The organism is Neosynechococcus sphagnicola sy1 (genome assembly GCF_000775285.1).
Taxonomy (GTDB): Bacteria; Cyanobacteriota; Cyanobacteriia; order Neosynechococcales; family Neosynechococcaceae; genus Neosynechococcus; species Neosynechococcus sphagnicola.
Window position 1 is genome coordinate 115,343 of the sequence record NZ_JJML01000003.1, and the last position, 53,840, is coordinate 169,182.

General features: G+C 52.2%; 50 protein-coding genes, 1 tRNA gene, 2 rRNA genes and 9 pseudogenes (1 of these 62 cut by a window edge). 39 read left to right on the forward strand and 23 right to left on the reverse strand.

Annotation, left to right across the window (positions count from 1 at the left end; translation table 11 throughout):
* Nucleotides 1-102 carry the 3' portion of a glutathione S-transferase family protein gene (locus DO97_RS02120; RefSeq protein WP_036530783.1) on the forward strand. Its footprint begins 606 nt before the window's first position, so 102 of the gene's 708 nt are visible here — the last part of the coding sequence; its start codon lies beyond the left edge, outside the window; the stop codon is at nt 100-102.
* Between the two features lie 187 nt (nt 103-289).
* Nucleotides 290-2,575, forward strand: coding sequence for a 1,4-alpha-glucan branching enzyme (glgB, locus tag DO97_RS02125; protein ID WP_036530785.1), 2,286 nt, complete (start codon nt 290-292; stop codon nt 2,573-2,575).
* Between the two features lie 88 nt (nt 2,576-2,663).
* On the opposite strand, the gene DO97_RS02130 is transcribed toward glgB, so the two are convergent.
* The 8 genes and pseudogenes from DO97_RS02130 to DO97_RS02165 form a co-directional block, all read right to left on the reverse strand.
* Nucleotides 2,664-3,389, reverse strand: a complete 726-nt coding sequence (locus DO97_RS02130; protein WP_052128288.1) for a methyltransferase — start codon at nt 3,387-3,389, stop codon at nt 2,664-2,666.
* Between the two features lie 13 nt (nt 3,390-3,402).
* Entirely contained in the window at nt 3,403-5,019 is a 1,617-nt protein-coding gene (locus tag DO97_RS02135) for a 2-isopropylmalate synthase (RefSeq protein WP_036530787.1), read from the reverse strand.
* 267 nt (nt 5,020-5,286) lie between these two features.
* Nucleotides 5,287-6,439, reverse strand: a pseudogene (gshA, locus tag DO97_RS02140) (glutamate--cysteine ligase).
* A 326-nt stretch (nt 6,440-6,765) separates the two neighbouring features.
* Nucleotides 6,766-8,191, reverse strand: a pseudogene (glmM, locus tag DO97_RS30620) (phosphoglucosamine mutase).
* A 110-nt stretch (nt 8,192-8,301) separates the two neighbouring features.
* Nucleotides 8,302-8,598, reverse strand: coding sequence for a DUF7734 family protein (locus DO97_RS02150; RefSeq protein ID WP_036530788.1), 297 nt, complete (start codon nt 8,596-8,598; stop codon nt 8,302-8,304).
* The gene (locus DO97_RS02155) at nt 8,598-8,993 is read right to left on the reverse strand and encodes a C6orf136 family protein (RefSeq protein ID WP_036530789.1); all 396 of its coding nucleotides are present in this window, start codon (nt 8,991-8,993) and stop codon (nt 8,598-8,600) included. The genes DO97_RS02150 and DO97_RS02155 overlap by 1 nt, the downstream gene beginning before the upstream one ends.
* Before the next feature lie 12 nt (nt 8,994-9,005).
* On the reverse strand, nt 9,006-9,608 hold the full coding sequence (locus DO97_RS02160) for a DUF3177 family protein (RefSeq protein ID WP_036530790.1): 603 nt from the start codon (nt 9,606-9,608) through the stop codon (nt 9,006-9,008).
* A 322-nt stretch (nt 9,609-9,930) separates the two neighbouring features.
* On the reverse strand, nt 9,931-10,152 hold the full coding sequence (locus DO97_RS02165) for a Calvin cycle protein CP12 (RefSeq protein ID WP_036530791.1): 222 nt from the start codon (nt 10,150-10,152) through the stop codon (nt 9,931-9,933).
* A 341-nt stretch (nt 10,153-10,493) separates the two neighbouring features.
* On the opposite strand from DO97_RS02165, the gene DO97_RS02170 reads away from it, so the two are divergent.
* Nucleotides 10,494-11,006 (forward strand): universal stress protein, encoded by a 513-nt coding sequence (locus tag DO97_RS02170; RefSeq protein ID WP_036530792.1) that lies wholly within the window; start codon nt 10,494-10,496, stop codon nt 11,004-11,006.
* A gap of 84 nt (nt 11,007-11,090) precedes the next feature.
* On the opposite strand, the gene DO97_RS02175 is transcribed toward DO97_RS02170, so the two are convergent.
* Nucleotides 11,091-11,279 (reverse strand): hypothetical protein, encoded by a 189-nt coding sequence (locus tag DO97_RS02175; RefSeq protein ID WP_036530794.1) that lies wholly within the window; start codon nt 11,277-11,279, stop codon nt 11,091-11,093.
* A gap of 147 nt (nt 11,280-11,426) precedes the next feature.
* Between DO97_RS02175 and DO97_RS02180 the strand changes: the two genes are divergently transcribed.
* The 3 genes from DO97_RS02180 (at nt 11,427) to DO97_RS02190 (ending at nt 14,697) form a co-directional block, all read left to right on the forward strand.
* Nucleotides 11,427-12,416 (forward strand): aromatic ring-hydroxylating dioxygenase subunit alpha, encoded by a 990-nt coding sequence (locus tag DO97_RS02180; RefSeq protein WP_036530795.1) that lies wholly within the window; start codon nt 11,427-11,429, stop codon nt 12,414-12,416.
* A gap of 155 nt (nt 12,417-12,571) precedes the next feature.
* On the forward strand, nt 12,572-13,636 hold the full coding sequence (locus DO97_RS02185; RefSeq protein ID WP_072016320.1) for an aromatic ring-hydroxylating dioxygenase subunit alpha: 1,065 nt from the start codon (nt 12,572-12,574) through the stop codon (nt 13,634-13,636).
* Nucleotides 13,637-13,647: 11 nt separating this feature from the next.
* The gene (locus tag DO97_RS02190) at nt 13,648-14,697 is read left to right on the forward strand and encodes an aromatic ring-hydroxylating dioxygenase subunit alpha (protein ID WP_052128289.1); all 1,050 of its coding nucleotides are present in this window, start codon (nt 13,648-13,650) and stop codon (nt 14,695-14,697) included.
* Between the two features lie 6 nt (nt 14,698-14,703).
* Here the strand turns inward: DO97_RS02190 and DO97_RS30000 are convergent.
* Nucleotides 14,704-14,790: pseudogene (locus tag DO97_RS30000) on the reverse strand (transposase-like zinc-binding domain-containing protein); the annotation flags it as partial.
* Between the two features lie 358 nt (nt 14,791-15,148).
* On the opposite strand from DO97_RS30000, the gene DO97_RS23565 reads away from it, so the two are divergent.
* From DO97_RS23565 to DO97_RS27215, 13 genes are all read left to right on the forward strand, one after another.
* Nucleotides 15,149-15,874: a 2Fe-2S iron-sulfur cluster-binding protein gene (locus DO97_RS23565; protein ID WP_156120389.1), complete on the forward strand. Its 726-nt coding sequence runs from the start codon at nt 15,149-15,151 to the stop codon at nt 15,872-15,874.
* A complete protein-coding gene (locus tag DO97_RS02195) occupies nt 15,867-19,367 on the forward strand; it encodes a molybdopterin cofactor-binding domain-containing protein (protein WP_239651372.1) in 3,501 nt (1,166 codons plus the stop codon). The genes DO97_RS23565 and DO97_RS02195 overlap by 8 nt, the downstream gene beginning before the upstream one ends.
* Complete coding sequence (locus tag DO97_RS02200; RefSeq protein ID WP_052128290.1) at nt 19,364-19,630, forward strand: nucleoside deaminase; 267 nt, start codon at nt 19,364-19,366, stop codon at nt 19,628-19,630. Before DO97_RS02195 ends, DO97_RS02200 begins: the two co-directional genes overlap by 4 nt.
* Nucleotides 19,627-20,718: a hypothetical protein gene (locus DO97_RS02205; protein ID WP_036530797.1), complete on the forward strand. Its 1,092-nt coding sequence runs from the start codon at nt 19,627-19,629 to the stop codon at nt 20,716-20,718. Before DO97_RS02200 ends, DO97_RS02205 begins: the two co-directional genes overlap by 4 nt.
* A 242-nt stretch (nt 20,719-20,960) precedes the next feature.
* Nucleotides 20,961-21,446 (forward strand): XdhC family protein, encoded by a 486-nt coding sequence (locus tag DO97_RS24775; protein WP_204368428.1) that lies wholly within the window; start codon nt 20,961-20,963, stop codon nt 21,444-21,446.
* A gap of 17 nt (nt 21,447-21,463) precedes the next feature.
* Nucleotides 21,464-21,946 (forward strand): XdhC family protein, encoded by a 483-nt coding sequence (locus tag DO97_RS24780; RefSeq protein WP_204368429.1) that lies wholly within the window; start codon nt 21,464-21,466, stop codon nt 21,944-21,946.
* 99 nt (nt 21,947-22,045) lie between these two features.
* Nucleotides 22,046-22,183: a hypothetical protein gene (locus DO97_RS23570; protein WP_156120391.1), complete on the forward strand. Its 138-nt coding sequence runs from the start codon at nt 22,046-22,048 to the stop codon at nt 22,181-22,183.
* A gap of 122 nt (nt 22,184-22,305) precedes the next feature.
* A complete protein-coding gene (asnS, locus tag DO97_RS02215) occupies nt 22,306-23,694 on the forward strand; it encodes an asparagine--tRNA ligase (RefSeq protein WP_036530798.1) in 1,389 nt (462 codons plus the stop codon).
* Nucleotides 23,695-23,769: 75 nt separating this feature from the next.
* Nucleotides 23,770-24,525 (forward strand): ATP-binding cassette domain-containing protein, encoded by a 756-nt coding sequence (locus DO97_RS28260; RefSeq protein WP_338038172.1) that lies wholly within the window; start codon nt 23,770-23,772, stop codon nt 24,523-24,525.
* A 233-nt stretch (nt 24,526-24,758) separates the two neighbouring features.
* Nucleotides 24,759-25,721: an ABC-F family ATP-binding cassette domain-containing protein gene (locus DO97_RS28265; protein ID WP_338038173.1), complete on the forward strand. Its 963-nt coding sequence runs from the start codon at nt 24,759-24,761 to the stop codon at nt 25,719-25,721.
* Nucleotides 25,722-25,784: 63 nt separating this feature from the next.
* Nucleotides 25,785-26,444, forward strand: coding sequence for an SDR family oxidoreductase (locus DO97_RS02225; protein WP_036530800.1), 660 nt, complete (start codon nt 25,785-25,787; stop codon nt 26,442-26,444).
* A 133-nt stretch (nt 26,445-26,577) separates the two neighbouring features.
* A tRNA-Lys gene (locus tag DO97_RS02230) sits at nt 26,578-26,649 on the forward strand.
* 79 nt (nt 26,650-26,728) lie between these two features.
* Nucleotides 26,729-26,857, forward strand: a complete 129-nt coding sequence (locus tag DO97_RS27215; protein ID WP_275574916.1) for a hypothetical protein — start codon at nt 26,729-26,731, stop codon at nt 26,855-26,857.
* Nucleotides 26,858-26,920: 63 nt separating this feature from the next.
* On the opposite strand, the gene DO97_RS23575 is transcribed toward DO97_RS27215, so the two are convergent.
* On the reverse strand, nt 26,921-27,475 hold the full coding sequence (locus DO97_RS23575) for a discoidin domain-containing protein (protein ID WP_156120392.1): 555 nt from the start codon (nt 27,473-27,475) through the stop codon (nt 26,921-26,923).
* 348 nt (nt 27,476-27,823) lie between these two features.
* Here DO97_RS23575 and DO97_RS02240 point away from each other — a divergent pair, with 348 nt between their 5' ends.
* Together DO97_RS02240 and recR are read left to right on the forward strand one after the other, a co-directional pair.
* Nucleotides 27,824-28,174 (forward strand): histidine triad nucleotide-binding protein, encoded by a 351-nt coding sequence (locus DO97_RS02240; protein WP_036530803.1) that lies wholly within the window; start codon nt 27,824-27,826, stop codon nt 28,172-28,174.
* A 52-nt stretch (nt 28,175-28,226) separates the two neighbouring features.
* Nucleotides 28,227-28,844: a recombination mediator RecR gene (gene recR / locus DO97_RS02245; RefSeq protein ID WP_072016321.1), complete on the forward strand. Its 618-nt coding sequence runs from the start codon at nt 28,227-28,229 to the stop codon at nt 28,842-28,844.
* A 2-nt stretch (nt 28,845-28,846) separates the two neighbouring features.
* Here the strand turns inward: recR and DO97_RS02250 are convergent, their stop codons facing one another.
* Nucleotides 28,847-29,404, reverse strand: a complete 558-nt coding sequence (locus DO97_RS02250) for a response regulator (RefSeq protein WP_036530805.1) — start codon at nt 29,402-29,404, stop codon at nt 28,847-28,849.
* A 306-nt stretch (nt 29,405-29,710) separates the two neighbouring features.
* Between DO97_RS02250 and lipA the strand changes: the two are divergent.
* A pseudogene (gene lipA, locus DO97_RS02255) lies at nt 29,711-30,624 on the forward strand (lipoyl synthase).
* A 4-nt stretch (nt 30,625-30,628) separates the two neighbouring features.
* On the opposite strand, the gene DO97_RS02260 reads toward lipA, so the two are convergent.
* From DO97_RS02260 to DO97_RS02270, 3 genes are read right to left on the reverse strand one after another with little or no spacing between them, the layout of a single operon-like run.
* Nucleotides 30,629-31,033: a RidA family protein gene (locus tag DO97_RS02260; protein WP_036530806.1), complete on the reverse strand. Its 405-nt coding sequence runs from the start codon at nt 31,031-31,033 to the stop codon at nt 30,629-30,631.
* 59 nt (nt 31,034-31,092) lie between these two features.
* The gene (locus tag DO97_RS02265; protein WP_239651371.1) at nt 31,093-31,542 is read right to left on the reverse strand and encodes an NUDIX domain-containing protein; all 450 of its coding nucleotides are present in this window, start codon (nt 31,540-31,542) and stop codon (nt 31,093-31,095) included.
* Nucleotides 31,543-33,768 (reverse strand): phosphoketolase family protein, encoded by a 2,226-nt coding sequence (locus DO97_RS02270; protein WP_036530808.1) that lies wholly within the window; start codon nt 33,766-33,768, stop codon nt 31,543-31,545.
* A gap of 558 nt (nt 33,769-34,326) precedes the next feature.
* Here DO97_RS02270 and DO97_RS02275 point away from each other — a divergent pair.
* A complete protein-coding gene (locus DO97_RS02275; RefSeq protein WP_036530809.1) occupies nt 34,327-34,533 on the forward strand; it encodes a hypothetical protein in 207 nt (68 codons plus the stop codon).
* A 112-nt stretch (nt 34,534-34,645) separates the two neighbouring features.
* On the opposite strand, the gene DO97_RS02280 is transcribed toward DO97_RS02275, so the two are convergent.
* From DO97_RS02280 to DO97_RS30625, 3 genes and pseudogenes are all read right to left on the reverse strand, one after another.
* On the reverse strand, nt 34,646-35,092 hold the full coding sequence (locus DO97_RS02280; RefSeq protein ID WP_204368430.1) for a type II toxin-antitoxin system VapC family toxin: 447 nt from the start codon (nt 35,090-35,092) through the stop codon (nt 34,646-34,648).
* Nucleotides 35,079-35,336, reverse strand: a complete 258-nt coding sequence (locus tag DO97_RS02285) for a hypothetical protein (RefSeq protein ID WP_036530811.1) — start codon at nt 35,334-35,336, stop codon at nt 35,079-35,081. The genes DO97_RS02280 and DO97_RS02285 overlap by 14 nt, the downstream gene beginning before the upstream one ends.
* 108 nt (nt 35,337-35,444) lie before the next feature.
* Nucleotides 35,445-36,099, reverse strand: a pseudogene (locus DO97_RS30625) (sigma-70 family RNA polymerase sigma factor).
* Between the two features lie 177 nt (nt 36,100-36,276).
* Here DO97_RS30625 and DO97_RS27220 point away from each other — a divergent pair.
* The 13 genes from DO97_RS27220 to DO97_RS02345 all read left to right on the forward strand — a co-directional run bounded on the left by DO97_RS27220 (nt 36,277) and on the right by DO97_RS02345 (nt 49,546).
* Nucleotides 36,277-37,290: a DUF3479 domain-containing protein gene (locus DO97_RS27220; protein WP_072016322.1), complete on the forward strand. Its 1,014-nt coding sequence runs from the start codon at nt 36,277-36,279 to the stop codon at nt 37,288-37,290.
* A gap of 110 nt (nt 37,291-37,400) precedes the next feature.
* A complete protein-coding gene (locus tag DO97_RS02295; protein WP_275574917.1) occupies nt 37,401-40,067 on the forward strand; it encodes a cobaltochelatase subunit CobN in 2,667 nt (888 codons plus the stop codon).
* On the forward strand, nt 40,060-41,106 hold the full coding sequence (pdxA, locus tag DO97_RS02300; RefSeq protein WP_036530812.1) for a 4-hydroxythreonine-4-phosphate dehydrogenase PdxA: 1,047 nt from the start codon (nt 40,060-40,062) through the stop codon (nt 41,104-41,106). Before DO97_RS02295 ends, pdxA begins: the two co-directional genes overlap by 8 nt.
* Before the next feature lie 227 nt (nt 41,107-41,333).
* Nucleotides 41,334-41,555: a DUF4327 family protein gene (locus DO97_RS02305; protein WP_036530813.1), complete on the forward strand. Its 222-nt coding sequence runs from the start codon at nt 41,334-41,336 to the stop codon at nt 41,553-41,555.
* A 289-nt stretch (nt 41,556-41,844) separates the two neighbouring features.
* Nucleotides 41,845-42,183 (forward strand): STAS domain-containing protein, encoded by a 339-nt coding sequence (locus DO97_RS02310; RefSeq protein WP_036530814.1) that lies wholly within the window; start codon nt 41,845-41,847, stop codon nt 42,181-42,183.
* Nucleotides 42,184-42,253: 70 nt separating this feature from the next.
* Nucleotides 42,254-42,415, forward strand: coding sequence for a hypothetical protein (locus DO97_RS24785; protein WP_156120393.1), 162 nt, complete (start codon nt 42,254-42,256; stop codon nt 42,413-42,415).
* A gap of 85 nt (nt 42,416-42,500) precedes the next feature.
* Entirely contained in the window at nt 42,501-42,689 is a 189-nt protein-coding gene (locus DO97_RS24790; RefSeq protein WP_204368431.1) for an ATP-binding protein, read from the forward strand.
* The gene (locus tag DO97_RS24795) at nt 42,673-42,843 is read left to right on the forward strand and encodes an ATP-binding protein (protein ID WP_204368432.1); all 171 of its coding nucleotides are present in this window, start codon (nt 42,673-42,675) and stop codon (nt 42,841-42,843) included. Before DO97_RS24790 ends, DO97_RS24795 begins: the two co-directional genes overlap by 17 nt.
* A 125-nt stretch (nt 42,844-42,968) precedes the next feature.
* A complete protein-coding gene (locus DO97_RS02325) occupies nt 42,969-44,861 on the forward strand; it encodes a PP2C family protein-serine/threonine phosphatase (protein ID WP_052128291.1) in 1,893 nt (630 codons plus the stop codon).
* A gap of 107 nt (nt 44,862-44,968) precedes the next feature.
* A complete protein-coding gene (locus DO97_RS02330; protein ID WP_036530817.1) occupies nt 44,969-46,657 on the forward strand; it encodes a CHAT domain-containing protein in 1,689 nt (562 codons plus the stop codon).
* Between the two features lie 165 nt (nt 46,658-46,822).
* The gene (locus DO97_RS02335; RefSeq protein ID WP_052128292.1) at nt 46,823-47,449 is read left to right on the forward strand and encodes a hypothetical protein; all 627 of its coding nucleotides are present in this window, start codon (nt 46,823-46,825) and stop codon (nt 47,447-47,449) included.
* 294 nt (nt 47,450-47,743) lie between these two features.
* Nucleotides 47,744-48,961, forward strand: a complete 1,218-nt coding sequence (locus DO97_RS02340) for a DUF790 family protein (protein WP_036530876.1) — start codon at nt 47,744-47,746, stop codon at nt 48,959-48,961.
* A gap of 264 nt (nt 48,962-49,225) precedes the next feature.
* The gene (locus tag DO97_RS02345; protein WP_036530818.1) at nt 49,226-49,546 is read left to right on the forward strand and encodes a hypothetical protein; all 321 of its coding nucleotides are present in this window, start codon (nt 49,226-49,228) and stop codon (nt 49,544-49,546) included.
* 91 nt (nt 49,547-49,637) lie between these two features.
* Here DO97_RS02345 and DO97_RS02350 read toward each other — a convergent pair.
* A pseudogene (locus DO97_RS02350) lies at nt 49,638-50,601 on the reverse strand (orange carotenoid protein N-terminal domain-containing protein).
* A gap of 457 nt (nt 50,602-51,058) precedes the next feature.
* Between DO97_RS02350 and DO97_RS02360 the strand changes: the two are divergent.
* Nucleotides 51,059-51,622 carry an SMI1/KNR4 family protein gene (locus tag DO97_RS02360; protein ID WP_036530820.1) on the forward strand — a complete coding sequence of 188 codons (564 nt, stop codon included), beginning with the start codon at nt 51,059-51,061 and terminating at the stop codon, nt 51,620-51,622.
* Nucleotides 51,623-51,718: 96 nt separating this feature from the next.
* Here DO97_RS02360 and DO97_RS30005 read toward each other — a convergent pair.
* Nucleotides 51,719-51,856: pseudogene (locus tag DO97_RS30005) on the reverse strand (IS256 family transposase); the annotation flags it as partial.
* Between the two features lie 244 nt (nt 51,857-52,100).
* Between DO97_RS30005 and DO97_RS30010 the strand changes: the two are divergent.
* Nucleotides 52,101-52,634 carry a transposase gene (locus tag DO97_RS30010; RefSeq protein WP_072016324.1) on the forward strand — a complete coding sequence of 178 codons (534 nt, stop codon included), beginning with the start codon at nt 52,101-52,103 and terminating at the stop codon, nt 52,632-52,634.
* A gap of 88 nt (nt 52,635-52,722) precedes the next feature.
* Here the strand turns inward: DO97_RS30010 and DO97_RS25690 are convergent.
* Nucleotides 52,723-52,866: pseudogene (locus DO97_RS25690) on the reverse strand (IS256 family transposase); the annotation flags it as partial.
* A gap of 126 nt (nt 52,867-52,992) precedes the next feature.
* Here DO97_RS25690 and DO97_RS22800 point away from each other — a divergent pair.
* Nucleotides 52,993-53,266: pseudogene (locus DO97_RS22800) on the forward strand (transposase); the annotation flags it as partial.
* 147 nt (nt 53,267-53,413) lie between these two features.
* Here DO97_RS22800 and rrf read toward each other — a convergent pair.
* Nucleotides 53,414-53,530: ribosomal RNA gene (gene rrf / locus DO97_RS02375) — 5S ribosomal RNA — on the reverse strand.
* 74 nt (nt 53,531-53,604) lie between these two features.
* A 23S ribosomal RNA gene (locus DO97_RS02380) occupies nt 53,605-53,840 on the reverse strand; the annotation flags it as partial.

Below are 53,840 nucleotides of genomic sequence, written 5' to 3' on the forward strand. Positions count from 1 at the left end.
CTGGTGAGAGTGCCATTGTACCGAGACACCTTCCCTCAGATCTTTGAGCGGATTGCGGAGATTCATCACCAATGTCAGGAGCCACTACCTCCCGGTCTATGATGAGAAAGAGCGATCGCGCGTTGCTGTGTGAGGTGTATCGTCAGTGAACTATCTTTAGGACGACAGATGTGGCAGTCGTCCTGTGTAAGTCCTGCCTGTTCCAGTAGGAAACAATTGAGACTTGCGCCCTAATTTGCTACGGTTTACTACAGTTCATTAACCTTTCTTTTACATCCTCATACTTTCCATGACCCTCACCCCCGATCAAGTTGCCCGGATTATTGGGAACCAGCATCACGATCCCTTTGAAATTCTCGGTTCCCACCCCCTTGAGCAAAACGGTAAAACGATTTGGGTGGTGCGTTCCTATCTACCAAATGCAGATGCTGCCTGGGTGGTTTGCCCTGAGGCGCGCCAAGAATACCCCATGCAGCCCGTCCATCATCCCCATTTCTTTGAATGTACCGTTGACTTACCGGAATTAGCCAACTATCAAATTCGAGTCCGGGAAGGGGATCATGAACGCGTGATCTATGATCCCTACGCCTTCCAGTCCGCTCGGCTCACCGAGTTTGACCTGCATTTATTTGCCGAGGGAAATCACCACCGCATCTATGAAAAGCTGGGGGCCCACCTCATTGAAGTGGATGGAATCGCAGGTGTCTACTTCGCAGTTTGGGCACCCAACGCTCGCAATGTCTCGGTTTTAGGTGACTTTAATTATTGGGATGGGCGCAAACACCAGATGCGCAAGGGGCCAACGGGGATTTGGGAATTGTTCATTCCTGGGATCGGTGAGGGCGATCGCTACAAATACGAAATTAAGAATCAGGCTGGACATATTTACGAGAAGTCCGATCCCCATGGTTTTTTACAGGAAGTCCGGCCAAAAACCGCTTCCATCGTTACGAATCTAGATACCTACGTCTGGGGCGATCGTGACTGGATGGAACAGCGTCGCCATAGTGACCCCTTGACCCAGCCAATTTCCGTCTATGAGGTGCATCTAGGCTCGTGGCTCCATGCGGATTCCTCCGAACCTGCCCAACTGCCCAACGGAGACACCGAACCCGTTGTGATTGTCTCAGAGCTACAACCAGGAGCACGGTTTCTCACCTATCGAGAGCTTGCTGACCGCCTGATTCCCTACGTCAAAGAGTTGGGGTTCACCCACATTGAGCTGTTGCCGGTTGCAGAACATCCCTTCGATGGCTCCTGGGGATATCAGGTAATCGGTTACTATGCCTGCACCTCTCGCTATGGTAGCCCTCAAGACTTCATGTATTTTGTCGATCAATGCCATCAGCAGGGCATTGGGGTTCTAGTGGATTGGGTACCGGGACATTTTCCCAGAGATGGTCATGGCTTAGCCTTCTTTGATGGCACCTGCCTCTATGAACATGCCGACCCCCGCAAGGGGGAGCACAAAGAATGGGGCACCTTAGTGTTTAACTACGCCCGCCATGAAGTACGTAACTACTTGGTTGCCAATGCCCTGTTCTGGTTTGACAAGTATCACATTGATGGCATTCGTGTGGATGCTGTCGCCTCCATGTTGTACCTCGACTACTGTCGTCAAGAAGGCGAATGGCTCACCAACCAGTACGGGGGACGGGAAAATTTGGATGCTGCTGATTTTCTGCGGCAGATGAACCATGTGATCTTTAGCTATTTCCCTGGAATTCTCTCGATTGCTGAAGAGTCAACGTCTTGGCCAATGGTTTCCTGGCCAACCTATACCGGCGGCTTAGGGTTCAACCTGAAATGGAACATGGGTTGGATGCATGACATGCTGGATTACTTCCAGATGGATCCGTGGTTCCGGCAATTCCATCAAAACAATGTCACCTTCAGCATCTGGTATGCCTTCAGCGAAAATTTCATGTTGGCGTTGTCCCATGATGAGGTTGTCCATGGTAAGAGCAATATGCTGGGGAAAATGCCCGGTGATGAGTGGCTAAAACTGGCGAATCTGCGCTGTTTATATGCCTATATGTTTACCCACCCCGGCAAGAAAACCCTGTTCATGAGTATGGAGTTTGGGCAATGGGGCGAGTGGAACGTCTGGAGCGATCTCGAGTGGCATTTGCTGCAATATGAACCCCACCAAAAACTCAAACAGTTTGTTCAAGACTTAAACCAACTCTATCGCGACCAACCTGCCCTTTACACCCAGGAATTTCGGCAGGAAGGCTTTGAGTGGATTGATTGCAGCGATAACCGCCATAGCGTTGTTGCCTTTATCCGCAAGACGAAGGACAGTGATGATTTCGTGGTAACCGTCTGCAACTTCACCCCCCAACCCCATGCCCATTATCGGGTGGGAGTGCCCCAGCCAGGGTTCTACACAGAACTCTTCAATAGTGATGCCCGAGAATATGGGGGCAGCAATATGGGCAACCTGGGGGGCAAGTGGACGGATGAATGGTCTTACCATCATCATCCCTATTCCCTGGATCTATGCTTGCCACCCCTGGGGGTTTTAGTTCTAAAGCTCACCAAGACCGAATCTGCGATCGCCGCCGCTGATTGACGGCAAGGAGAGACCGATCGCTGATCATTTGTTCCCCTGCTGATTAGCAAGGGAGATTAGCGATCGCGTCTAGCCAGCCAGCGTCTGATTAACGCTCAAAACAGAGCAAGAGAGTCGTATCTGCTGGATCTTGGTATTGACAGGTTACGGATTGGAATCCATGGCGGTGCCCTAATTCCGTCAGGGTAATTTGGGTTTCAGGAAAATCACAGATGGTAATGTGACTTTCCACCATCTGGTATTCCTGGGGGGTGAGTCGGCTCCAATCCTGCTGTACCGCTGCCATATAACGACGGAGATAGGTTTCCCGATCCTCCTCAGGGCGGCGACAGATATCAATTAACATTAAAACCCCCGCTGGTTTGAGGAGCTGGGACAGTCGCCCCATGACCAAATCTTTTTGCGCCAGGGATAGGTGGTGCAGCGAAAAAGATACCAAAATCAAATCAAAGGGGTGCTCGTAATTTTGCACCCAATCAAAAAAGTCATCCTGCACCCAGGTGCTCTGGCAGGGCAGCGCCGCCAGATTTTCCTGGGCGATCGCTAGGGCTGTAGCCGACAGATCCACCCCTGTATAGGTGGCAATGGGGGTCTCTACCAGCGCTTGGGAGATAAATTCAGCATCTCCACATCCTAGATCTAAGAGGGAAAAAGGATGGTGAAACTGCTGCAACAGCAAGTCATGAACTACACCATAAACTTCACGATGTCCCATGTAATTGTGGTGCAGGACTTTTTGGTAGAGATGCCACTGATCATTAAAGATCTGATCGGGAGGGGTAGTCACTGCTGCCAGGGAGTTGGAGTCTGTCATAGTATCAAGGCTCTTAGACCTCTGCGATCGCCGGAGTTGCAGCTAGCTTGAGGGTGCCACTTTTCAAAGCTGCATAGAGACGATTGAGGGCATTGATGTAGGCTTGGGCAGAGGCCACAATAATATCAGTATTGGCCGCATGGCCAGAAAAAATCCGCTCCCCATAGCGCAGACGAATGGTGACTTCTCCAATTGCGTCAATGCCTGCGGTGACGGACTGCACCGAAAATTCAATCAGTTCATTGGGCACCTGCACCAAGCGATTGACGGCTTTATAGACCGCATCCACTGGCCCAGTCCCAATGGCTGCATCGGTCAGTTCCTGCCCCTCTGGGGTGCGGAGCGTCACCGTTGCCGTAGGACAGGTGCTGTTCCCACAGGAAACCTGAACCCGCTCCAAGCGGAATAACTCGGGAGCCTGCTGAATTTCGTCATTGACAATGGCTTCTAGATCCCAATCGGAAATTTCTTTCTTCTTATCGGCCAATTCCTTAAACCGCAGAAAGGCCTTATTTAAATCCTGCTCTGATAGCTCAAAGCCCAATTCTTTCAAGCGGGTGCGAAAGGCATTGCGTCCCGAGTGCTTCCCCAGGACAATCTGATTATCGGTCAGCCCAATGGACTGGGCATCCATAATTTCGTAGGTCAGCTTATGCTTTAGCACCCCATCTTGGTGAATGCCCGACTCGTGGGCAAAGGCATTGGCTCCCACGATCGCCTTGTTGGGTTGTACCAGTAACCCGGTTAGGTTAGAAACCAGGCGAGAGGTCTTATAAATCTGGCGAGTATCAATCCGGGTGAGGGGGGCTTCGGAGTCTACGGGCCGCCCCAAAAATGGATTATAGTACTGCCGTCTCACGTGGAGCGCCATCACCAATTCTTCTAAGGCCGCGTTCCCAGCCCGCTCTCCAATCCCATTAATGGTGCATTCCAGTTGCCTTGCCCCGTACTTAACGGCCTCCAGGAAGTTGGCAACGGCCAACCCTAAATCATTGTGACCATGCACCGAAATCACCGCCTGATCCACATTGGGGACATGTTCAGCAATGCCCCGAATCAAAGCTCCAAATTCTGCGGGGGTAGTGTAGCCCACCGTATCGGGAATATTAATCGTGGTGGCTCCAGCCGCGATCGCCCGTTCTAACACCTGATAGAGAAATTCTGGATCGGAGCGCCCGGCATCTTCGGGGGAGAATTCCACATCGTCGATTAACGATTTGGCGTAGGCCACCATGTCTCCTGCGATCGCCAGTACTTCCTCCCTAGTTTTCTTCAGTTTGTACTGGAGATGAATATCGGAAGTGGCAATAAAGGTATGAATACGTCCATGCGCTGCTGGCTTGAGAGCCTCTGCTGCAGCTTGAATATCCGGACGGGTTGATCGAGCCAATCCACAAATAATTGGCCCCTCTTCGGTGCCCACGATCTGGGCAATTCGACTAACTGCCTCAAAATCTCCAGGACTAGCGAAGGGAAAGCCAGCCTCAATCACATCTACCCCTAAGCGTGCCAGTTGTCGGGCAATTACCAGCTTTTCATCCACATTCAGGGTGGCACCGGGGCACTGTTCCCCATCGCGGAGTGTGGTGTCAAAAATGATAATTCGGTCTTTCTGGGGTTGCGTTTTCATGGGGTTGTAGAGCGGCAATACGAAAAGACAGGAATGGAAATTGATCGATTGATCGGATAGTTTGATATTAGCCTACTGCTTCTAGAACAGTCTTAACATCCTTCCTGAAAGCTGGTCTTCCTCCAAACACAGCTGAAACAAATCTTGGTTGCTGCACTCCTCAAAAGTGATTAAAGCTAACGGTTTCCCTAGCTGGATTCCCCCCAACGGAGGCGCTGAGAAGTTTATCGATGAAGTGCTGTAGGCGATGAAGCCAACGCTGGCGAGTTAAGCGACTTGGGGTTGGCAGAGCTGGGCCTCAAGCGCCTGTTCCTGCTGCTGCATTGACTGAATTGCCTGGGTAATAATCCTGCGCGGGTCAAGACCCTGCTGATATTGCTGTAGCCAATGCTGGGCCATATTGCCGTCTCGAAGAAGTTTTTTTCACGGGAGACAGAAAGCAGCTAAACCCATGCTGTTGAGCCAAGGGCCAACACTCTTGATACAGTTGGGCAATCCAATCTCGAGCCAAAATCGGACGCCCATCTTGCCAATGGTGCAGTTCAGCATCTAGGCTCTGGCGCGCAACCGCAGCTTCATTGGCTTGGGTGATGTCGAGTAGATCCTCACCACGGGTGGCTGTTGGCAGGCTACTGGCAGTCAGGGGATCTAATAGGGGGTCCTGGAGCAGCATCCACAGCCGTGCTTCTAGCAACGCCGTCACTGCGAGTAGCGCTAGGGGATCAACCATCAAATCACAAATCCGCAACTCTAACCGATTCAAGTTGTAGGGACGGCGATCGCCATTGGGACGTACCGACGACCACAGATGTCGGACATTCTGCATGGTGCCGGCAGCCAGCTGTTCATGGGTCCACTGGATAAAGTGGGCATGACTTTCAAATAACGGGACATGGGTTGGCGTGGCTGGGAATAACCCCCAACGGGTGGAGTGGTATCCCGTCACAGCCCCATCCAGAAATGGAGAGGATGCGCTCAGCGCCAGATAAAGGGGAGCCTCCACCCGCACCAGCCGACAGGCTCGCATCAGCACATCGGGATCACTGATGCCAATGTTAATGTGAATGCTGGCGGTTACCACTCGGGTGCCATAGGTTTGCTCAATGTAGGTGTGGTAGGCATTCCCTGGATCGGAGCGGTGGAATTTGTGGCTGTCTCCTAAGGAGAGGGTACTCCCCGGCAGAATCGTGAAGTCGCCAAGGCGATGCAGATACTTTCTCAACCGTCGGCGGGGGCTGACCAAGGCACAGAGCAGCCGTTCATAGTTACAGAGAGGGGCGGTTGTATACTCTACATTGCGGCTGTCGGGTTCCCGCACAAATCCATCGAGTGCGGCAACAATCTGATCGGACAGACCCACGATGTCACCCTGGGGCGTCCCCGTGTACATCTCAACTTCAAAGCCTTTTGATAGCTGCACGGTTTATCCTCAATTAGGTTGAGCGTTTTTCTCTTGAGTATCAGGGTGCTTGACCCCCATTCCCTAAAAAAACACCCAGTAGGATGCCTCTGGGTGTAGATTGTCGCAATTACCATTTCAGACTAAACATTGTCCTGACGAGCTGTCTCCTGTAAGTTATGGGTTGCCTCTCGAAACCTGGCGATGATTGCAATTTCAATGGCTTCAAGGACTGCAGGAAATGCCCCCTAGGTCTCGCCCCGATAGGTTAGTTGTATGATGTCGGTTGCGGATAATTTCTACTATCCTCTGAGATCGCAGTTCCACACTTCCCCCAGTTGGGTGATCTAGGCTAAGTGATGCTCGACGGCTGCAACCAGGGTATCTGTCCAGTGGTGGGCTAATTCTGCATTCACGGCTTCCACCATCACCCGGATTAAGGGTTCGGTGCCAGAGGCGCGCACCAGAATCCGTCCTTGGTCACCTAGGGCAGCTTCCGCGTGGGCAATGAGGGTCTGCAATGGGTCGCAGTTCTGCCAGTTGATGCGGCGATCACGATCCTCTACCCGGACATTTTTCAGGAGTTGGGGATAGGTTTGAAAGCTCTGGTCGATCAAGGTTGAGAGGCAGTCTCCGGACTGGCGCACCAGAGCGGCCAAGTGTAAAGCTGTTAACAGGCCATCGCCGCTGACGGCGTAGTGGCGGCAAAGGACATGTCCGGACTGTTCTCCCCCCAACATGGCTCCTTGCTGAACCATGGCTGCATGGACGTACTGATCCCCCACCGCCGTGCGCACCAGTTTTCCGCCCTGCTGTTCCCAGGCTTTCTCAAACCCCAGATTTGCCATCACAGTTGAGACAATGGTGTTTCCTGGCAATTGTTGCTTCTGGCGCAGGGCTTGTCCCCAGAGATAGAGAATATAATCTCCATCGACAACGCGACCCTTGGCATCCACCGCCAGCACCCGGTCGGCATCGCCATCAAAGGCAAAGCCAAGATTGGCATTGTAGTGAGCCACCGCAGCCTGTAAGGGACCCAGGTGGGTAGAGCCACACTGAACATTGATGCGATCTCCATCCGGGGGTGTCATGGAGACAGATCACCTCGGCTCCCGTGGCTTGAAACACTTCTGGAGCCAGCCGGGTAGCTGCCCCCCAAGCCAGATCGAGCACCACGCGCATCCCTTGAAGACTGACTTCGGAGACAATCGACTGGTGGAGCGACGCACCATAGGTTTCAACCATCTGGGGGCGGTGGCAATATTTTCCCCAATGAAAAGTTGGCGTGCCACTTAGACCGTTGCCCCGGAGAGCCGCCTCAATTTGTTGCTGTAACTGCACAGACAGCTTGGTACCATCCGCGCCAAAAATCTTGATGCCGTTATCTTCGGGAGGGTTGTGGCTGGCTGAGATCATCACCCCACCCAGGGCATGGGAAGCACTGGTCAGGTAGGCTACTCCTGGGGTGGGGCACAGTCCCAAGTTCCAAACTTCTAACCCCGCGGCGGTCAATCCTGCTGCGATCGCCATGGCGAGCATATCGCTAGAAGTGCGGGAGTCTTGCCCAACAATCACCGGGCCAAGGGAATCTCCGGCATCCCCCCGCAACACCTGTCCTGCCCAGTACCCCACCTGTAGGGCCAAGGGGGCACCCAGGAGTTCACCCACCCGTCCCCGAATACCATCGGTACCAAACAGCGGCGTTGTTGGAAGAGGAACATAACCGCCTAAACAACTATAGGTCTGGGAGCCAGATACCGGGGACTGAACCATGATGTTGTACACTCCACACAAACACACTCACATTGTGGAGAATAACATTTTCTTCCTCAGGTTCCCGCGATCTCCAATGGGTTGGATTTCTGCCCAGTCCTCTGCTGCCCTCAGATCAAGCCTTGTAATAGCAGTTCCATCTCCTCCCAGATCAGTCCCTGTTGCAGATAGCGGGGAGCTTGGGGATCATAGGGACTCTGCAATCGGTCAATTTTGAGAATTTCAGCCTCCAGGGGCAGGACAGGGACATCAGGGTCAAAGGCCGTCGGGCGAGTTAAGGAACTGGAATAGCCCCGGAAGATCACCACTTGATCCAGGTTCCCCCTCACTGAGAGGGATACCAACAACACTTCCTCAGGGTTCTGAGTGGTGTAGTGTTCGAGACGTTTTCCGATGGAGGGTAACATCAATTGTGCTCAGGGATCGATGCCCGAAAATGTTGCTGTAAAACGTGCAGTCGGGTGCAATGCCAGTAGTCAATATGGGAGCTGATCAGACCGTCTGGATTCAAGAGCAATTCACTCCAACCCGCGATCGCAATTCGAGGAGCCCAGGGTAAGGGCGCAGTCCAACTCAAGGTCCAATGGGTTTCAATGCGCTGATCCGTGTGTTGAATGTCATGGAGTTCCAACCGGGGATGGGTAAACCAGGTCTGGATTAAACCAATCATTTGTCGATAGCGATCCACACCCCGGAAACGGTTAAGGGGGTCTTGAAAGTAGACATCCGGAGCATACAGACTATAGGTCTGATCCGCTGGGAAGCGCTGATAGTCCTCGCGTAAACATTGCAAAATGTCCATGGTGGCTGACGCTCAATATATCGTTGCTGAACGTCCCTGCTTGCCCAGGCGGTAAAGAACGAAATGACCCAAATACAAAACATAGATTACCAGTCCGACAATCCCTAAGAACCCTAGGAATTGTGGGGTGGTTTTGGCATGGAACAACGCCTTAAACCCCCAGGGGGCTTCCAGCCAAACGCGACAAAAGGGGCGATCGAGCAAGCTGGTTTGTGAGGTTACGGCACAGGACAAAAAGGGAACCTGGGCGATCGCACCCAGGGCAAAATAAACGGTCATTGCCCAGCGCCAAGCCAGGAGGGTGAATTTCAGCGGACTCTTGGGTTGTTCGCGAATTTCTTCGTTCAGATCAGCCCAGAACCATAACCCCAGCGGAATTAAGATTTGCGCCAATAAGGCTGAGATAAAGCTAATGGGTAGGGCAGCAATCATTAAGTACAGTGTAATTACCAGCAAACTAGCAACCCGCCAGTAGATCACCAGCAATTTTTGAATGGCTTCAGCCTTGCGAACAAACGCCCAGACTAACAGCACCAGAGGAACCGTCACCGTAAACAAAACGGCGAGACGATAGTCAGTCCAGACCAGCGATCGCAACCAAAGCTCACTTTGCATAAATCAGAGAAGAGAAAAAGAATAGGGCGGGGAATTTCAGATCTGAGGGCAGCCAGCTGCATCCAGCCATTACCTGAAGTCATTATATATAGTGCCGGTCAGGCAGCTTAGAACCAGACAGTTAAACGCCGATGCTGGAAGCCTGCCTGACACACCATCACCCCAGAGCTTTGGGCGATGGCGATCAATTACGGGGGCAGGCTGCCCTAGGACTGGTCTCAACCAAAAAAAGCAACCTCGATCTCCTAGGTTCGGAATCTGGGTTGCTTACAAAATCCTAGGTGGTAGTTGAACTGAGGCCAGATACACCAGAGACCACTTCTTAGTCTTCGTACAGCCGACACTCCGCTGCGTCGGGGTTGTCATCACAATATTGTTCCAGAGAATTTTTGGGTTTGACTTGACGCTGGTGAGACGCCTCGGCCTGGAGTTCCTCAACCGCATCCCACGCTGCCGCACACTCAGCAGAGGTACCGCCACTCACGTCACAGACCGCACGGGCTTCGGTCAGCTCTTGTTCGATTTGTTCTTGGATATTGCTCATGGATTTTTTAGTTATCTCAGTTGCTGTTATTGAGTAAAGGAGATGTTCTCGAAGGCTCTGGCAATTGCTGGGTGGCATCAAGATATAACCAATCGCAGCCATGAACCAGTCATCTGGGTGGGACTCTCTAACTAATAGTAGTCATACACGAGACTGCACCCTTGCATCTGTACTGTGCGTTATCTTTTAAGGTTCCATCACCCATATCCAGGCCAGAGGCCGCCGAGAAAACCTGATGGTTGAACTTTACATAACTATATACTAGCAATTGATCCGGGGGTTACGGTAAAGCAGGTAAACTGAGCTGTAGAAGGCTGAACTCTAGAATCCTCAAGATGTCTATGTTTCACAAAATTCTGGTGGCCCTAGATCACTCCGCAGCGTCCCAGCGGGTCTTTAATGAAGCCCTGCAACTGGCGAAACTGCTGGAATCCCATCTCTTATTACTACATATCCACTCCTCGGAAGAATACGGTTACCCGATGATGTGGGTGACCCCCAGTATTGGCAGTTCCTACCCTGGGGTCTACGACCAGCTTGTGGATAGCTACCTGAAGCTGCGGGAAACGTTTGAGCAGCAAGGTCTGGAACTTCTGAAATCTCAAGCAGCAGTCGCGATCGCCGCTGGCATCACCACCGAGTTCTCCCAAAATACCGGGGAACCCGGCCCTCGCATCTGTGATCTGGCTAAGAATTGGGAGGCTGATTTAGTAATTGTGGGTCGCCGGCAACAACATGCCCTGAGTGAGTGGTTCTTTGGCAGTGTGAGCAACCACGTCTTGCACCATGCCCCCTGCTCGGTACTGGCGATTCAGGGACAAACTGAGCCGCAGGAGACTGTTGCACAATCTTGATCTCAATGCCAGGGAAGAGCCACGTCATCTTAGTGATTAGCGACCTCAGCCTCTACCCTCTTCGGCAAGTCTGGTTTTTGTCCCCTAAAATTTAACCACCAAAGCAATGACGGCAGCAAAAGCACCAAGTGTTGCCAAGCCAATCCCAGCCATCTTCAGCTCATGAAGTTGGATGGCTCGTTGGGTCATCCGTTCGATGTTGTCGCGAAAGTCCTCAACAATGTCAAGTTGAGTGTCAGACAGCTCTTTAGAGGTGTGGATGGGTTGCAACATGTGACAGGGTATTGATTGAATTTAGGATTACTACGAATTTTTATAAGGATATTACAGATAAACGGGAATCGAAAAGGACTATGTTGTTTTATTAAGTATTAGTGCGGTGCCAACCCGTTATTGATCCTGAATTGAGAATGTTGGGGAATGCTCAAAAACTTTTGGTACGCCGTTGGGTTAAGTTCTCAGATCATTGGTCAACCCAGGCCAGTGACCCTATTGGGACACAAGATTGTCCTTTATCGCAATCCAGCTGGCGCAGTGGTGGCACTAGAAGATCGTTGTGCCCATAGGGGGGCGGCGCTTTCGGGGGGTTGGGTTGAGGGAGATTGTCTGCGTTGCCCCTATCACGGATGGGAATATCAGAGCGATGGTAGCTGCATTGAAATTCCAGCCAATCAACCCAACGTGGTAATTCCAAAGCGTGCCCGACTTGCTACCTATCCGGTACAAGAGCAATATGGCCTGGTTTGGCTCTTTTTGGGGGATCTCCCAGCCCCAGAGCATCCCCCGATTCCCCCGTTGCCGGAATATGACGCTCCCGATTGGCGAGCCATCCACGGTGAAGCAGTGTGGAATGCCCACTTTACAAGGGTTACCGAAGGGAATATGGACAGTTCCCACGCCCCCTTTGTCCATTCCGCATTCTTTGGCAACCGGGACGAGGCACAGGTAGAGGATTACCAGGTGGATCTTCAACCTTGGAGTGTGAGTGCCTTAACCGTCTCTAAGCCGCCCAAACCTGTGGGCTTACTAAAACTGCTGTTGAAACGCCATCGGCCCACTACCAGTGCGATTTTGACAGCCTATCTCCCTGGGATTAATCGGATCGATGTCGATTTTAAATTCCAGGGCTATCGATTTATTTATTTCGGTGCCAACACCCCCGTTGATGAAAATACAACGATTACCCGCTGGATTGGCTTGCGTAACTTTTTCACGGCTGCCTGGGCTGATGGCAACTCCCGTAGCAATGTGATCAAAACCTATCTAGAGGATCGCCATGTGATCGAAACCATGCGGCCTAAAATTGTCCCCTTTGATGGCAAGACAGAAGTCCTGGTAGCTTCTGATGCCCTGCAAGTCGGCTACCGCAAGCTTCTGAAACAATGCGTCGATCGCGGTTGGATGATCTAGATCTAGGCGATCGCCCCCTCTGTCATTTCCTGTGGGTGGGGATGTAGTTAGCGGTCTATTTGTTGCTCTATCATCGGTGCATTCCCTAGGTCTACGTCCTCGATTGATCCAGCCTGTTCCCCCAAAAACTATCAACCTCAAGGAGGAGATCAAAAATGTTGAAGAATTTTTGGTATGCCGTGGAATTGAGCCATGAGGTGACTCAGAAGCCCAAACTCGTGACCCTGATGGGACGGGAGTTTGTCCTCTACCGCGAACCTCAGGGAACAGTGGTGGCTCTGAATAACCAGTGTGCCCATCGCGGGGCATCTCTGGCCGGGGGCTGGACAGAAGGCAACTGTATTCGCTGTCCTTACCATGGCTGGAAGTATCAGGCCGATGGAGCCTGTCTGGAGATTCCGGCCAATCAGCCGGGGGTTCCCATCCCCAAGCGGGCGCGGGTAAATGTCTATCCCGCCGAGGAAAAAAGTGGGTTTGTCTGGATTTACTACGGCGATCAAGCTGCATCGGAGCGACCTCCCGTACCGGATTTGCTCCCTGAACTCAATGATCCCAACTGGCGACCCGTGTATGGCGAATATACCTGGGATGCCCACTACACGCGGGTGATTGAAAGTAACTTAGATGTTTCCCACGCGGCTTATGTCCATCCCCCCTTCTTCGGCAACCGCGATCGCGCCGTGGTCGGGGATTATGAGGTGCGATTAGATGACTACAGTGCCACGGCTGTCGTTAAGGCTCCGGCACCGAAGCGGAAAACCCTCTTAAAATATCTCGGACAGAATCAGGAGCGCTACTCCATCGCCAGGATCTCAGTCTATATGCCCACCATTAACCGCATTGAAATCGACTTTGGCTTTCGAGGGTTCAAGTATATTTACTTCACCACCAGTTTGCCAATTGACGAAAAGACCACTCTGGCAAAATACATTGGCCTTCGCAACTTCCTCAAGTTTCCTTGGGCGGATGGCAACTCGCGCCAAAATGCGGTGGCTACCTACTTAGAAGATCAATTAATTGTCAAAACCTGTTACCCCAAGGCAGCTCCCACAGATCTGAAGCAGGAACTATTGGTCGGCTCCGATGGCTTGATTATTGGTTATCGCAAGCTCCTGCGACAATACCAAGAAAAGGGTTGGGAACTAGATGAATGGCAACCGACTCACCCGAGGCACACCCATGCCCCTGCCCCCGTTGTTGAACCTGTTTTAAACCTTTGAGGAGATTCTTGATGCTATTAAAAAATTTCTGGTACGCGGTGGAATTTAGCTCGGCGATCGCTGCTAAACCGGTACAGATTAAATTGATGGACTACAACTTCGCTCTCTATCGGGATACCCAAGGTCAGGTTGTGGCGCTGAAAGATCAATGTGCCCACCGGGGGGCGGCGCTCTCACCAGGTTGGGTTGAAGACAACTGTTTGCGCTGTCCTTACCACGGCTGGAAGTACCAGTCTGATGGGGTCTGTGTGGAAATTCCCGCCAATCAGCCGGGGGTTCCCATCCCCAAGCGGGCGCGAGTTGAGACCTATGAGGTTCAAGAAAAATATGGCTATGTCTGGTTGTTTTTCGGTGATTTACCCGCAGCAGAGCGTCCCCCAATTCCAGACTTTCCTCAGTTTGCCGATCCAAAATTACGCTGTGTTTATGGGCAATATACCTGGAATGCTCACTACACCCGTACCTTTGAAAATACAATTGATTGCTCCCATACCCTCTTCCTCCACAAACGATCTATTGGGGTGACCAATGAAGCCAGAATTGAAGACTTCGATGTCGAGATGGGAGAATGGGGAGCAAAAGCCACCCTCGACATCAACATTCGACGCTTACGCGGTGTTTGGAGTTGGATTTCTCGCAACAATCCTGAGACCCAGAGAACCTATCAATTTTTTCTCCCCAACATTACCTTTATTGGTCTCAAGTTTGGGAGTTTTCAACTAGATACCTTTATTGCCCATGTGCCCGTGGATGAGACAACAACCATTACTAAATGGGCATTTTTGCGTAACTTCCTGACCTTACCATTGATGGATGGTAGTACCCGCAAGATGGGAATTAAGCTGTTTCAAGAAGATGGGGCAGTGGTGAAAACTCAATTTCCAGGCCCGGTTCCCTTAGATTTACAGACTGAGTTGCTGGCTGCTTCCGACGCCACGATTTTGGCCTATCGGAAACTCTTGAAAAAATGCCAAGAACAGGGTTGGGTGATTGAACCACACCCCCCGATGTCTGTTGCGGAAAATCCTGCCATCAAGCAACTTCAGGAGTTAGGCAGTTGAACTCAAATCATGGCATTTCAACCGTTGTTTCCCATTGTGAATGTGACCATTCTTGACCGTGTGGGAAGAGGCACAACTAGGACAGACAGGCATAGGAGCACAACACCGTGAAACTCTACTTCTCCATCATTAAATCTTGAGCACTACCAACAGGCTATGGGTAAGTTGGAACAACGGATTCAGCGACTTCCTAATTTGCCAAAGTGGTTTGTGGAAATTACGGGTAAACTAACTTGACTATTGGATCATCTTTTTTTGGAGTTCTCTAAACCCACAACCAGTTGTAGGATAGAAAACAACAAGTTCAGAACACTACTGTAAGTTGCTTCTTTGCAGAAGGCTTTTCTACTCCAATGATTTTTTGCAACAGAAATGATTTTTTTGCAACAGAACCTTTCGGTTAGATCTAGTCCGGGACAACGACCGACGGAAAAAGGGAAAAGCGAGATCCATGAGCAAAATCAGACAGAGTGAGCAAGAGCTAGAGGCAGCAGCGGTTTCGGAGGATGCAAATCAGCTCGTATTCTGGCTGAACGGGGATAGGATGGGGCTGACAAATCCCGATCCCACCGTTCTGTTGGTGGAGTACCTACACAGTATTGGCTTGACGGGGACTAAAGTAGGCTGCGGTCAAGGGGGGTGTGGGGCCTGCACAGTGATGCTCTCCCAACTTGCCCCTGGGACAGGCCGCCCGGTGCACCGGGCGGTAAATGCTTGCCTGCGCCCCTTGTGCGCTGTGGATGGGATGATGGTAACCACCATTGAGGGGATTGGCAATGTTCATAGCCAACTTGATCCGACCCAGTACCTGATCGCGGCTAACAATGGGACACAATGCGGGTTTTGCACCCCTGGTTTTGTGATGAACACCCATGCCTTGCTGCAACAGAAACCGATGGCCTCTCAGCAGGAGATTGAAGATATTTTTGGAGGCAATCTCTGCCGATGTACAGGCTACCGACCCATCCTACAAGCCATGCGAACCCTGGCCCAGGACTACGAGGCCAGCCAGGATAACACGCCAAGCTGTCTGATTGATCCGGCTTTCCCGATGCAGTCGCGTTCGCAACTGGCGACGATCGACCTAACGGCCTTGACCCCCCGCCAATCAACCGCCCCGTACTCTACAGTTCAGCGGCAGTGGCCAGGAGTGGTATCGACCTGCGACGATCTCTGAGGCGCATCGACTCAAAAAACAGTTTGTTGAACAGGCGGGTCGGCAGCAGGTCAAACTCGTCTTTGGTAATACTGGCTCCGTCCTCTATCCCCAGGAAAAACCTCGGTATTTGATCGATATTTCGGCGATCGCAGAATTGGGCCGGATCAGCGAACATGCAACGGGCCTAGAGGTCGGGGCAACCGTTTCAATTCAGCACCTGATTGATGTCGCCACCGCTGTCATTTCCCGTCGTGCCGCCGACGAGACCACGGGGCTGCAAGCCTTAACCCGGCACGCGATTTTAATTGCCGGTTATCAGGTGCGATGTGCGGGCAGCGTTGCCGGTAATATCTTCATCACGCGAGACCATGCCAACCACGGTGCCCCCTTTCCCTCCGACTTATATACAATCCTGGCGACGCTGGGGGCTACTATCACGATCGGTTCCCAAGCCTATACCAACGGTGTTCAAACCTTTCTCCTGATCCAGATGCCCGCCGTGGATACCCTACCCCCGGACGCCATTATCCTCTCTTTCTATTTGCCTTATACCCGCCAGGGCGAGTTTGTACAAACCCATCGGGTGGCTCGTCGGCTCCAAATGGCCCATCCGATCGTCAATGCTGGCTTTCGACTGCGCCCGAATGGAGAGGGCCGTGTCCTCGAAGATGAAATTACCCTGATCTTCGGGGGACTAGCTGCCATGACCTACCGTGCCTCCAAAACTGAGCAGTTCCTAGTCGGCCAGATCTGGAATCAAGAAACCCTGTCCTCCGCCTTGGTTGTGTTGCAACAAGAAGTGCAGGAATGTACCTTGCCCATGACGGAAGAAGGGATCAGTACCGATTATCGTTGCCAGTTGGCGGTGAACCTGTTCTACAAGTTTTTCCTCCACGTTGCGGCGGCGATCGATCCGCAGCAGGTCGCCCCAGCAAACCGATCCGCTGCGATCCCCTATCACCGACCCCTCTCTTCAGGCAAACAGTTGTTCACTGCGTATCCAGCCCTCTTCCCCTTGACCCAACCGATCATCAAACGGGCGGCCTTTGTCCAGGCCTCCGGTGAGGTGAAGTACACCCAGGACTTATCTTTACCGGCGGGGGGATTGCATGCCGTCATCGTCAAAAGTACGCGCCCCCATGCTGATTTCTCTTTCACCCAGCAAACCCCTAACCTAGAAGCATTACAAACATTACTGCGAGAACGGTACGCAGACTTTCATACCTTGATCACCCGGGCGGATATTCCAGAGGATGGTACTCACTTAATTGGTCTGGGGGAGGATGATCCGGTGTTCAGTGAGGGCAGAGTCACCTGCGTGGGTGCACCGATTGGGTTGGCTGTCGCTGCTAGCCTAGCGACAGCCAAAGCCGCAGCAACGTTCATTGAACAGGACTGTATTGCCTATACCGATCTGCCCGCTGTTCTCACCCTCGAACAAGCGATCGCCGAAGACACTGCCCTACCGATGATCCGTCGGGCCGCCGATCCCGATGAAGATGTGCAACAGCGCATCCCCTCCTTGACTAGGGCCGGTAGTGATCTCGATTGGCTCCAGAACCCAAAGCTGCCTCTGGAGGATACCGAAGTGGCGATCGGCTCAGTCAGCACAGGGGGGCAAGCTCACTTTTATTTGGAAACCATGTGTGCCCTGGCGATTCCCGGTATGTATGACCAGATTACCGTCTATAGCTCAACCCAAAACCCCAATGGCGATCAAAGCCGGATCGCGCGGGCTTTGGGGATTCAGTCCAACCAAGTAACGGTGATTGTCGAGCAAATTGGTGGCGGTTTTGGGGGCAAGCAGCACCGGGCCAGCTTGGTCGGGGCCCAGGCGGCTGTGGCGGCCCGCAAACTGAACCGACCCATCCGCCTGCTCTACGATCGGGCTACCGATATGTTAATGGTTGGCAAAAGACACCCGTACCAAGGCAACTACCATATTGCCTACACCCGGCAGGGACTGTTGAAAGGATTGCATCTGGATTTAAAGTCAGATGCAGGGGACACCTACGACTGTTCGTTTGCGGTCATGGATCTGAGCCTGCTGCAATCCGATGGGTGTTACCAGGTGAATACGTTCCAGGCCAATGGCACCGTCTATCGCACCCATAAACCCAGTAACACAGCTTTTCGCACCTTTGGTAGCGTCCAGCCCTACGTGATCTTTGAAGATGCGATCGAACAGGTTGCACATCGGTTGAGTCAAACCCTGGGTCGGCGAGTGCTGCCGGAGGAGATTCGTCGTCAGAACCTATACCGAACCGGTGCGATCGAAGCTGGCGGAAGGGGTTGCGACCAAACTCACTTTGGCCAGGATCTTACCTTTTGTAATATCCGTGAGATCTGGGACAGTCTGTACCAGTCGTCGGAGTTTGAAAAGCGGGCCGCAGCAGTGGATCACTTTAACCAATCCCATCGCTGGCGCAAGCGGGGTATTGCTATGATTCCGCAGAAATATGGCATTGCCTTTACGGAACCCCGGGGTTCTCTGAATGCTTCTAGCGCCCTAGTGAATGTCAACATGGCGGATGGATCAGTGGTGATCAGCCATGGCGGGGTGGAAATGGGCCAAGGTCTCAATACCAAGATCGCTCAATTGGCAGCCAATACCCTGGGAATTCCCCTAGAAATGGTGCGGGTGACGGGCATTAACAGCGATGCGATCGTCAATGCCCCAGCAACGGCGGCATCCACTGGCTATGACTTAAATGGCGGCGCGGTGGAGTTAGCTTGTCGTACCCTCCGCACCCGCCTAGAGAATTTTTGCCGCGACATGGAGCAGTTTCATCCCCAGGATTGCATTCAGGACTGGCGGCATGATTGGGCCAACCGTTGGCGGCAAATTATCTTTAAGGCCTGGTTCAACCGGGTGAATCTGAGTGCCGTCGAACTCTACAAAAGCCCCCATTTTGTCGGCCTAAGTCAGCGCAATCCCCAGGGTCAACCGTTCCTCTATTTTGTCTACTCGGCCTCCGTCAGCGAGGTTGAGATTGATGTTTTGACCGGGGAGTTCACAATCCTGCGGGCTGATATTCTTTACGATTGCGGCAAGTCGCCTAACCCGGCGATCGATATTGGCCAACTGGAGGGGGCTTACGTGCAAGGGGTCGGCTTCGCTACGACCGAAGAATTGGTCTATGACCAAAATGGTAGTCTGGTCACCGATAACATTTGGAGCTACAAGCCTCCCTGCACTAAGACCATTCCCCTTGATTTTCGAGTCAGCCTGCATCCAGTGAACGAGGAGCGCAATACTCAAGAGGTGCTGGCAGAAAAGCAGGCAGTCAAATCCTCTAAAGCGGCAGGCGAACCGGGGTTAACCCTAGGCATCTCTGCTTATTTTGCGATTAAACGAGCTGTCATGGCGGCGCGTCGAGAACTAACCGGGAAGGATGACTGGTTTAGTCTGGATTTACCGGCTACTTGTGAACGAATTCAGACCCATTGTGGGGTCACAACCACTTCCCTGGCGTTGCATATTCCCAATTCCCAGGGAGAAGCCAGATGATCACCGCCGATCAGGAGCGATTTATGCGTCGCGCGATCGCACTATCGGCCCAAGCCAGTCTGGAATATGGGACTGGTGGCCCCTTCGGGGCGCTGGTGGTCAAGGACAACAGGATTGTCGCTGAGGGAATGAACCGGGTGATGGCCAGTCATGACCCGACCTGGCATGGCGAAATGGAAGCGATCCGTTTGGCCTGCATTACCCTCCAAAGGTCTGATCTGAGCGGCTGCACCTTATACACCCCCAGCGAACCCTCCCCATGAGCGACTCTACCCCGTCCCCCGCCAGTGCGATTCCAGATTTTTTACGCGAGGTGATCACCGATCAGCCCCCCGCCAGCGATCGCGACGTTGCTGAGCAGGCAATTTTGGATCTCAACGCTTCCATGATGCAATTTTATGATCAGTCCCTAGAGAAGTTTAAGCAAAATCTGCTCGATCGCGCCCCCGTCATTCTGGCCCTGTTTACCGGCGCAGGGGGGCAGATGATTCTGTATCGCCCTGGCCATGATCCTGAGGTGGCTCCACCGGTGCCGATCGTGTATCAGTTGGCCAAGTCAGTTGGCCACAGCACCATGGCCATTTATCAGATTATATTTCCCTACTTGGCAAACCCAGCGGCCAATCCACTGTGGCGGCTCCCTCTAAGGTTGTATCGCACCCAAAACCAAATCGCCCTCGATAGCCTGGCGGCTTTGGACATTTCTGAAAATGACCGAGGGGTGCTGCGGGCTATTCTGGAACGCAATCTGACATTTATGGATACCTGTCTTGAGCAGGGAACCTATAGCTATGAAGCGGCAGAGACATTCATCCGTGACTGTGCCCCCTACTCGATCAAAACGATTGATATTGGCTCATCTGCCCAGGTCGGACATTGGATGAAGGTGGTCGAAGACTGGAAGCGGCAATTGGGCCCAGACTGGCAGCACACCTACGCTTTGAGTAATACGCTTTACGTGACACGCCAAAATAACATTTTGTTCTCCGTCCTAGTTCAGTTCATGGGCACTGAAACCATGGGCGATCGACTGTTGTTAATTGAGACTGCCGAATTTGAAACCACCCCCGCCAAGATGCTGGATGTCCTCACCCGCATCATCGCCGATCGCGCTGTGGGTATGGTGTTCTTCCGCAACTACTTTGCTATGGATGTGGAATTGCTTGGCGGTGGCGGTCGCAGGGCGATCGAGTTTGAAATGAACCAACGCGGGTTGCCGCCCCTATTGCCCACCTTAGCGCCATTCCGTTCCAATGCCTGGCCCTGGAAAACCGACCCGACCCAGGGCGAGGGGCCGGCTACGTTAGAAGATATACCCCAGTGGGCTAATAGTCGCTGTCCTTTTCATTAAGTCATGTTACGTAGAACCGGAACTGCCTCTCATCCCCCCACACCTACTCCCCATGGGGAGTAGGAAAAGTTTTCTCTTGTCCTCTCTGCCATTCTGTTTTCTCGTTCTGTGAAAGGCTAGGGTGAGGGCTTCAAACTTATCCGCGTAACATGAGTCATGAATTAAATTGCCCTGGCTCGATCACCGTTTTTGCCTAACACTCTCCCCATGATCTGATCAGGATTTTTTTAGCAGATGACTTGATGACGACCCTCGATTTTTATCGACAATTAGCCCAAAACTTGATCCAAACTGCGGTGGTTGTAGCCACGGTCAGTCGGGTGAGTGGATCAGTACCAAGGGAGGTGGGGGCCAAGATGATCATCTTTGGACAAGGTGACACCCATGGCACAATTGGCGGAGGGGCGGGGGAAGCCAAGGTGATTCAGCAAGCGATGGGAGTGCTCTCGACCGGGATTGCCCAGCCGGTAGAGATTGACCTATCGGGTGCGCCCCAGCGGCCAACCGAAGGCATTTGTGGCGGACAGATGCAGGTTTGGCTGGCCCCTTGGAGCGGCATAGCTGCGATCGCCCTAGTCCGTAAAATTTTGGCAGCCCTAGAAGCAGGCGAATCGGCTATTTTAGTCACCCCTTTAACCACCACTCAGAGGCCGTACTTGGTGGCAGTCCCGCCTCCACCTTCCCCCGATGCCTTGGTCGAAATCTTAACCCCGCCCCCACCCTGTTAATTGTAGGTGCCGGCCATGTGGGTGAACAGGTCGCAAAAGTTGCCGATCAAATTGGATTTCAAATCGCTATCCAAGACGATCGCCCCCAGTGGGCCGATCCCGATCGATATCCCAAAAACAGTCAGATTTTTGATGCCATCCCCATGGCGATCGCGCACCTGGCCGATCAGTCTCAACTTTATGCGGCCCTGGTCACCCGAGGTTATTCCTACGATTTGGCCGCGCTGACGGCGTTAATTCAACGGCCGATTCCCTGTATTTACATTGGAATGATTGGCAGTGAACAGCGCATTCGGCAAGTTTACCAATCTCTCAAAAAAGCAGGCATCTCCCCCCAATATTTGCAATCCATTTTTGCCCCAATCGGGTTGGATATTGGTGCCCTGACCCCAGCAGAAATTGCAGTTAGTATTGCAGCAGAACTAATCTGGGTGCGGCGAGGAGGCAGCGGCCGTCCCCTTCGCGATCACATCCCAGAGCAGCATAAGCCTAGCGTTTGACCAGACGACGGGCAGTAGCCGCTGCAAATGCCTCATAGAGGGAGGCTAGTTTGTATTTGAGGCTATAAAGCCTACCCTTTTAAAACGTCCTCGCAGGCGTTGCAAAAGGCCCAACAACGCCTGCGAAACTTAAACCAAAATGATATTCAAGAGCTAAAAAATCTCCGACAGCAGGTTCGACAAAAGCTTAACCAAACCCATGACCCAGCCCAGAAAAAGCACTACAAAGCCGAATAGAAGTACCCCTGCTGTCCCGATGCTCCGACGGCGGTCTTGGAACAACACCGATCTTAGGAATTGCCCTTTCCCAAAACGATTGCATTAGGCTAGGATATGTGCCCCTTCATTGATCAACCAAGATGATGCGACGGATTGCAGATGTACTCAAGCAGGGCCAGCCCGATGAAGCCATAGAAGTTCAGGGCTGGGTTCGGACCAAACGGGAATCTAAGGGATTTTCCTTTCTCGAAATCAATGATGGGTCGGCCTTAGCAAATCTCCAAGTGGTGTTCCCTGAGCAACTGCCCAACTATGTCGATCTGATCAAGCGGCTCAACACCGGGGCCTCTCTCCAAGTCGCAGGAGTGTTGGTCGCCTCTCCAGGAAAAGGCCAACGCATCGAACTCAAGGCAGCAACAGTCACCCTTTACGGTGAAGCCGATCCAGACAGCTACCCACTGCAAAAGAAGCGTCACTCCTTTGAGTTTTTACGTACCCTGGGTCACCTTCGCCCCCGTACCAATACCTTAGGTGCTGTCTTTCGCGTCCGCAATGCCTGTGCGACAGCGATTCATCAGTTCTTTCAACAACGGGGCTTTCTCTGGGTGCATACCCCGATCATCACCACCAGTGATTGTGAAGGTGCGGGGGAAATGTTTACCGTTACCAGTCTCGATCTGAAGCAAGTACCCCAAACTGAGACTCAAGGGGTGGACTACAGCCAGGACTTTTTTGGCAGACCTGCCTATCTAACGGTCAGTGGCCAGCTCGAAGCCGAGATTATGGCCTTGGCTTTCACGAATGTTTATACCTTTGGCCCCACTTTCCGCGCCGAGAACTCAAATACCTCCCGACACCTGGCAGAGTTCTGGATGGTGGAGCCAGAAATGGCCTTCTGCGATCTAGAGGGGGATATGGATCTAGCCGAGGCGTTTTTGAAATATGTGTTTCAGTACGTGCTGGAACACTGCTCAGAGGATATGGCCTTTTTCAACACCCGGATTGATAACTCGGTGCTAGCCACCGCTGAGAATATTGTCAGCCATGAGTTTGTCCGGCTCACCTACACCGAGGCGATCGCCCAACTGCAAAAGAGCGATCGCAGCTTTGAATATGCCGTTGAGTGGGGGCTAGATCTCCAGTCGGAGCATGAACGCTACCTGGCGGAGGAATTGTTTCAAAAACCCGTGATCGTCACCGACTATCCAGCTCAGATTAAGGCTTTTTATATGCGTCTCAGTGAGGATGGCCAGACAGTGCGGGCCATGGATATTCTGGCTCCTAAAATTGGCGAAATCATTGGAGGTTCCCAGCGGGAAGAACGTCTGGAGGTGCTGGAACAGCGGATTCGGGCGCAGGGACTCGACCCAGCCATTTACTGGTGGTATCTGGATCTGCGACGCTACGGCACGGTCCCCCACGCGGGGTTTGGCTTAGGCTTTGAACGGTTGGTGCAGTTCATGACCGGGATGACGAATATTCGGGATGTGATTCCCTTTCCCCGCAGCCCCCTGAATGCAGAGTTTTAACCCACAATTCCCCCAGGGCACCAGGGGATTGCCAGCAGCGTTAGACTGGGTAACTGAATCCCTGAACGTTAACGCATGGCTCTTTTGACGCTGCGATCGCTGAAAAAAGACTTTGGCATCAAAGAAATCCTACGGGATGCCAGCTTCAGCCTGGATGAAGGCGACAAGGTGGGATTGATTGGCACCAATGGCTCTGGCAAATCCACCTTATTAAAGATGATGGCCCGCCTGGAGCCCATTGATGGCGGCGATCTATGGGTGAATTCAGGTGCCAAAATTGTCTATCTGCCGCAACAACCCGATCTCGACAACCAGCGCACGGTCTTAGAACAAGTGTTTGCTGACAGTGGCGACCAAATGGCCTTAGTACGGGAATATGAGGAGCTGTCGAATCAACTGGCCCATGGGCAGGGAGATGCGACGACGCTGATGGCTCAACTGTCGAGGGTGTCTCAACGGATGGAAGTTGAGGGCGCTTGGGAACTGGAAACCAATGCCAAAATCATTCTCACCAAGCTAGGTATTGAGGACTTCGAAGCTCGGATTGGAGATTTATCGGGGGGCTATCGCAAACGCATTGCCCTGGCCACAGCTCTGCTAGCAGCTCCAGATGTGCTGTTAATGGATGAACCAACGAACCATTTAGATGCCCTCTCGGTGGAGTGGCTACAGAGTTACTTGCATCGCTATCGAGGGGCATTGCTGCTAATCACCCACGATCGCTACTTTTTAGATCGGGTAACAAATCGGATTCTGGAAATTGATCGGGGGGAGCTTTACGCCTACTCCGGCAACTATGCCTATTATCTAGAGAAAAAACGCCGCCGCTGAGGAGGTTGCGGTTAGTAACCAACGCAAACATGCGGGGGTATTGCGACGGGAGCTAGAATGGCTGAAACGAGGCCCTAAGGCCCGTAGTACCAAACAAAAGGCCAGAATCGATCGCATTCGAGACATGCAAACCCAGGAATTTAAATCAGTCCAGGGGAAGGTTGACATTTCTACGGTTGGACGACGTATTGGCAAGAAAGTCATTGAGTTAACCAACCTTTGTAAGGGTTACAGTGTTCAAATGCCCGAAGGGGGGGTATGGTCAAAGGACGCTGATTAAAGACTTCACCTACAGCTTTAATCCTGAAGATCGGATTGGCATTATTGGTCCCAATGGGGTAGGTAAATCGACCCTGATGGATATGATCACGGGGAGAATTCAGCCCGACTCCGGCACCGTTGAAATTGGTTCCACGATTCATATTGGCTATTTTGACCAACACTCGGATGATCTGGCTCCCCATGACAATTTAAGAGTTATTGACTACCTCAAAAGTGTTGCAGAATTAGTCAAAATTGCCGATGGTAGCATTATTACTGCCTCTCAAATGCTAGAGCGTTTCCTGTTCCCAGCCAACCAACAGTATGCCCCCATCCACAAACTCTCTGGAGGTGAAAAGCGGCGACTATTTTTGTTGCGAGTGCTGATGAGTGCCCCCAACGTATTAATTTTAGATGAACCCACCAATGATCTAGATGTCCAAACCCTCGGGGTGCTTGAAGAGTATTTAGAAGATTTTAATGGTTGTGTGATTGTGGTTTCTCACGATCGTTATTTTCTCGATCGCACCATTGATACCATTTTTGCCTTTGAGCCAGATGGCAGCCTCCGCCAGTATCCTGGAAACTATTCCGTTTATCTAGATTACAAACAAGCAGAAGAAATCGCGGCAGCAAAACGCTTGACAGCAGAAGCTCAGCTGTCAAAGCTACCCTCCGAGACCCCTGTATCCTCACCAACTACTGAGACGAAGTCTCGTAAACTTTCCTTCAAAGAAAAGCGGGAATATGAGACCCTCGAAGCTCAAATTCCTCAAATGGAAGCAGAAAAAGAGGCTCTAGAGAAGCTGCTCTATCATCATCCTCCCAGCGGTTTCAGCGAAGTCCAAAAACTATCAGAGCGGCTCACAACCTTGAGTCAAGCAATTGATACTGCCACCGATCGCTGGTTAGAACTGGCCGAACGTCAAGATTAAGGGAATCTAGCCACAAGTGTTACCTTGAATGTAGTCAAACATTTAAGGCAGATTGAGGCATAAATGAAAGCATTGGTAGCAGGAGCAACGGGTGAAACCGGTCGTCGCATTGTGCAAGTATTGGTGCAGCGACAGATTCCGGTGCGGGCACTGGTGCGAGATCTCGCACCAGCTCAGACAATTTTGCCCCCAGAAGCTGAACTTGTAGTGGGCAATGTCTTAGACCCGAAAAGCTTGGCTGCTGCGCTCACCGACTGTACGGTTCTACTATGTGCCACAGGTGCCCGCCCCAGCTTTGATCCCACTGGCCCTTATCTAGTGGACTACGAAGGCACCAAAAACTTGGTGGATGCAGCCAAAACCGCTGGCATTGTCCACTTTGTTTTTGTTTCATCCCTGTGCGTGTCGCAACTTTTCCATCCCCTCAACTTATTCTGGCTGATTCTGGTCTGGAAAAAGCAAGCGGAGGAGTATCTCCAGAAGAGTGGGCTGGCCTATACGATCGTGCGACCGGGGGGACTCAAAAATGAAGATAGTTCCCTGCCCTTAGTGATCGGTCAGGCTGACACCCTCTTTGAAGGCAGTGTCCCCCGTGCCAAAGTCGCGCAAGTCTGTGTTGAAGCCCTCTTGCAGCCGGCAGCTCGGAACAAAATTGTGGAAATCGTTGCCCAAGCGGATGCACCTGAAAAGCCTTTGACTGAATTATTCGCCAGTGTGGCTTGAGCCATCGCTGGTCTGGGCTAGCTGTTCCTGGGATGCTCTGGCTTAGATCTAGCGAGAGGTTCGACCTATTGTTGGTTGCCTCTATCAAATAGCTAGCACAGTAGGGTAAGATGAAAGACGTTGCTTAAAATTAGGGTCGCTAACTCAACGGTAGAGTACTCGGCTTTTAACCGATTAGTTCCGGGTTCGAATCCCGGGCGACCCATAAGCTTGACTTGATTGGCGATCGCGCCTTGTTAGGCTCAGATTGCCCACCGCTGCTGAAACCGATCAGGATTTGAAATTTGGGGAGTCAACCGCGGGAAGCATCCCATTCTGACGCGGTCGCCCACGGCATTGAAGCCCACGAATCCTTGTTGATCACCTATGAAGCAACTGGAGAAATTTTGCCAGAACCCAATCCGCTGATGTGATGACGTCTGACCTAGCATCTATCCTACCAATCGGGGTAAGTAATGTTATCACCTGACAAAAATCTAATTTAAGCCTCCTGAGAGGATAATTTGAACGTCATCTAACGCACAGGCTCTGCCAAAAACCTTCTCTACTTCTGATGTCCGTATGTAGCGAAATTTAAAGTTTCCATCGGCTCTACCAAGTTTCGTATAAGCCCAGGTTGATCCAGCCATTTTTGAACTTATTGTTTGACTGATTACTGGCTTCCAAAATTTGCCATCCTGGGAAATTTCAATATTTACTTTGTCAATACAGCCAGATTTTGATCCGATTTGAACCTTGGCTTCTATGGCCGAAGTTGTAATGACTTTACCCAAATCCCATCTGATTTCAATCACATCCCAATGCGTAGGTCTACCCTTTGGTCTTCCATGGGCGTATGTCCATGCACCATCTTTTTTCCTTAGATTAATTCTGATTAATTCATTAGTTTCTTGCTCTAGGTTTCCACAAACAATTTTGCCAGTATCGGTAACGATACAATTTAACTGAGCTTGACTGGAATGAGTCAAAAATAAGCCCATCATTGATAAGACAGAGAAAGCGTGTGAACAATGAACAAAACTTGATTTCATGAGCTAGGTATCATCTGACCTTCTGCATTTGGATTGAGACTCAAGATCTAACTCATCGTATGCCTCGGTGAGTCCCTCTCTCCCATTGATCTTGGCAAGAAATGCCCTGTGGTCATGGGCAACGGGATTTTACTTTAGTTGATCCAGCTTACAACTCCTTGAGAAGCTGACGTATCAACTTCAGCTCCCGATCAGGTTGTGGCTGAGTTTTATGGAAGGACTCGATTCCAAACACCTTTGCTAGGGTTGGCAAACACACTGGTTAGACTCAAGAGCTGGCTATTTAGTCCGTTGCGTCCCTGCACCCCTTAGAATGGCTGCTAGCAGCATAAAATTATCTCTTCTCCTATGAGCCAGACCGCAGACACCCTCTTTAGCAAAATTATCCGTCGGGAATTGCCATCTGAGATTATCTACGAAGACAACCTGGCGATCGCCTTCAAAGATATCAATCCCCAAGCGCCCGTCCACATCCTGGTGGTTCCCAAAACCGTGATTCCCCAACTCTCAGATGCCGAATCCCAAGATCACGCTCTCATGGGACATCTGCTGCTGACCGTGAAGCGGGTTGCCGCCCAAGTCGGACTGACCAATGGCTACCGAGTTGTGATTAACAATGGCGAAGATGGGGGACAAACCGTGCCCCACCTGCATTTACACATTCTAGGGGGACGGTTCCTAAAGTGGCCGCCTGGTTGAATGGCGCAGGTCTCTGCATCGAGCATCCCCCTGCTCCCCTGACTCGCATTCCATTACATTTGGAGGTAAGCCAACGGTTTACGCACGCCCCCTTGCTCGCCTGATCGAGCAATTTCAACGTCTACCGGGCATCGGCCCCAAAACAGCTCAACGGCTGGCCTTACATATTCTCAAGCGCCCGGAGACCGAGGTACAGGCGCTGGCTCAAGCCCTGTTGGATGCCAAGCAACAGATCGGGCAATGCAGCATTTGCTTCCACCTCTCAGCAGAACCTGTCTGTGAAATTTGTCGCGCCCCTAGCCGTGATCCGGCCACCATCTGTGTGGTTGCAGATTCCCGCGATGTTATTGCCCTTGAGAAAACCCGGGAGTACCGAGGACACTATCATGTGCTGGGGGGCGTGATCTCCCCCATGGATGGGGTGGGGCCAGATCAGCTTGCCATTAAACCCTTACTGCGGCGAGTGGCTCAGCAATCAATTGCTGAGGTTATTCTGGCGATTAGCCCAACCGTAGAGGGGGAAACCACCACCCTGTATGTGGGGCATCTACTTAAATCTTTTACCCGCGTCACCCGCATTGCCTTTGGATTACCTGTAGGCGGTGACCTGGAGTACGCGGATGAAGTCACCTTGGCTCGGGCGCTGGAAGGTCGGCGAGAGCTACATTAGGGCTACTTCACTTTCTGTTTGAGGAAGGCCACAATCTGAGAAATTTGCTTCTTCAGCAAGGTAATTTCCGTCTGCATTTTCGCCACTTTTTCATTGAGGGCATGGACTTCTAGGGCCGAAGCAGCGGCAGCAGCGGCAGCAGCGGTACTTGCTGCCGTGACCATCGGTGCCCCTGGCGATCGCCGTCTGGCTTTGACAATGGCAGCCTTGATGGCTTCGTTTAGATCCTTTTTCTCGAAGGGTTTTTCGATGAATTCAAAAAACTCGAAGGGTTCCGTTAGTTTTTCGGTTAGTTCTTCCTTGCGGCCTGACATCATGATCAACGGAATGCTCTGAAGTTCCGAATTATTCTGGATTTCTTGGTAGACTTCCCATCCACTCATCCGCGGCAAAAGAAAGTCCAACATAATCAAGTTGGGACGCTCCTGGCGAATGAGGTTCATCCCCTCAATGCCATCCTTTGCTTCTAGAACTTGGAAGTTGCCTTCCGGCAACATATCCCGCACCATATTACGGATAACTCTACTGTCGTCGATAACCAGGATCTTGTCATTTGCCACGGCGGACTCCTTTCATAGGACTGATGCGACTGCAACCTTCAACGTAGGATTCACTCAATTGTCCGATGATTAAACTTTTAAACACGGTTCCCTTGGATGACCATAGACTTGAAGCTGAGGATCATAGCGAGAGGCATGGCGTTTAAAAGTAGTGTGGCTGATGCTGCTAGGCGCTGGAGTCAGGCGTCGAAGCAATTAGAACACCGGGAACGCAGAGTCACCACCGCCTCTAAGACTTGTATCATACAGACCTTTGGATGACCTGGGTAGTACTTCCAAGCACTGAATTTTGTCCCCAATACCCCCATGCCCCCCTCTCAACCCGCCCGACCGGAGGTCACGCCCTGGCAATTGGAAGTTGGTCGTTTACCAACTTGGCTCCGTCGCCCCCTGGGGAATGCCAGGGAAATTGCCGATGTCCAACAAATCATTAAGCAGCGACAGATTCATACCATCTGTGAGGAAGGTCGCTGCCCCAATCGCGGGGAGTGCTATGCCCAGAAAACTGCAACCTTTTGTTGCTAGGCCCGGTCTGCACCCGTGCCTGTGGCTTTTGTCAGGTGGATAAGGGCCATGCCCCTCTGCCCCTTGACCCCGCTGAACCCCAGAAGGTTGCTGAGGCAGTGGCTCTGTTAGGTCTCCGCTATGTGGTGCTCACCTCTGTGGCGCGGGATGACTTACCAGACCAAGGAGCTGAGCAATTTGCCCGCACCATGCAGCAGATCAAAACGCTGTGTCCAGAGACTCAGATCGAGGTGCTGACACCGGACTTCGGCAGCGATCGCCACCCGGAACGTCAGCGCCAGCGCATTGCCACCATCGTGGCAGCGAACCCGGTTTGTTACAACCACAACCTGGAAACGGTGCAACGGCTGCAAGACCCAGTGCGTCGGGGGGCTAAGTATGGGCGATCGCTGCGGGTGCTGCAACTTGTCAAGGAACTCAATTCCGCGATCGCCACCAAATCCGGCCTGATGCTGGGTCACGGGGAAACCCCAGAGGAAATTCTGGCAACTCTGAAAGATTTGCGATCGGTGGGCTGCGAACGCCTGACCTTGGGACAATATCTCCGGCCTTCCCTGGCTCATTTACCCGTGCAGAAATATTGGACGCCCACAGAGTTTGACGACCTTGGTGCGATCGCCCGCAGCCTGGGCTTTAGCCATGTCCGCTCTGGCCCTCTGGTACGCAGTTCCTATCATGCCGGAGAGGCCGAATAGGCCGTCATGACCCGTGAGCAGCGACCACCGCAATACATTCAATTTCCACCAGCGTATCCTTCGGGAGACGAGCCGCCTGAACACAGGAACGGGCCGGGGCGTGCTCCGCCAGAAAATAGCGGCTATAGACAGCATTCATGGCAGCAAAATCATTCATATCCGCTAGAAACACCGTGGTTTTCACCACATCCCCAAAGGTAGCTCGCCCAGCCGCTAGCACCGCCTCTAGGTTTTTCATCACCTGTTCCGTTTGTAGGGTAATGTCTCCGGAGCCCACAATCTCACCTGTCTTTGGATCAAGGGCAATTTGACCCGCCGTAAAGATGAATGACCCGGTGGCGGCGATCGCTTGGTTATAGGGGCCAACGGGAGCGGGAGCCTGATCAGTCTGAAGAATTTTTCGTGTCATAAATCTCAGGAAGCTAGGGGCAATCTTCACCAAGAGTACCTCAACGCTCCTGGCAGATTCTAAGATAACCGGGGTCGCAGACCATAGTGGCGATATCGCCAATAATCCCGCAGGATTTGGTCGTGGTCAAAGCAAAGCTGGCTGGGGAGCTGCCAAGACTCAAAGATGCCCAAGGCTTTGGCATCATCTCCGGCCTGGGGATCTCCCGCCGCCGCAGCGATAAACACCGTACTGATCGTATGTTGGCGCGAGTCGCGGCTGGGGTCAGAATACACCGCCAAGAGGTCGATCAACTCCACCCCCAGACCCGTTTCTTCCTGAGCTTCACGGCAGGCAGCGGCAGCGACGGATTCGCCATAGTCCACAAACCCACCCGGAATTGCCCACCCATGGGGGGGATGCAGGCGTTCTATCAGCACAATGGGGCGGTGGGGGCGATCCAGCAATTCAATCAGAATATCAACCGTTGGAATCGGATTCCGGTAGGAGTGGGGCATCGGAGTTTGCATCTATGAGACGATCAATTCCAGCGCCCGCTTGGTTAGAGATGCAGCGGTGAGATTGTTAAAGGCCATCAGTTGCCCAGCCGTCGCCGTCGTTTCACCCCGCCGCCAGGCGAACAGGTCTCGTGGACTGCGGCTCCGCAGCAGTAGTGGTTCCAGCATGGCACTGGCACCCCCCGTGACCCCAATCAGGGCATCGCCACCAAAGAGGTGTTGAAAATCGGCATCCTCCAAAAAGCCACCATCGGGCTGGGCACAGGTGTCCCAGGCCACATCCTGAGGACGAAAGAGCCGCCGCGGGTTGATCACGGAAACAACTCGCACCGAGCACCCCTGGGTTTGAAGCTGCGCTGCGGATTCCACAACTGGGGAGAGTACCATGTCTCCGACAACAGCAAAAACAACCCGCTTCCCTGGGGCTGATGCCGTAAACTCCTGGAGCAGAACCGCCCCGGCTGCTAAACCCTGCCGAGCCTGCTCGAAGGTCGTCCGAATCGGAAGGGGGGTTTTACTCGCTGTGATCACAATTCCCTGATTGCGGGTCGTTAAGGCCCATTGATAACAGACCTGAATGCTATTGGCATCGGGGGGAAATAGGGGAAAGACATTGCCATTACGCATCATGGCGGCAAAGTAAGCTTCTACCTCTGGGCGTTGGTGCGTCCAGCCATTCCGTCCCTGCTCTAAAGCACCCGCAGTAAATAGGGTCACCGTAGAAGGCGTTGGACGGCGCAACTCTGCCATGGCTTGGATCACGGTTTGCCAGATGGGAAGGCCATTGATGGCGAAGGATTCATAGGAACACCACAGGGATCGACTGCCCATCAATGCCAGACCTACAGCTAGTCCGGCACAGGCATCTTCGCTCAGGGGCTCGTAAACCTGCCCCCTGGGATGTTGGTTGTAGAGGGGATCTGCGGTTGGGTGAATAATTTTCAGGGCTTGATTGATATTGGCAATCCCCGAGGCTTCGTTGCCATCGGCATTGGTCACCAGAAAAGCAGGGTCTGATTGCCCGACCTGAGCCACTAGGCGTCCCATGGTTGTGGTTGAAACCTGAGGTTCACCCCCTACCTTAAATTCTGTTAGCGGAAGATCAGAGAGATCTGGAAGGGGACGCTCAGACTCCGTTACCACCGTGCGACTGGCTGGGCCACCCCCGGCTCGTTCGCAGTTGGTGCGTACCAGTTCCCAGGCCACCGCTGAGAGGGCACGAGTTTTGAGGGCAGTCACGATCTCGGGATTGTCAAGGGTATGTTGGGCATAGAGATTATGGGATTTCGCGCCCCGCGCGTGGACACCTGCCCCCTTGAGTTGCTTCAAAATCAACACCGTGAGTTGGCCGTTGAGTGCCGACTGGGCTGCTTGGTGGGCAGCCGCTAACACCGCAGCGGTGAAGGCCAACCGCTGTTCAAAGCCAAAAGCAGTACTATCAACATAGTCTCCGGACTGGTTGCCGTCATCAAATGTCTTGGCGTCTACCAGCATCACCTGGTCAAAGCCATTGCCTTGCCAGTAATGGATCATCTGCTCATTGGACTGGATTGACACCATGCTGTGGTGCTCTTGGGAGTAGCCATTCCACACCAATACGGGCAAGAAGTTCGTCGCTTGGGGATAGGCCGTATGGAAATGGGCCATGGAACTGATCACGTAGGGCTCCCCCAATCCCCCATCCCCAAGGGTATAGGGGAAAAGTGTGCCGGGATGGAGGAGGGCACCGGCCATGGCGAAGTGTTGTCCCTGACCGAGGGGGCCTGCGGGCGCTAAAATGCCTGGAATGTAGCCAGAGAGGTGTCCGAGTAACCCATGTTGTTCTCGAAAGCGATCGCGCAGTTGCTGCACCGTATTAATGCCCATATCTTCCAGAGAGCGATCCAGAAACATGGCGCTGTAGAACCCCGGTGCATGGTGGCCGACTTCTGTGACAATGTTTTTGTAACCCAGCATTACCAGGGAGGCATAGGCCTCTGCCTGACTGGCAAATCCACCGGGATGTCCCGAAGCCTTGCTAGCCGTCATTTGCAGCACTAAATAGCGCAGGGCATCTGCAAGGAGGAGGGTTTGGAAGACTGCGGCTGGATCCGTGGGGTTGGAGATCGCGGACTGTCCTGGGGCGATCGCGGGCGCTTTCCCATAGCGTTCAAAATCAGGCATTGGATCGCCAAAATATTGAATCCCCTGGCAAAATGCTGGAACCGTTGACAACGGGGAAGGGGGAACTGCGGTCATGCTAGAGATACCTGCTGCAAATACTTTAAAAATCGTCGAGCCATCTTTAATAGTACACAGCCCGTCCGTTGGAATGATCCCGAATCTCATTGAAAGACTTGAGGGGCACCCTAGGCGGTGATGAATACTTCTAGGGTCTTGAGGCATCATTCCCGTTTGATCACAAAAAACCCCTGACCATGAAAGTGCAGGGGAAATTTATACACAGGGAACACAGGTAGCTCACAAATCAGTTTTTTCTCAAGACTGCTCTGTTGCTGTATTTAGTCTAGTGGTCGATCCGTAGGGTTATCTCTTCCTCGGTGCTGGATTTGCAGAAGCTTTACATAGATGCCGGAACTGCTTCACAGTTTCCACATGGTCAACGCCCCAAGGCACCGCTCCAAGTGATGGATTCCTGAGAGCGGGAAGTTGAAGACACCCGGTTTTTGTATGACAATTTGGCGCAAATGTCTAGATCTTGCGTAGCAATATTTACAGAATTTAATGCTTGGGCTGGCAGAATTGGGAGGAGCAAGTTTATGCTCAATTTTTCGTTGACACGATGAGGAGTAACCCATGGCTAACATACCAACCGGTGGTCAAATGCTCTGGAAGCGAGAAGGGAATGACCGCGTCTTGCACCTACGACATCATGCTTTGGAGCCATGGCGTCCCTATGAAGATTTTCCCGAGTATTCTCTGCCCGATCCCACAGGATTTTCTAAAGGAATTACGACCTTCCTGGCGCTGCTGAAAAAGGGCTGGACATCGATTAAATCCTAGCAAGGGTCAGTAAGAGAAAATTTGGCAGGGCAATCGCTACCCTGCCTTCCTGTCTTGAGTCGCAAGCATCGGGCGATCGCCCCCAGGGAAAACAAGCATATTTTTGAATTTTTCAAACCTGCATCTCCTTTACCACCAGCATCCGCAACTCTTTGACCTGCTTGAGTTGGGCATTATTCGTCAAAAAAGCCTCACACCCTGACTGCAGTGCCGTTGCGACTTGTAGGGCATCCGCTAACTGCAGGAAATTATATTTGAAGCGGATTCTGGCTGTTTCACGGGCGATGGCGAGGGTGGTTTCGACAAAAATTACATCTTTGCGATCCAGAAGATTGAGGTAAGTCTGCTCTAAGGTAACTAAATTCAGTCGAATGGCTGCCCCCAAACATTCTGCTAGGGTCACCGGACTAATCACAGAGGTGATATCCCGATCCAGGCGATCGAAGATGGGGTCAATCACATCCATAAAATGAGGAATGCGCTCAACTTGATAGATCACCGGCGCGGTATCCAGAAACAGGCGTGATACCCCCACTAAGGCTTCATCAATCCTCACCATGTTCTCTTAATACCTGTTCCCAATGTTCATCACTCTCTCGACGTGTCCTCGATATCCACTCTTGGGCATCTTCCCCCATCATCGGATACGGAGCCATCCCTCCCAGATCACTCCATCGGGACGTTGCCTTAGGGATGATTGCCGATTTTTGTAATCCCTCTATGAGCTGCCGAATTAACTCTAAGCGGTCTTCCAGTGTGAGTTGTTCCGCTTGCCTCAAAACCTCCTGCAACGACGGACGCATAGCCCCAACCTCCAGCGATTTTCCCGAATTGCACTTCCGTTGTGTGATGTGTGACTCTGGGGAGTCAACCGGGGGCGGACAGATGATGAACGGGTCTGTCCCTGCATCCTATCCCACGCTTTCCTGAGGCATTGTAACCTCCTCGTCTTGCAAATAAATAGTGCGGATATCTGCGGGTAAATGGGTTTCCAGGAGTTGATAGCCGATCTTCAATTGCTCCTGTACTTCTGAGGGGGTAATCTCCTCACCTTCCGCCTGTAAGTAAGCAGCAATACGGGTTTCGCTCCAGTGGAAGGTCTGGGCCATGACCAACATCAACCGTAGGATCGCGGGAAACTGATCCATTGCCTGCTCCATATAACACCGAGACGGGGGGGGGGTTGCCGCTGCCAGGGAATAGTGAATCGCCTCAACGGGGGGTAACTGCGGTTTGGTTAATACAAACAGCTGTCATATTGATTAACCAATTTTGCAGGGTCAGGGCAGGTTCGTCGCCATCGCTGCCTCCGGTGAGTTTTAGCCCTCGTAACTCATGAAAAATATGCCGCCAGGTGAGGGCAAACAGATAGTCTGCCTGGACGGGCGATCGCGCTTGGTGGCGCACCAGGGAATAGACAATTAGACTGTAGCGGCAGAAAATGCCTGTAAAATACAGCCCGTCCTCGGCATGATCTTGAAATAACGAAAGCAGTTCTTGGTCACCGAGGTGGGACAGTGACTTGACGAGGGGATGATGACATTCGGAAAATCGAGGGATCTGCACCGCTTTTAACTACAACTTGCGTCCGTATCCCAAGCCTGGGTTGCCATCCATTGAATTGCTTTTTACTATACCCCGGCACTGTTAAAAACGCCCCGCCACTTCCGGTATCTTGCCACATCCACCTGATTTAGCAACAAACTTTACAATCGAGAGAGAAGACTCCCGCGTAGGTTGTGTATGCCACGGATTGTTTTGATTGCCGGGTTTGAGTCTTTTAACGCCGATCTCTACCGACAGGCGGCCCAACTGGCTCAATCGCGCTGTCCTCAGCTGGAAATCCACACCTTCAGCGATCGCGACCTCACGGCTGATCCACAACGGGTAGCCACCGCCCTAGAGGGGACAACGGTATTTTTTGGTAGCTTACTGTTCGACTACGACCAGGTGCAGTGGCTGCGCGATCGCGTCCAAGGGATTCCCATTCGTCTGGTCTTTGAGTCCGCCCTGGAGTTAATGAGTCTGACGCGGCTGGGGGCTTTTGCCATCGGCGATCAACCCCAGGGGATGCCCAAACCTGTGAAGTTTATTCTCAATAAATTTAGCCAGGGTCGGGAGGAGGATCGGCTTGCGGGGTATCTCAGCTTCCTTAAAATTGGGCCGAAGCTGCTGAAATTTGTCCCAGTGCAAAAAGTCCAGGATTTGCGCCATTGGTTAATGATCTATGGCTACTGGAATGCCGGGGGGGCAGAGAATGTCGCGTCACTATTCTGGTTTTTAGCTCAGCAGTATCTAGCCTTGGAGGTGGGGGAGATTCCCTCGCTCCGCGAGACTCCCAATATGGGGCTGCTGCATCCGGATGCCAAGGGCTACTTTGAGTCCCCCCGACTCTACTTGCAGTGGTATCTGCGCCAACACCCCGCTGCTGCCTCTTGGCCCGTGGTCGGGATCTTGCTCTACCGCAAGCATGTCGTCACCCAGCAGCCCTATATTTCCCAATTGATTCGCAGATTTGAAGCGGCTGGTTTGGTGCCGTTGCCGATTTTTATTAATGGGGTGGAAGGGCATGTCGCTGTGCGGGATTGGATGACTAGCCACTCCGAACTCAGCCGCCGACACCAGGGGTTGGTCGAGACCCCCTCGCTGTCCCAGGAGGCGGTGGCCGTGGATGCAATCATTTCCACCATTGGCTTTCCCCTGGTGGGGGGGGCCTGCTGGCTCCATGGAGGCTGGACGCCAGGTAGATGTTGCTAAACGCATTCTTAGCGCCAAGAATGTGCCCTATGTGGTGGCCGCTCCCTTGTTGATTCAAGATCTTCATTCCTGGACGCGCCAGGGCATTGGGGGGGTTGCAGAGCGTTGTCTTGTATGCGCTTCCCGAACTAGATGGGGCGATCGATGCCGTGCCCTTGGGTGGGTTGGTAGGGGATCAGATTTATTTGATCCCCGATCGGGTACAGCGCCTGATCGGACGGGTCAAACACTGGATTCAACTGCGCCAAACGCCACCGCCACAACGCCGCATTGCCATTATTCTCTACGGCTTTCCCCCAGGCTACGGCGCGGTGGGGACAGCGGCACTCCTGAATGTGCCGCGATCGCTCCTGAAGGTATTGCAGGCACTGCGGGATCAGGGCTATACCGTAGGGGATCTCCCGGAGGATGGGGAAACCCTGATCCGCCGCCTTCAGGCAGCGGAGAACGCCTTTAGCAGCGGGGAATTACCAGCCACTTCCCTGGCCGAGTCCGCCATCACCACCGTGGCTGCCCCAGATTTAGCCCATTGGTTGGGTTATCTGCTTACCCGTCGGATTGAAAAACAGTGGCGATCACTGACAGGGAGTGGGATCAAAACCCTGGATGACCAATTTCTCTTGGGAGGGGTGCAACTGGGCAATATTTGGATTGGGGTGCAGCCTCCCCTGGGCATTTCCGGGGATCCCATGCGGCTGATGTTTGAGCGGGACTTGACTCCCCATCCCCAGTACGCAGCCTTTTACCAATGGCTCCAGCATGGCTTTCAGGCCGATGCCCTCGTGCATTTTGGCATGCACGGTACCGTGGAATGGCTCCCCGGTTCGCCCTTGGGGAATACCGGCTATTCCTGGCCGGATATTCTGCTGGGAAATCTCCCTAACCTCTATCTCTATGCGGCCAATAATCCCTCGGAATCAATTTTGGCCAAGCGGCGGGGCTATGGGGTGCTGATCTCCCACAATGTCCCCCCCTATGGCCGGTCTGGTCTGTATAAAGAGCTGGCGACCCTGCGGGATCTGGTGACCGAGTATCGCCAGGATCCTCAGACCAACTCTGCCCTCAAGGAAATCATTTGTCAAAAAGTTTTAGATACAGGCATGGAAGCAGACTGTCCCTTTGCAGATGCCAAACGCCTTGGGATTGCCTTTACCCCCGAAAATCTGCGGCTATTTAGCGCTCAAGCCTTTGATCACTACCTGGTTCGCCTTTACGAATACCTGGACGTGGTGGCCGCCCGACTGTTTTCCAGCGGATTACATGTTTTGGGGCAAGCTCCGACGGCTGAACAACTTAAGAGTTATCTGCAAGCCTACTTGGAGCATGAAAAACAACTCCCAGAGACGGTGCTACAGGCGATCGCCCAAGGCCGGGATCTCTCCCAGGTCAAGGAAGTTTACCTGCAAACCCTGGGTCAGAACTCCCTTCCCGACCTGGCATTGGAACAGCTCCCAGAGGCGATTCTTATTCGGGAACTACTGCTGCAATCCACCGATGAACTCACCAACCTGCTGCGGGGCTTGAATGGGGAATACATCCCCCCTGCACCTGGGGGTGACTTCCTTCGAGATGGCCCTGGGGTGCTGCCAACGGGGCGGAATATCCATGCCCTTGACCCCTACCGCATGCCCTCCACCGCTGCCTATGTCCGGGGGCGGGCGATCGCCCGCCAGATTTTGACGCAGCATCTCCAGGAACACGGTACCTATCCTGAAACCGTGGCGGTGATGCTGTGGGGACTAGATGCGATTAAGACGAAAGGGGAATCCCTGGGCATCCTCCTGGAACTGGTGGGAGCGGCCCCTCTCAAAGAAGGGACAGGGCGGATTGTCCGTTACGAATTGCAGCCCTTAAACGAGATTGGACATCCCCGCATTGATATCCTGGCCAATCTTTCCGGGATTTTTCGCGATAGCTTTCTCAATGTGATTGAACTCTTGGATGACCTATTTCAGCGGGCGGCCATGGCTGACGAGCCAGAGACCGAGAATTTCATCCGTAAACACGCCTTAGCGCTGCAAGCCCAAGGGGTTGAAAATACCGCTGCCCGCCTCTTCTCCAATCCCGCCGGAGACTTTGGCTCCCTGGTCAACGATCAGGTAGTCGCCGCCAACTGGGAATCGGGGGCAGAACTGGGGCAAACCTGGCAGGGACGCAACGTTTTCAGCTATGGCAGACAGGATCGAGGGCAGGCTAGACCGGAAGTACTCTCGACCCTACTCCAAAGTTGCGATCGCATTGTTCAGGAAATTGACTCCGTGGAATACGGCCTCACGGACATTCAAGAGTACTACGCCAACACCGGGGGGCTGAAACGGGCGGCTGAAGCCGAAGGAGGGCGCAAGGTCACCGCTAGTTTTGTCGAAAGTTTCTCTCAAGATTCAACGCCCCGCAAACTCGAAGAGCTACTGCGGCTGGAGTACCGCACCAAACTGCTGAATCCTCAATGGGCAGCAGCGATGTCAGAGCAGGGGTCAGGGGGTGCTTACGAAATCTCCCAGCGGCTGACAGCTCTGATTGGTTGGAGTGGTACCGTCGATTTTCAGGATCAGTGGGTGTACAACCAAGCCGCTGATACCTATGCCCTCGACCCCACCATGGCGGAGAAACTGCGGCAAGCCAACCCTGAAGCCTTCCGCAATATTGTGGGCAGACTCTTAGAAGCCCAGGGGCGCGGGTTCTGGCAGGCGGATGCCGAACAGCTAGCCCACCTGAGATCGCTCTATGATCTCGCTGATACACAACTCGAAGGAGTTACCGTTGACTCCTATGCTTGAGTTCCCCAAAATTGCCTTGACCTTGGGCGATCCAGCCGGGATTGGCCCCGAGGTGGTTCTGAAAGCCCTGGCAGATGCATCGACTCACTTGATGGCACAGATCACGGTGGTGGGGAGCCGCAGCCAACTGGTCAGCAGTTACGAAGCCCTTCGCCATTGCACCCATGAGCCTTTGGCAGAACCCGATCAACTGGCGATTTTGGATATCTCCCTCGATCGGCAGACAGAGTCGCAAATTACGCCCGGAATCGGCAATGCCGCCAGTGGAGCCGCCAGTTTTGCCTACCTGGAAGCGGCGATCGCCCAGACCCTGGCAGGAAAGTTTCAGGCCATTGTCACCGGGCCGATCGCCAAATCTGCCTGGAAAGCCGCCGGACACCTTTACCCCGGTCAAACTGAACTGCTGGCAGAGCGATCGGGAGTCAGCCGCTTTGGGATGTTATTTGTGGCGCAGTCTCCCCACTCCCAGTGGGTGCTGCGTACCCTGCTGGCAACTACCCATATTCCCCTGCGGGCGGTTCCAGAAACCCTGTCTCCGGCGTTGTTGGCGACCAAACTGAAGCTGTTGGTGGCCTGTTTGGATCAGGATTTTGGTCTGGCAACCCCCCGAATCGCGATCGCGGGCTTAAATCCCCACAGCGGCGAACAGGGGCAACTCGGCCGTGAAGAACAGGATTGGTTGATTCCCTGGTTAGAGGAATCTCGGCGCATTTATCCGGCGCTGCACCTTGATGGCCCAGTGCCTCCAGACACCCTATGGGTGAAACCAGGGCAGGCTTGGCTGGGCGGGGAGCCACTCACCCTTGCCCACGATGCTTACCTAGCCCTTTATCATGACCAAGGCTTGATTCCGGTGAAGTTACTCGCCTTTGATCGAGCGGTTAACACGACGATTGGGCTGCCCTTTGTCCGCACTTCCCCTGATCATGGCACCGCCTTCGACATTGTGGAGCAGGGAGTTGCTAGACCCGTGAGCACCCAGGAAGCGCTGAAGCTAGCTGTTCAACTGGTGCGACAACGGGGCACCCCCCTTGATTGACAGCCGCCGCTGTCAGCACCCTTCACTCACATAAAGTGTCAACCCTTGATGACTTTTGCAATGTATATTAATATATCGAAGGGAGGGATAGCGTGAAAATAGAAAAGATTCAGTATACCTTACTACATTCCATAAGGTATATGTCGGTCTTTATTAACTTTTCATTAAATGTTTAAAGTTCCCTTGCAATAGTCCTTCTATCGCTCAGCAAGTTTGAGAAGGTTCTTATGATTCAATCTGTACAGTACTCCCTCAATGTGATTCAAGAAGAGGCTCGCCACCTCGTGCGGAAGGGAGCACTTAGCCGCCAACAACCCATTTACACCCTGTGTCAGTATATTCCAGCGCGGGAGTGGGCGTGCGTCGAAGGTGAATTAGAGCGCTGTGATATCCTGCTCAGAGACCGGATTGGTGATCTCCTGGGCCGAGAAGACTGGGATGATGACTAAGTGCTAAGTAACTCAGCAGCCGGATAGCAATCCTGTCCCTCAGATATTGGCTAGGGAGGAACGGTCTCCTCAGTTGTCGTGTCTCTCAGGGAAGCCTTTTTCTGGCGATCGCCCTCACTCAAAACTGTTGTTGGGTGAACTTTGTGTCGATTCAAGCACTCTCTTCCTAATAGATCACCGAAGACGGTTTTATCCCAGCCCCGACGGTAGCTGGCTATTAAGTCATGGGAACTGTTACCATCACAGAGTTGTAGCGATCATGTAGGTCTCGCGGTAGGAGTCAACGAGCATGAGTCACCATATCAAAATTGTTCAGCCCTCCGGCATTTTAGACAGTAGCAAAGCGAATCAATTACGTCGGGACATTGGCGATATTGTGGCATCGGGTGTCGATACGGTGTTGATGGATCTTCGGGAAGTCCCCTTTATGGACAGTTCAGGACTGGGGGCTCTGGTTTCCGCTCTCAAAACGATTCGGGCCGCAGGGGGTGAACTCTATATCTGCTCCATCACCGATCAGGTGAAAATGTTATTTGAAATGACGCGCATGGATCGCGTCTTTACCATACTTTCGGATCAGGAAGAATTCAAAGCAAAATTTCAGGGAGTTCTGGATGAGATCGGGTGATCCTCTCTGCTCTTCTTTCCCCCACGCCCAAGAGGCTGGTGGGGTCAGTGTTGGGAATAGAAACAGTGCAATGGCTATTAGGTGTGCAGCTCCTCTGGAGCTAGGCCAATCGGGAAACCATCACGGCTGGGTGCAGATGTCAAGAGCCATCATTGCCGGTAACAGTAACACCCTCCTAGAACCCGAAACCCATTCATCCTTGACAGAAGAGTATGCAACCCCCGAACTCTGATGAGTTAAAAACTCTAAGACGAATTCATCTCAGAACGCTTACGGATGCAACAGTTTCTCATAAGATTTTGGCCTGGTTTGAAGATTTGAATCAGCCACCCATTACCGACAAGCGAATTTGGTGGCAGTGTCAAACCGTCTTTAAAGAAGCCTTTGATAATGTGATTGATCATGCCCATAAAGACCTACCCCTAGATACTCCCATTGAGATTGAAGCCGTGCGAACGGTTCACCAAATTGAACTTCGGATTTGGGATTTTGGACCCCCCCTTTGACTTACTCCAAAAACTCACCGATATGCCAGAACTAGATGTCAATGAGGGAGACCATGGGCGGGGACTAAAAATTATTCAAAAGATTGCAGATCATCTCAGCTATACCCGCACCAGCGATGATCGCAACTGTTTTCTATTTATCAAGAACTATTAACTTTTAAGATCCACGGCCATCAGCGTTGCCAAGGTTCCGTTGGTCGCAGGTGTCAAAACAGATGGCACTATTTATAGGGAGTGGGATGACGACAGAAATCATCAAAGGCTACGCTGGTATGGCATATGCAGAGTGATACCACGATCCTGTACTGTTCAAATCCTGGTTGTCAGGTTCCCAACGCCGAGACTGATGCGGTTTGCCAAAGCTGTCAGACCCCACTGGTCAAACGCTACCTCTGGCAGCTTGGATCAACTCCCCCCCGTTGCCAACCGGGAGAAGTGGTTGGAGATCGCTACCGCTATCTCAGCGATCGCATCTATTTAGAAACCCAACCGGGGCGGCCCCCCTTTGCTCCGGTGGAGGTACCCTCCGAGATTGAAACCTATTTGCGGCTGATTCCCTATCATCTGCATCTGCCTCAGGTCTATGGTTTACTGGCCCCCAGTTTGCCCGATCAGTGGCTCTTAGAGCATGTTCCCCTCTATGCGGCCCATCTCTCCGATCTCCCCCAGGAGAAGATCCCAGTCTCCCCACAGCCCACGGTAAAACTACGACCCCAACTGAGCGATCGCTGGGGGATGGCCTCAGCATTGCGACAGTTAAATTGGCTGTGGCAGATGGCTAACCTCTGGCAGCCGCTGCGGGAGGCAGGGGTGGCCAGTAGCCTCTTCAACCCAAAACTGCTGCGAGTGGAAGGCTCGTTACTGCAACTGTTAGAACTCCAAGCAGACCCCGCAGCGACCTCCCTATCGGCCCTAGGGAGTCTATGGCAATCCTGGCTACCCGCCACCAACCCAGAAATTGCCCCCTGGTTCACCCAACATTGTCAAACCCTAATCACCCAAGCAGACATTTCCCCAGACTGGGTAGTCGAGCAGATTGATCAACAACTGCGTGGGATTGGCAACCCTCACCCCTTCCGGCTGCAAATGGCGACGGCCACCGATCAAGGGCCGAGTCGTCATCGCAATGAAGATGCCTCTTACCCCGAAGGGGGCAGTTTTGAGGTCACGAACTCAGATCCCGATCGCGCTGCGACCCAGCTACTCCTTGTCTGTGATGGTGTTGGGGGGCACGAAGGGGGAGGGATTGCCTCGCAACTGGCGGTGGAGTGTATCCATAAGCAGTTACAGCCATTACAATCTGCTCACCAGTCCTCTGAGAAAACGGATGTCCAAACGGTGATTTCAGCCTTAGATGCTGCGGTACGGTTGGCGAACGATCAAATCAGCGATCGCAATGACCGTGAGCAGCGCCAAGACCGCCAACGGATGGGCACCACCGTGGTGATGGCATGGCTCCAGGCACCGGAACTGTATATTACCCATCTGGGAGATAGCCGGGCCTACTGGATTCGACCCACCAGCTGCCATCAACTAACCTGGGATGATGATGTGGCTTCTCGGGAGGTGCGCTTGGGCTACGCCCTCTACCGTGACGCTCTGCGGTGGCCTGCCGCTGGTTCTTTGATTCAAGCCCTCGGAATGGGTAGTTCCAGCCTCCTCTATCCAACGGTGCAGCGGTTTATCTTAGACGAAGAGAGTCTGTTGCTCCTGTGCTCCGATGGCTTGAGCGATAACGATCGGGTAGAGCAGTACTGGGAAACCGCCCTGTTGCCGATTTTCACTGGGGCGATCGATCTAAAGACGGCGGCCCGCCAACTAATTGACTTGGCAAATACCCAGAATGGCCACGATAATGTCACAGTAGGACTTTTGCACTATCAGCCTCATGGGAATGCCTCCGATGCTGCCCCCCCCGTGGTGAGTACGACCTTTCCCTCTCCGCAGTCTTTTAGCATGGTGCGATCGCCGCTCTCCCCAGCTCAACGCTCAAAACAATGGAATTTGCGATGGCTGCTTCTCGGTACAAGCTTAGTGCTCGTGGGGTGGGCGAGTCTGTTGATCAGCCTCACGTGGGAAACCCTCAAATCCAAACTCCAGAGTCCTCCCCTGCCAACCTCCCCGGTTGTCCTCCCCTCCTCCGATATCTCCCCATCCCCAGCACCCCATTAGAAAAGGCCGCGGCTAAGGATTCCCGCTGTCTAGGCGGCCGAAGTCTTCTCAAGACCAGATACACTGGAAAAGTTAGTGCAGTCAGGGCTATGGGGTAACCATTCTGAATGACCTGGTCTGAGATTCCGTGCCTGAGTCTGGCAATTGACCAACTTGTTGCTGCCGAGGAGAACCACTTTGCAATCTGGGTACTCAAAGCTCCCTATCCTGGGGGCTATGTTCACCATGACTGTTTCTGGACTGAAAGTCTGACCCAAACCTGTCAAGCTTGGCAGGAAATGTTTTCCCTAAAAGAGCCCAGCCTTCCCAGTCTCGCCCCCACCCTGATATCCCATGGAGAGGGAATTCCCCCTTCGGGCGGGTTTCCCGCTGCTGGCTATGCGACCAGCTACAGTAGTCGGCTAATGCAGAATTTAGGGATTAGCCTCTGGCAATGGTTATTTGAGGGGGCAATTCAGAGTAGCCTTGATCAGAGCCAGGGGATTGCTATGGGCCAAAACAAGCCCTTGCGAGTGCGCCTGGAGGTCCGGGCTCCGGCTCTGATTGCCCTCCCCTGGGAAATCATGCAATCTCAGGCCGGTAAGCAAGCAATTTCTCTCAGTCAACAATTACTCTTCAGTCGTACCACCAGTGATGTTGATCCCCTACCCTTACTGCTAGCGGATCAAGCACTCCGAGTGCTCTTGGTTTTGGGCGACAACCCCAAACCAGAACCCGGTCGTCCGGCCGTCAACGGTGCTGAGTCCAACCCCGGGAATCTCTCCATCCTGAAGTTAGAGCAGGAAGCCGCTGCACTTGTGCGCATCTTAGAAAGCTGTGGCTTGCCTAATAACACAGCCGAAGCAATGATCGCTACAGCTCCCTGTCAGGTAGACACCCTGCTGCAACCCACCGCCGCTGAACTGATAGAGCGGCTGGAAACTGGCTCTTACAATATCCTGTTTTACTCAGGACATGGCATTCCAGGGCCTGATGGTGGACTCCTATTTTTGCAACCCAACACAACGCTGAATGGCACAGAGCTGGCTCAGGTCTTAACTCGATGTCGGGTAACCCTTACTGTCTTTAATGCCTGCTGGGGTGCCCAACCCGCCCAAAACAATGCCCAAGCCATTCCCCGCAGTAGTTTGGCCGAGGTGCTGATTCACCATGGTGTTCCCGCAGTTTTAGCCATGCGTGACTCTATTGCCGATCAGGAGGCTCTGAGCTTTATTCAGGCATTTGCCCAAGCCTTAGCAGAGCGGCTGCCCATTGATCAAGCAGTTGCTGTGGCGCGCCAGCAGTTGTTGACCTTGTACAAGTTCAACCAGCCAGCTTGGACCTTACCAGTACTCTACATGCACCCAGAGTTCAACGGTGAGTTGATTCAACCCTTAGAAGAGGGCATGACAGAACTACCGGAGAATTCACCCACTCGCATTGGCCGCCGGACTCCGAATGCTTATATTCGGCTGGTCAGCACCCCTGTTAAAGTCTGGTCTATCCGAGATGGCTTCATGCGTGTGGGTCGTCGGGATGAAAATGACTTGGTGATTCCTGAGCAGTGGGTTTCTCAACGCCATGCGGAAATTTTTTGCCGGGAAAGCTTTACAGAAGGTCAACCCAAATACACCTACTTCTTGAGAGATTTTTCTCGCTATGGCACGCTTTTGGGTGGGCCAGACCAGTGGCAAAAAATTCACCATCAGGAGGTTCCCCTACTCTCTGGGATACAGCTGAAATTCGGTAGTTCCCGAGGGCAGACGGTGGAATTTATTGTTGAAGGCACTACCCCATCCAGCCAGGAACAGGAGTAGATACTGACCCCTTGCGGAACAGAGAATTTCGGAGCTGTAGATACCCCCTAGGGTAAGCCAAATATACGGCTGGTGCAGGCATCAAAGTTCTGGTTTCGATACTATCAATGCTTTAGAAGCTACCAATCCCCCGAGTCATCTTTATTGCACTGAGGAACTACTTTTATGGTGAGTCGTCAACCATCTCCCCCTGGAGATTTTGAGTCTTCTTTGTCCCAGGTTGAACAGGAGTTAATGGCTGCACTCCTGCATTCTGATGTTATCTACCCCTGGAACCCAGCCGCTCCCGATGCAGATGCCTACTTAGATGCCCAACAGCAGGCATTTGTCCTGCCTGAAGGGGAGGGGATGGAGACCAAGACATCGCAATTTTTTGACTATCTTGATCAACTCTGGAGCAGCATTGCTGCTGTTGATGCCTCGGTGCAGAAAATCGAAGCGAAGTTGGTGAAGCGCTTTGCCGTTCGTGTACCTAGGGCGATTCTAGAGACGATTTCCCAAACCCTATGTCAGAGCTTGTCAACTAGTCTCTCCCTGGCTGACCGTCTGGTAGAGTGCGCCCAGGAAGTTCTCCCTCAGTGGAATGTAGAAGACTTACAAGTACTGGCTCGTCCCTTGGCCTATGCCATGCGGGGGATGGAAACCGAGGTAATTGATGCGGCACTCCGGGTTGTTCGACCTCTGTCTTGGACAGATCTGACTGAAATTGAGCAGGCTCGATTGAGTCTGGCGATCGCTCGATATGCCTTAACCCAAGTCACCCTTGATCCGGAAACCCACTCCACTTTCTGATCGACTCGGCAGCGATCACAGGAAGTTTGCATTAGGAACCCCAATGCCCAATCTGTTCGAGTTATCACCGCCGCTTCCCCCCACTGAACTGTTTGAATCATGGGCGACCGGGAGCGGCATTTTCATTGAGGGTATGACCTCCAGTGGGCATCAAACACCACCGCACACCTGGTATTAACCAGCGGATCAGTGGGTGGGATTACTCCAGGGTGAGGCAGAACGGCTGGGTTCAGGATCCCAAGGATTCACGCGTCAAAGTTAAAAAGTGAATTGGCTGCCCAGGAACCACTCCCGATGCTACCCACCGATCTGTTGATCCATCGCCATCGCGGTGAGGAACTAACCCCCATCCGTTTACCGATCAATGACTCGAATTTGGCGATCGCCACCAATGTGATAGCCCTGTTTCGCCAAGCCCAACATCAGACCCAGGGAGAACTCAACCGCCAACTGCAAGAACTGGAAGGGGACAGTCCCAACTACCGCATCAAACGGGGTTTTGCCCACCTGCTCAAAAGTGCCCACTGTACCTTTGAAATTCTCAGCCCCTTAGAGCCAGAACCCCTACGGCAAAGAGTCTTTAGCCTCGCAGCCCAGACTACCCCCAGTCTTCAAGCGACTCCCCAAATCCTCCAACAGGTGGCTGAGAAGTTAAGTCAGGAACTCGGGCGAGACGTTCATCCCGAACAGATTCGGACTGGTCTCTATGCGGATCTGGCTGAAAATCGGATGCTCACCCAATTCCAAGAACCCACCCCGGAGTCCCTGCTGCATCGTTATAACCTGGCACAGGTGCAGGGGATTTTCTACCGGGCCAGTCACCTGATCCTGAATGTCCACCGCAATGACCCCGGTGAGTATAAGCTGCTGTTTCGCTATCTGAAGCTGTTTCAACTCATGGCCTACATTGAAGGCGATGCCGATCATGGCTTCACCGTCACCATTGATGGCCCTACCAGCTTGTTTAGCCCCAGTACTCGCTATGGTTTGGCGATCGCCAAACTGATTCCAGCCTTGCTTCACGTCACCAAATGGCATTTGACCGCGACGCTGCAAATTAAAGATGCCTATACCCAAAGGCAGAGGACACCCCACTTTACCCTCGAACCAGATGCCGATTTGGTTTCCCACTATCCACCGGGCAAACCCTACGACAGTATGTTGGAGCAATCCTTTGCTGAACGCTGGCAAGCTCTGAAAACAGACTGGGTTCTGGAGCGAGAAGTGGATTTAATTCCTATTCCTGGTAGTGTGATGATTCCTGACTTTCGGCTGGTACACCCAGATGGCCGTAGCTTTTTGCTGGAAATTGTCGGCTACTGGCGACCGGAATATTTGCAGAAAAAATTCTCCCAGGTACGGCAGTCTGGCTGTAATCATCTGATTCTGGCAATTTCTCAACGGCTGAATCTAGAAAAAGCCGGGGTCAAGCTCGACAACGTGCCGGCTCACCTGATTTGGTTTAAGGATAAGTTAAACCCGAAGGAGGTGCTGGCGGCGATCTCACCATAATGGTTGATATTTCAACCCAGAAAGCCGCTTCTCCGAAGATTAAGTAAAGGTTAATTAAAGATCATATAAATGCAATCAAAAAGCCGCAGCTCTGATAAATAGAGGGGCTAGGATTATGGATCGTTGCAGTTGTATTTAACTAAAGCTGCGATCGTCACCAGTGTTGATACACAGGCCGAACGGCTCCCAAACAAAGCCATGTCGGCAATTGGTGCTTCCACTGTTTAGTTAACCGTACCCACACCATCTGAACAGGAGGTAACAATGATTTTTTCTTTGGAGGTTGCAAAACGGGCGCTTGTGGACGCTTGCTACGACCGCGATGCCTATTACGGTCGGGTTCTCCTTCGCAACTTACCCACTCAAGCACTGGGTACTCTACTGGCAGAATTGCCAGCCGTCAGCGAATGGTTAGCCGACCTCCTAACTGAGGTCGAGTTTATCGAAAAGGGATTGGAAATCTACCGCTGGAAAATTCGCGCCTTGCCCCAGTCAGAACGGGAGTATCTCTGTAGGATGCTGTTCCAGAGAGTGCCTTCGACGCCAGAGGCTCAAGTCTTTGCCCTGCTTGAGTTGCTGGACTAAATCGGATGCTCAACTAGGAGGATGTTGGGAAAGCAGACTTTTCCAACATCCTCAGACATTATTTGCAGTAGCGACAGACGACGCTGAGACTCTAACGGCGCACGAGGTTAAGCAATTCCTTGGGGGATGCGAGCAGGTCAACGGCCACAAAGAAAATCTTACCTTGGGGATCCAGTAAGAATCGCCAAGCGATATTCATCCCAACACTGGAACCAAACCAGGGGGGTTTGAACCTTGCCTGTCACCTTGATTGGTATATAACCTTCTTCGGTGGCTTCAACTATGCCCCGCTCTGGCATCATCTTCAAGCCCGGACATTCTTCTCGCATATAGGCAAGAATGGCTTCTTGACCCACAATCGGTTTTTGGAAAGGAGGCTGCAGGGCACCATTCGCAGCAAATAGGTTGACCGCTCCTTCGAAGTCGTTGGCATTCATGTTATTGATATAGCCCAAGACGGTGGGGTGGTTAACTCCTTCGATGCTAATTTGAGTCCGGTTTGCCACGGCAGTCGGAGCAATGACCGGATCGACTACTTTTTTGTAACTCCCCGGTGCATTGGGGTCAAATCCCATATCGACGACAATGTTCCGCAGGATCGTAATTTGTTGGCCTGAATCGGCATTGCGGATGGCCGTTAGCACGGTATTCGCCTGAGAGGACAGCTTGTAACCCTGAGGAATGGGGGGAACCAAACCTGCCTCCATCCATTCTCCCAATTGATTCCAAAAGCCTAGCTTCAGGTTCATGCTGAAGGCGGCATAGGAACGACAGATCGGTGTGTCGGCACGGTTGACTAAATCGCACATTACCTGGGTCTGAGCAGCCGGGGGCATTTGCTTAATTTGCTCCAGAATCCCTTGGGCAAACATCATATTGGCTGCACCGGGGGCGGCAACGGTAATGGTGCTCCCCATCTCGGTATAAGCAAACCAGATTAAAGCCAGTTGATCCTCAGCACTAAGTTGATTAAATGCTTCAACCGTAGATGGAACCAGGTTAGCAACCTGAGTACCAGCAAAAATAGACTGGGCAGATTCGAGGGTAAATGGCATAGGAAAAAGTTTCCACAATGAATGACAGAGAATTGCTCAGAAATCAAGAGGCCCAAAGCTCGAACCGTGATCTACTCCTGAACCAGTCACATCACCACCGCGACATCAAGACCATTGCTCCCAAAGAGCGCAGCCCATCGATGTCGAGGACAGTCGTGCAAGAGTCAGAATTCCATGAGGGAGATCAGTTCACTCTACCGAGGAAGCTAAAGTAAACTTTGTTTAAGAAATATAACAAATATTTTATGAGAGTGCAATCACTCTGGTATTACAGGACACATTATTTTTATTTCAACCATAGGATACGCTAAGGGTGCAGCCTATTGGTTCTTGTGGGCTGGGTTCTAGGATGGCAACGACACGATAGAAGCTTTCTCTGGTGAAGAAAATTACAGTTGCCCCCAAGAGTGCCCACGGATCCGTGGCAATGAATAGGTGTTGATATTGAGAGAGAAGTATGCAAGAGATTTGGGCACGGATAGAATCCTGGCTAGCTGCCAATGCACCACAACTTCTCGACACATTACAACCAGGAGCTTCTGAGACTCAAATCAAAGCAGTTGAAGCTGTTCTCGGTATTCAATTTCCGAAAGAAGTCAGGGCTTCTTATCGTATTCATAATGGGCAGTCAGCTTATGACTATGGTCTTTTAGACGGGCACGAGCTGCTATCTTTAGAACGCATCCAAGAAGAATGGAAGATCTGGAAAGATTTGCTCGATGGCGGGGATTTCAACGGTGAGAAAAGTGATGCCGATCCTGGTATTCGCTCTGATTGGTGGAATGCCCAATGGATACCCCTGACCTATGACGGTGCTGGCAATCATGATTGTCTAGACCTAAATCCAGGCGAAGGGGGCAACCGGGGGCAAATCATTGAAATGTGGCACGATGCTCCAGAGAGGGTAATTGTTGCATCAAGTTTTCGGGAGTGGTTAGAGCAATATGCCACGGGGTTGGAGTCGGGAGAGTTTATTTTTTCTGAGGAAGGCAACGGCATCGTCAATGCAGATGATCTGTAGTATTGAGCATCCACACTCGATATTGGGCGATCGCAGTCAGGTAAGCAAAAACCACCACCAAGGATATGTCAAATAGTTTGTGTCAAGGTCAGACATCTATAGTGGGAGGCGATCTCCAAACTCAATGGCGAATCCGTTGAAAGCAGGCTTCCAATCTCGAATTGGCATCGTCCATTTTTTGACAATATTTAGAATAGCTAGATAAACCACTTTTATTTGAAGGCCCTCTTCGCTGGTTTACAAAACCAGCAAGCAGCAAGAGGTAGAAAAGTTGTGAGCTTGTCATGAAAATGCAGTCTAACAACTGAAGTGGTCCCCAAAAACTGGACAGGGAATTAAGCTCTGAAGCACTCAAAAGAGGATAGGAGTAGTTCATGAGTAACAAACGTAAACATACACAGCCAAGGTCGCGCTAGAAGCGGTTCGGGGCGAGAAGACGACATCGGGTCAGCAGCAAAGGCTTGAGTATTGGAAAAGCATTAGAGACGTTGAACCTAGTAACCTTGTTTTTGTTGATGAAATGGGTGTCCTGCTGGGTCAAATGCGGACAATGGGCAGAAGACTTAAAGGTCTTAGAGCCTATGCCATCAAAGCATTTTATCGAGGCAAACGAGTAACAGTCATGGGAGCAATGAGTCACAATCGAGTCCTAGCGCTAGAAACCTTAGACCATTCCATGAAAGGGGATGACTTTCGTCACTTCATCAAAATGCAGCTCGTTCCCAAATTATGGAAGGGAGCTGTCGTCGTGATGGATAATCTGCCTGTTCACAAAGTGGAAGGGATTCAAGACATGATTGAATCTGCAGGGGCTCGAATCGTTTACCTGTCTCCTTATTCGCCAGAGTTTAATCCGATTGAGCATCCATGGTCGCAACTCAAAAGCTTGCTCAGGCGCGTTTGTCCAAAAACTTGGGAGGCGGTCGATAAACTGCTCAAGCTGGCAATACAACTCTCCAACCCTAGGCACTTTCACAATTGGCTTGCCCACTGTTGCTACTGTGTCTCTTAGTTGCGCAAAGCGCTGTAGGCAAGAATGGCTTCTTGACCCACAATCGGTTTTTGGGCTTGGAAGGGGACTCTTGAGCCTGCCGCTCTTCCATGTGAGTGGTCATTTCAGCGTCCAAGCAACGTTCGACCAGGGCTTTGGTCAGTTGCTTGAGAATGCCATCTTCTCCCAGTAGGTCTTCTGGGCTTCGGTAGTATTTGAGGAGGATATCAAGAACTTCAGGAGGAAAGGTCATAGTTGTGATGTCTTTGGTTCAGTAGTTCATTAGATCTAATTTCCTGACCTTTGACACAAACTAATTTACAATCCCAACTACTTTACAAATCCGCGAGAACGAGGACTGTGTAACAGCGAAATTATGTTGTTGCCCTTGTGTGCCTACTTGCGCTTCTGCTACGGCCAGTGCAGTGGCATCAGCTTTGTCGATTCCACCAGCCTCAAGGTTTGCCATAACTGCCACATCAAAGCATAGAAGGTGTTTGATGGCTTGGCAGGCGGGGGGTAAAACCTCGGTGGATTGGTTCTTTGACTTCAAACTGCACCTAGTGGTGAATCACCGAAGATTGCTGCTCCAGCGGCGGGCCATCATTGAGTCGGTGATTGACCAACTCCAGAACATTTCCCAGATTGAACATTATTTTGCCTTCGGATCCCATTCCCGCTTTTTGTAAACACCACAAGCAGCAGGGAATTTACCCGTTCCAGATTAAAATTTTAATGCGTTTACCCTGCTAAAAACCCCTACCTATTTAAGATAGGCAGGGGTTTTTAGATTAAGACTAACCTGGCATCGAGCTATTTTTGCAGGAGGCAACCCTCCAACTATCTTTGCCGCAACAGCGTTTCACAACTGAGTTCGAGATGGGTCAGCGTGGGTCCACCGTGCCATAGACACCAGGAAACTTGTAGAGTTTCCTGAACCTCAGGAACCCTGAAGGCTGCATAGTCACTTGTCGTTGTTTCACCAATGTATGAGGTCAAGCCCTCGGTCTATTAGTACTTCTCGGCTGCATCCATCACTGGACTTCCACCTGAAGCCTATCAACGGGTGTTCTTCCCGTGACCTTACTGGGTTAACCCCATGAGAGCACTCATCTTGAGGTGGGCTTCCCACTTAGATGCTTTCAGCGGTTATCCACTCCGCACTTGGCTACCCTGCGTTTACCGTTGGCACGATAACAGGTACACCAGCGGTGCGTCCCTCCCGGT

Bases quoted from the DNA above. Each gene is read 5' to 3' on its own strand.
- DO97_RS24775 (WP_204368428.1), top strand. From the start codon at position 20,961: ATGACGACCCTCGATTTTTATCGACAATTAGCCCAAAACTTGATCCAA.
- DO97_RS02135 (WP_036530787.1), bottom strand. From the start codon at position 5,019: ATGAAAACGCAACCCCAGAAAGACCGAATTATCATTTTTGACACCACA.
- pdxA (WP_036530812.1), top strand. From the start codon at position 40,060: ATGCTTGAGTTCCCCAAAATTGCCTTGACCTTGGGCGATCCAGCCGGG.
- DO97_RS28260 (WP_338038172.1), top strand. From the start codon at position 23,770: ATGGCTCTTTTGACGCTGCGATCGCTGAAAAAAGACTTTGGCATCAAA.
- DO97_RS27220 (WP_072016322.1), top strand. From the start codon at position 36,277: ATGCCACGGATTGTTTTGATTGCCGGGTTTGAGTCTTTTAACGCCGAT.
- DO97_RS02205 (WP_036530797.1), top strand. From the start codon at position 19,627: ATGAGCGACTCTACCCCGTCCCCCGCCAGTGCGATTCCAGATTTTTTA.
- asnS (WP_036530798.1), top strand. From the start codon at position 22,306: ATGATGCGACGGATTGCAGATGTACTCAAGCAGGGCCAGCCCGATGAA.
- DO97_RS02275 (WP_036530809.1), top strand. From the start codon at position 34,327: ATGGCTAACATACCAACCGGTGGTCAAATGCTCTGGAAGCGAGAAGGG.
- DO97_RS02345 (WP_036530818.1), top strand. From the start codon at position 49,226: ATGATTTTTTCTTTGGAGGTTGCAAAACGGGCGCTTGTGGACGCTTGC.
- DO97_RS02130 (WP_052128288.1), bottom strand. From the start codon at position 3,389: ATGACAGACTCCAACTCCCTGGCAGCAGTGACTACCCCTCCCGATCAG.
- DO97_RS02180 (WP_036530795.1), top strand. From the start codon at position 11,427: ATGCTCAAAAACTTTTGGTACGCCGTTGGGTTAAGTTCTCAGATCATT.
- DO97_RS24785 (WP_156120393.1), top strand. From the start codon at position 42,254: ATGGCTATTAGGTGTGCAGCTCCTCTGGAGCTAGGCCAATCGGGAAAC.
- DO97_RS02175 (WP_036530794.1), bottom strand. From the start codon at position 11,279: ATGTTGCAACCCATCCACACCTCTAAAGAGCTGTCTGACACTCAACTT.
- DO97_RS02330 (WP_036530817.1), top strand. From the start codon at position 44,969: ATGACCTGGTCTGAGATTCCGTGCCTGAGTCTGGCAATTGACCAACTT.
- DO97_RS02270 (WP_036530808.1), bottom strand. From the start codon at position 33,768: ATGACCGCAGTTCCCCCTTCCCCGTTGTCAACGGTTCCAGCATTTTGC.
- DO97_RS02305 (WP_036530813.1), top strand. From the start codon at position 41,334: ATGATTCAATCTGTACAGTACTCCCTCAATGTGATTCAAGAAGAGGCT.
- DO97_RS02200 (WP_052128290.1), top strand. From the start codon at position 19,364: ATGATCACCGCCGATCAGGAGCGATTTATGCGTCGCGCGATCGCACTA.
- DO97_RS02335 (WP_052128292.1), top strand. From the start codon at position 46,823: ATGGTGAGTCGTCAACCATCTCCCCCTGGAGATTTTGAGTCTTCTTTG.
- DO97_RS02160 (WP_036530790.1), bottom strand. From the start codon at position 9,608: ATGCAAAGTGAGCTTTGGTTGCGATCGCTGGTCTGGACTGACTATCGT.
- glgB (WP_036530785.1), top strand. From the start codon at position 290: ATGACCCTCACCCCCGATCAAGTTGCCCGGATTATTGGGAACCAGCAT.
- DO97_RS02340 (WP_036530876.1), top strand. From the start codon at position 47,744: ATGCTACCCACCGATCTGTTGATCCATCGCCATCGCGGTGAGGAACTA.
- DO97_RS02360 (WP_036530820.1), top strand. From the start codon at position 51,059: ATGCAAGAGATTTGGGCACGGATAGAATCCTGGCTAGCTGCCAATGCA.
- DO97_RS02325 (WP_052128291.1), top strand. From the start codon at position 42,969: ATGCAGAGTGATACCACGATCCTGTACTGTTCAAATCCTGGTTGTCAG.
- DO97_RS02310 (WP_036530814.1), top strand. From the start codon at position 41,845: ATGAGTCACCATATCAAAATTGTTCAGCCCTCCGGCATTTTAGACAGT.
- DO97_RS23575 (WP_156120392.1), bottom strand. From the start codon at position 27,475: ATGAAATCAAGTTTTGTTCATTGTTCACACGCTTTCTCTGTCTTATCA.
- DO97_RS02150 (WP_036530788.1), bottom strand. From the start codon at position 8,598: ATGTTACCCTCCATCGGAAAACGTCTCGAACACTACACCACTCAGAAC.
- DO97_RS02165 (WP_036530791.1), bottom strand. From the start codon at position 10,152: ATGAGCAATATCCAAGAACAAATCGAACAAGAGCTGACCGAAGCCCGT.
- DO97_RS02225 (WP_036530800.1), top strand. From the start codon at position 25,785: ATGAAAGCATTGGTAGCAGGAGCAACGGGTGAAACCGGTCGTCGCATT.
- DO97_RS02260 (WP_036530806.1), bottom strand. From the start codon at position 31,033: ATGACACGAAAAATTCTTCAGACTGATCAGGCTCCCGCTCCCGTTGGC.
- DO97_RS02265 (WP_239651371.1), bottom strand. From the start codon at position 31,542: ATGCAAACTCCGATGCCCCACTCCTACCGGAATCCGATTCCAACGGTT.
- DO97_RS02170 (WP_036530792.1), top strand. From the start codon at position 10,494: ATGTTTCACAAAATTCTGGTGGCCCTAGATCACTCCGCAGCGTCCCAG.
- DO97_RS23565 (WP_156120389.1), top strand. From the start codon at position 15,149: ATGAGCAAAATCAGACAGAGTGAGCAAGAGCTAGAGGCAGCAGCGGTT.
- DO97_RS02285 (WP_036530811.1), bottom strand. From the start codon at position 35,336: ATGCGTCCGTCGTTGCAGGAGGTTTTGAGGCAAGCGGAACAACTCACA.
- DO97_RS02190 (WP_052128289.1), top strand. From the start codon at position 13,648: ATGCTATTAAAAAATTTCTGGTACGCGGTGGAATTTAGCTCGGCGATC.
- DO97_RS02240 (WP_036530803.1), top strand. From the start codon at position 27,824: ATGAGCCAGACCGCAGACACCCTCTTTAGCAAAATTATCCGTCGGGAA.
- DO97_RS02185 (WP_072016320.1), top strand. From the start codon at position 12,572: ATGTTGAAGAATTTTTGGTATGCCGTGGAATTGAGCCATGAGGTGACT.
- DO97_RS02280 (WP_204368430.1), bottom strand. From the start codon at position 35,092: ATGGTGAGGATTGATGAAGCCTTAGTGGGGGTATCACGCCTGTTTCTG.
- DO97_RS02155 (WP_036530789.1), bottom strand. From the start codon at position 8,993: ATGGACATTTTGCAATGTTTACGCGAGGACTATCAGCGCTTCCCAGCG.